This window comes from Veillonella sp. CAG:933 (assembly GCF_000431435.1).
GTDB lineage: Bacteria > Bacillota > Negativicutes > Veillonellales > Veillonellaceae > Veillonella_A.
In genome coordinates, this window is sequence record NZ_HF986195.1 from 1 (window position 1) to 52,801 (window position 52,801).

Below are 52,801 nucleotides of genomic sequence, written 5' to 3' on the forward strand. Positions count from 1 at the left end.
AAATTTTGTCGCATTTGATATTGCAATTAGCATTCTAAATTATTTGTGCTTATTTATATTATACCTCTTTTTACTTGTAAAAAAGAGAGGATATCTAGTATTATAGATATATAAGCTAGTCATAGCAAAAAGTGATGATGTTTTCAAAAGAATGGAGTGATACTAGTGGCAGTAGGTAATCGAGTGTATTTAAAAAGACCGATGGTAAGTGATGAATTATTGAACGAATATCAGGGGATTCCGGCGGCAAATGTGGCGGATTGTATGGGGCGCCTCAGTGCATTGCATCCGCGCGTTTCTTTGAAATCTTCACCTAAACAACCGGTGACGGTAGGCCGTGCTTTGACGGTAAAAACGCGTGGCGGTGATAACTTAATGATTCATAAAGCTCTCAATATGGCGCAGCCCGGCGATGTTATTATGGTGTCCAATGACGGGGGCACGGAATATCGGGCGATCATGGGTGAAGTCATGTTGGGCTATGCGATTTATAAACAAATTGCCGGCCTTGTAATTGACGGACCGATTCGCGACAGTGATGCGGTAGAGGCTATGAGCATGCCTGTTTATGCAAACGGCACCAATCCGGCAGGCCCTTACAAAGATGGCACCGGTGAGATCAATACGCCAATCGCTTGCGGCGGCATTTCCGTACATCCGGGGGATATTGTTGTCATGGACCGCGATGGTGTTATCGTTGTGCCTTGGCAGGATGCGGAAGAAGTGTTAGAGGGGGCTAAAAAAATCCAAGCCAAAGATGCCGCTAATGTGCATGCCGCTTTGACCGGTGATGCGGATCGTCAATGGGTGGAAGACGCACTCAAAGAGCAGGGCACCGAAATTATCGACGACCAATATTAATTGTAGCCGAGAGTAAAACTTGAAAAACTAAAAACTAAACAGTCATTAACTTTAGGGTGATGATTATAAAAAAGCAACCGATGCTTACAGTGTTATGTAAGTTCGGTTGCTTTTTGTTGTAATTGTGAAACTATACTAAGTTTTGAGGTTTGCCCGCTTCCCACGCTTTGATATTTTCAATAACAATATCCGCTCTGGTTTCGAGCGCTTCTTTGCTGGCGAAAGCTACATGCGGTGTGAGAACGGTATTTTTTGCATGACATAGCGGATGGTCGGCCGGAATTGGCGGTTCCGTTTCGAATACATCGATGCCGGCGCCGGCTAAACGACCTTCGTTAAGAGCGGCCGCTAAGGCATCGCTATCTACAACGGGACCGCGAGCCGTGTTGATGAGCACGGCCGTCGGTTTCATGAGTTTAATCATGTCGGCGTTCACGAGACCTTTCGTTTCAGCTGTTAACGGTGTGTGTAAAGATACGAAATCAGCTTCACGGAATAATTCTTCTTTTGAAACGAATTTAACGCCTTTAGCGATGAGATCTTGTTTTTCACTGCGGTTATAGGCAATAACTTTGCAACCGAAAGCGAGGGCAATTTCAGCTACGCGGCGACCAATGGCACCGGTACCTACCACGCCGAAGGTTTTACCAAACAGTTCAAAACCTACCAAACCGGCTTTAGTGCCTTCATGACGTGCCTGATGGTCGCAAGGCACGATATTGCGAATTACGGAAATGGCAAGACCAAAAGCGAGCTCAGCTACGGCATTGGTGGAGTAGCCGGCAGCATTACAAACGGTGATATTCCGTTCGCGGCAGGCGTCTAAATCCACATGGTCCACGCCGGTAAAGGCGATAGAAATCATTTTGAGATTCGGGCATTGGCGAATGATGTCACCGGATAATTTCTGATTGGCTAAAATCAACACGTCCGCGTCTTTTACGCGATCCAATAATTTAGCTTGGTCTAATTCCTGGGTTTCAGGATAGAAGAATTCGTGGCCGGCTGCTTTAAGTGGGGCACTGACTTCTTCGATTTTGGCGGCGGATACGCCTAATGGTTCCATCACGATGATTTTCATATTGTCACCTCGTTTAAATTAGTGAGTATGTATAGAGTTAGCAGCTAACATATATTATTGTAGCTCTTATTAATTTAGATTATACGCCAAATAACCGGAGAATACAAACGTGCCGAAGCCATGGAGATTCACTCGGATATGAAAAATAATATTAAATAATGTTTGAGAATACGTTGAAAAACGATGCATACCGTCAAATTCTCGTACATCATGTGAAATAAACTTGATATATTTTTTTTATAAAGAGAATTATTAACAACAATAAGAACCTTATTAATGCCATTTTGAACATTTTGTATATAGTGGTACGCTAAATCTCTTTTTTGTTTGATTAATTGTAAAAAAAGCGTAAAATTTAAATAAATTATTTACAAATTATAAATATTTTATAAACTGTACCTAATGATGTATGAACATTCTGAATAATGAAATTAATAATATATACATCATATACGAAAAAGAGCATTCACGAGATATACGAAAAGATAATTCACAAGATATACGAAAAGTGAACTCACAAGCAGATACGGAGGTAATAGAGTGAAAATAATTAACAAAGTAAGCATAGTGCTGTTAATAGCTGTTTGGCCGTTAGCCTTACTTTTGCCCGATTGGGCTTTTTGGGAAAATAATTGGATTGAAAATATAGAGGCACTCATACTGTTAGGCGGCTTTGTAATGACGGTTAAGTGGTCAATGTCAGGAGCTCGCTCTACGCGGTGGCTTTGGCTGAGTGCGGCGGTATTATTTTTAGTGGCACTGGGTCGTGAATTGAGTTGGGGCCGTGTTTTCTATCCGATGGCATGGACGGCCACCGGACCGGAATTTCCGGGAATACATGAAGTGTGGTTTGGTGCGTATGTACCTTGGTTTTTAGGTGCCATGGCAATTTTGTTCTGTATTGCTGTGTGGCGAGGACGCTCTTTAATAGTTGCTTTATATAAAGAGCATCTTAGTGATCGAACGCTGCTTATCTACCTCGCTATTTTTATAGGGGGACTCGTATTAGGTGAAACATTATTTGAAAAAAACATGGTTTCATTATGGTCTGCCTATCATCAAAACTTGGAAGAAATGGCGGAATTATGCAGCTATTGGTCCGCTATAGCGCTTGTTTTCAGAGTAAAAGAGTTGATTAGAACAGACGTAGCAGCTTGCGTGATTAAAGGCAAGACCCTGTACTCATTGGCTCAGTTTACTTTGCACCGATAAGACCATCTCTTGCCTAAGGGGCTATTTGATGACATCGTATTGTAAATAGTTGAAAGTACGCATCGAGTAGACACAAGTAGTAAACTAATGCAACAATATTTATAAAAACAGCCTTTGTTCGAAGGCTGTTTTTTGATTTTTTAAATCCTCTAAAAAAGGCGGTATTATCATACTTTTTGCAGAGTAATAATGCACAATGATAATCTAATTCCTATTTGAAAACAGGAGATTTAATTTGCTATACTACAAAGAGACATCACTCACAACCATACAATTTTGGTCGATGTCGGTTCCAACAGAGGTTGGATTATATTGAATACATAACTAGTATTATTTGTGTGAGGTGCAAAACTATGAGTTTCGAAAGTCGATTCCAACATATTGATCGTCGTGTTCCGATTTCAGAGAACAATCCTGCAATCATTCATGATTTAACTAAATGTAAAAACTGTACATTATGCCGTCGTGCTTGTGCTGACGTTATGGGTGTACTTGACTACTACGATTTAGAATCTACCGGTGATGAACCGATTTGTGTTCATTGCGGTCAGTGCGCAGCCGCTTGCCCATTCGATTCCATGAACGAACGTTCCGAACTGGACGAAGTAAAAGCAGCTATCGCCGATCCTGATAAAATCGTTGTTATCCAAACTGCACCGGCTGTACGTGTAGGTATCGGTGAAGAATTCGGTTATGAACCGGGTTCCGTTTTAGAAGGCAAAATGATTGGTGCATTGCGTCAACTTGGTGCCGACTATGTAGTAGATACCAACTTTGGTGCCGACTTAACTATTATGGAAGAAGCCAGCGAATTAATCGAACGCGTTGTAAACGGTCATGGTGAATTGCCACAGTTTACAAGCTGCTGCCCGGCATGGGTAAAATTCTGCGAAACTTACTATCCTGAATATTTACCAAACATTTCTACAACTCGCAGCTGTATCGCTATGGAAGCAGCTGTTATTAAAACATATTTCGCTAAGAAGATGAATATCGATCCTGAGAAAATCGTATCCGTGAGCGTGGCTCCTTGTACGGCTAAGAAATTCGAAATTCGTCGTCCTGAACAGAATAAATCCGCTGCATACTGGGAAAAAGAAGAGCTTCGTGATACCGATTACTGTATTACGACTCGTGAATTCGGTAAATGGATTCGTGAATCCGGTATCGACTTCATTCAGGTAGAAGAATCTCAGATGGATAAATACATCGGTGCTGAAACCGGTGGCTCCGTAATCTTCTGTAATACCGGCGGTGTTATGGAAGCAGCTGTTCGTAGTGCTTACAAATTTATTACCGGTGAAGAACCAACTCCTGAACGTTACACTAACTTGCAGGAAGTTCGCGGTATGGAAGGCGTTCGCGAAGCGGAAGTTAAAATTGGCGACAAAAAATTAAAATTAGCAGTTGTTCATGGTGGTAAAAATATCCGTACATTCTTGGACGACATGAAAGCTAATGGTAAAAAATACGATTTCGTTGAAATGATGGCTTGCCCTGGCGGTTGTATCGGTGGCGGCGGTCAGCCACGCGTTAAAATGCCGGTAGCTAACAAAGTTCGTGAAGCTCGTATCAAAGGTATCTATGATATGGATTCCAACATGAAACTTCGTTCCAGCTATGAAAACCCTGAAATCAAAGCAATTTACACTGAATTCTTTGATAAACCATTGGGCGAATTGTCCGAACAGTTGTTACACACTCATTTCACCGACCGCAGTAGCGATCTTGGTGTACGTAAAGATGTAACGCCTGAAACTTGCCCAACATCCCCTAAATTCAAGAAACCTGAATAAGAGGATAGGCTGAGAATTGAATAAACGTTTATTTCGATAACGAGATAAACGAATATTCCGATTAGCGAATCATAGAGCATCGAATGCTTGTGACAATCACAGTATTTGATGCTCTTTTTGTATAACTACAGTTGACATGTATCTCTGATTGAAGTATTATAATATACATCGAAAGGGTAATGTTTTACCCCCAGGTAGCTATAATTTTATAGAATCATCCAGAGCAGCTGAGGGATTTGGCCCGGTGATGCTGCGGCAACCTGCTTGATGCATATGCAAGAGGCAAGGTGCTAAGTCCAACGGGTAACCGGCAGATGATAAGACAGTAGGTCGTCATTTGTTGACGACTTTTTTTATTAGCTGCCACTTTTGAGAGGAGATTGAGAATATGAGTAATGCAAAGCAGACAATTGGGAAAGGTCCGTTCCGCTATGATGTTGTGGGGAGTTTTTTACGACCTGAATCTGTAAAAAAAGCGCGCCAAGAAGTAGAAGCGGGGACTCTTGGTAAAGCGGAACTTCGTAAGGTAGAAGATGAAGCCATTCGCGACTTAATCGATAAAGAAGTTAACGTAGGTCTTAAAGCTGTAACAGATGGTGAATTTCGCCGTGCGTACTGGCATTTAGATTTCTTGGAACAATTGGTGGGCGTTGAACGTATTAAAGCGGACCATTGGTCCGTAGCTTTTAAAGGCCATCAGCCTAAAGCGGCCACTCTTAAAATCGTAGGCGATATCGACTTCCCGGATAACCATCCGTTTTTGGAAGATTTTAAATTCGTAAAAGCCACGGCCGGTGATAGAGCGGTTGCTAAATTTACGATTCCGTCGCCATCCATGCTCCATTTGATTTGCTGTGTTCGCGAAGAACATTATGAACCTATTGCGCAGTATAAAAATGAAGAGGCTTTATTTGAAGCCATTGCCAAAGCCTATCGTAAGGCGATTAAGGCATTCTATGATGCCGGTTGTCGTTATCTTCAGTTGGATGACACTTCTTGGGGTGAATTCTGCGATGAAACAAAACGCAAAGAATATGCGGCCCGTGGTTTAGATTTAAATCATATTGCTAAAAAATATGTAGAAGTAATTAATTATGCCTTGGAAGGTAAACCGGACGATTTAGCTGTAACTATGCATATTTGCCGCGGTAACTTCCGTTCCACTTGGTTCTCATCGGGGGGCTATGAACCGGTGGCGGAAACACTGTTCGGTCATTGTAACATTGACGGTTTCTTCTTGGAATACGATTCCGACCGTGCCGGCGGGTTTTCACCGCTTCGTTTTATAAAAAATCAGAAGGTCGTATTAGGACTCGTTACTTCCAAGTTCCCTGAACTTGAAAAAGAAGAAGACCTATTGGCTCGTATTGAAGAAGCCAGCTTGTATGTGCCAAAAGACCAATTGGCTTTGAGCCCGCAATGTGGTTTTGCCTCTACGGAAGAAGGCAATAATTTAACCGAAGAAGAACAATTTGCTAAGTTGGCACTCATTAAACGAGTTGCTGAAAAGGCTTGGGGGCCCTATGAAGAATGATGAAAGTCGCAATGATGAAAGTCGCAATGTAAATAATGTTTCGACTGAAGCTGCCACTTCACCCGATGGTAGTAAGAAGAGCCATGACAAGAGTGCGGGGCGGGAGGCGTTTCGCTACGCTTTTCCCTTAACCGTGCCGATTTGTGCGGGCTTCTTATTTCTGGGCATCTCCTACGGCCTCTTTGCCGTAGGACAGGGCCTGCCTTGGTATTTGCCGATTATTATGAGCGCGACCATCTTTGCAGGCTCTATGGAGTTTGTGACCGTCGCCTTATTGACCGCTCCCTTTGATCCGTTGGGGGCGTTTATTCTGGCCTTTATGGTTAACGGACGTCACATTTTTTACGGGTTGACCATGTTAACCCGCTATACTTCACAGGGGTGGAAAAAATATCCCCTTATTTTCGGCATGTGTGATGAGTCGTTTGCCCTCAACGCGACCGTAAATTTGCCGGATAATGTGGATAGAGGCTGGTTTTATCTTCATGTGACGTGGCTGAACTTTGTCTATTGGGTGCTCGGCGTGGCCATGGGCTCCATAGGCAGTCAATTCATTACCTTAAACTTAAAAGGTATTGAGTTTGTTCTAGCGGCCTTGTTTGCGGTTATATTCCTGGATATCCTGTTAAAGGGCAAAAATTTACTGCCCGGCTGTATCGGTCTCGGCGTGTCGCTCTTGATGCGTATTGTCTTGGGGCCGGATGTATTTATGCTGCCGGCCATGGCCCTCATGGTAGTTATCTTCAGTTTACTGTATAAGTTTAAGGGTAAAAAAGAAACGGATTTAGCAGATGAAGGGGGGACGGCTTCATGACAGCTTGGGAAATGACGATTACCATTGGCGCCGTCGTCCTTGGTACGATGGCTACGCGTTTTATTTCGTTTGTCGTTTTTGCCAAGTCGGAAAAACCGCCGGCCATCGTGACGTACTTAGGCGATATGTTGCCGGCTGCCGTTATGGGGCTCTTGGTGGTGTATTCGTTAAAGGATGTATCGCTCTCGGTAGCGCCGAACGGCATTCCGGAGGCCATTGCTTTGGTAATATTGGCGGCCGTTCACTATTGGCGGCGCAATTTATTGCTTAGCATTGCCGTAGGCACCATTGTGTACATGTTCTTGGTGCAGGAGATATTTTAGGTTGATTATATAGTTTAGTATGTAAATCGGATATAGTCCGACTCTTTCTATAATTAAGGGAAGAGTCGGGCTTTTTTGTTGTGAAAAATATAAATAGGCTACATATTGCGACAGTTCTATGACTATAAAGTATTGTTAAAGGGTTTTACAAACGATTTCTGATGATGTATTATGAGTATAACAAGTTTAGAAATCGATTTCGTAAATCGATTTCGTGAAATAAAAACAAAGTAGACTGTTAATTAAAGCATAAATTAGAACGTGATTGAATACATAGCTTAGAACGAGACTTAAAAAATTGATTTTAGCGTAGGGAGGTGCTGTATGGGAAAGGTAACAATCGCTGATGTGGCAGCTCGAACAGGTTTTTCAAAAACCACAATTTCACGCTTTTTAAACGGGAAATATGAATTCATGTCCGAAGAAACACGTAAACGTATCAGTGAAGTCATCAAGGATATTGAATATAAACCGAATCGCATGGCTCGCAGTTTGCGGTTGCAACAAAGTCATATGATTGGTGTTATCGTATCAGATATTTCAAACCCGTTCTCGGCCATCCTTTACACCGGTATTTCGGAGTATTGCGAACAACATGGCTTTACCGTGCTATTGGCTGATGCCGGTGATGATCCGGATAAGGAAAAACGCTATATTCAGTCGATGATTGCGCAAGGTGTGGACGGTCTTGTTATCAATGCAACCGGCGCGAATGTTTCATATTTGAACGAAGTGAATCGTACCATGGTGCCCATTGTGTTGGCAGATAGACCGGTTGAAGGCTGTGAATGTGACATAGTGTCTGTCGATACGAAGCAGGTGACGAAGGATAGTTTGGACTTATTGTTAAGTAAGGGGTATGAACGCATTCTTTTTGCTACGCGGCAAATTGGAACCAATGGAATTCGGCGTGAACGATTTGATGAGTTTTCGACACAGTATGAAGCCTTAACAAATCGCCAAGCTATGACGTTGGAATATACTAAGGCAGATAAAGAGTCTCTCAAAACGGCGATTCTTTCTGCCTTGGCAGCGGCCCGTGATGCCGGTGAAAAGCTGGCTTTATTTGCCGGTAATGGTGTTGTACTTAGTGATATGGCCTATTTATTAAGGCGCAATAAATTACGGAGCCCTGATGATGTGGGACTTTTCAGTTATGATAATTGGCCGTGGATGGATAGTATCGGACCGGGCATATCGGTAATAGAATTACCGTCGCATCAAATAGGCAGTGAATGTGCACGTCTATTGCTGCTGAGGGTTTCGGCTAGTCTTAAAGCGTCTGAGGATTTAGTGATATCGGAGGCTTCAGGTAGTACGTCTATGGCGAAGCAACATATTATTTTGTCGGGCAAAATTGTGGAGCGCGACTCCCTGTAAGAGATATTGGCATTTTAAAAATATATTTAGGAGGTATGGAGGGTGGCAAGAGTTTTAACATTTGGTGAGCCTATGGGGCTCATGGTGGCAACGGAGCCGAAGGCACTTAAAGATGTAACCACGTTTCACCGCTATGTGTGCGGTGCGGAGGTGAATTTTTCAGTCGGTATGAGTCGCTTAGGACATGATATGTCGTATATCAGCCGTGTCGGCAATGATCCGTTTGGTCAACATATTTTGGACTTTTTAAAAGAACAGCATATTAATACGGACTATGTTACGCTCGATGAGGTGAATCGAACGGGCATGCAACTTAAAGCAAAAACGTTGGAAGGCGATCCGGAGGTTGTTAATTTCCGGCGTTTCACAGCGTTCTCGTATATGGAACCGGCTATCGTTGATACAGTTGCTTGGGATAAATATGATCATTTACATGTTACCGGTATTCCGGCGGCGTTGTCGGATAGTTGCCGCGAAACATCCATAGCCATGATGAAAGCTGCTAAAGCACATGGGGGTCAGGTTTCCTTTGATACCAACCTTCGTCCTGCTTTATGGCCTTCCGAAGAAGCTATGCGTGAAACAATCAACTACTTGGCATCGTTAGCGGATATTGTGTTACCCGGCTTTGGTGAAGGGAAAATTTTGACTGGTTTTGATACACCGGAAGCCATTGCGGACTTCTATCTCAAACAAGGAGCCAAAGCAGTAGTTATTAAATTGGGAACTAAAGGTTCTTTTGTTAAAACAGAAGCGGAAGCCTTCTATGCACCGGCGTATGTGGTGGAACAGGTAGTCGATACGGTTGGAGCCGGTGACGGTTTTGCGGTGGGCACTATCAGCGGCCGCTTGGAAGGACTCAGTTGGGCGGATTCGGTTCGCCGCGGAGCAGCGATTGTTGCACTTCAGGTGCAGGTGGAAGGAGATAATGAAGGATTGCCTACACCGGAACAATTGGCGACGTATCAAAAGAGTGCTAAGTTAAGTGAATAAAATGTAGTTTATATACCTAACCTATAACTTAAAAAGTAAGCGCTTACACGCATTGCACGGTGTTTAATATTAGGTATAGTGACATAAAAAATAAAGTAATGGATATATTAGGAGGTTTTTATCATGGACAAATTACAAGTTATTGAAACAGTAAAAAAAATAGGCGTTGTTGCCGTTATTCGCGGTAATACGCCGGATGAAGCAGTTCAGATTTCTGAAGCCTGCATTGCCGGTGGTGTAACGGCTATCGAAGTAGCTTTCACCACGCCACGTGCGCATGAAGCCATTTTGACTTTGTCTGAAAAATACAAAGATAATGCACAAGTTGTTATTGGTGCCGGTACCGTGCTTGATGCGGAAACAGCTCGCATGGCTATTTTAAATGGGGCTGCTTTTGTTGTTTCCCCTGCATTTGATGAAGCTACCATCAAATTATGTAATCGTTATCGTGTAGCTTGCATGCCGGGTACTACAACTATTCAAGGTGTAATCCAAGCCTTGGAATTGGGTGCCGATATTGTTAAAGTATTCCCTGGCGAAGTTGTGGGCAGCAAATTCATTAAAGCTGTAAAAGGCCCATTGCCACAAGCTCAAATGATGCCTACCGGCGGCGTAAGCATTGATAATGTAGCCGAATGGTTTAAAGCCGGTGCTGTTGCTGTCGGGGCAGGCGGCGCGTTGACCGGTGGCGGAAAATCTTTGACTGAAATTACCGAAACAGCTAAAAAATTCGTTGTTGCGGTGGCAGAAGCCAGAAAATAAGCTAGATAAGGTTTGAAGAATATAAAGAAATCCTCGAAGTGAATTGAGAATTAGTTCATAAACTTATTGGTTGTGACATTCTCCGGTAAACTTCGAGGATTTTTTTGTATTTAATTATTTAACGTAATACCATAGTTGCCGGTGGCAATATTAGTCATTTCGGCAAATATAGTATCTAATGTGTTGGCTGATTTAGTATAGGTATCATTAATTAATAACATAATATTGGAACCTAGTTTTTTAGTAGCACTACGGAAGTTTGTACCGGGCATAGCAGGTATTTTTGTTAAAATAACACCTGAGTTTAATAAGGTGTCATCAATATTATCGTAATAATCAGCGTATTCCTTCTTTAAAAGATTGAAATTTAATTTATTATCCGCGTACAAAATATCTACAAAGTTAATAGACTTCTTGAATTTAGTTTTGTTAAAATTAACAGCTTCAATTTGTAATGCCTGATTTATACCTACTTGTAACATTGCATTAGCCATAATCACTTGATTCAGGGGCAAGTTATCAGTCGAATCTCTAAATTTGCTTATTAGATCCTTTTTTGTAAGTAGTAATAGGGTAGAAAGTTGAAGAAAATTACGTAATGTTTTAATTTGCAGATCTATATTTTTTGAATTTTGGGGTAAATCAAAGTATTTTACAAAATATTTGTAATTAATGAATTTAAATATTTGACGCTCTTTTTCAAGTTCTTCGGATGATTTTATTTCAGCTAAGGCAGCATCATAAGTTGCTTGTAAATTTAGCCAAAACTCAATGCTGTTGTTGAACAGCCGAGCTAATTTTACAGCAATATCTATAGATAAATTTTGTTCGCCTCTGATTAAAAGACTAAGGTTCTTAGGTGTCGTATCCAAGCGTTTGGCAAAATCTTCTTGGGTAAGACCACTATCCTCAACTAATTCTTGTATATAGTAGCCCGGATGGAAGGCCATTTTATTATTGTACTCTATGTAATTATTCATAATGTTTGCTGACCTCTTTAAAATCAAATTACCTAACTAGTAATTTAATTTTAATTCTATATAACACAAATGTCAATGTATTTTAAATATATAGGTGATTGTTTAAATGAAAAAGCTCATCTAAGTAAGCACTTAGATGAGCTAGTTTTAAATGTTATACTGCTTTCTAATTTCCGCCAACAACGCCTCGCAGCCTTTACTGATGTCATCATAGGTTTCGTCAAAGTTGCCGGTGTACCATGGATCTTTAACATCTCGTGATTCGCCGACGAAAGAAAGCATTTTCTTTACTTTACCGTCCGCGTCCGGGCCGATTACGCGACTCAAATTGCGACGATTGTTTTCGTCCATGATGATAAGATAATCTGCCGAATTGTAATCTGCTTTGGTCACTTGTCGAGCGGCTCGTGGTGTAAAGGGGATATTGAGGGCACGGAGTTTACTTTTTGTTCCGTGATGAGTGTCGTTCCCGATTTCTTCGCGGCTGGTGGCAGTGGAGTCGATTTTAAAATACTCGTTCAGATTTGCCTTTGTGACTAAATCTTTGAAAACAAATTCAGCCATTGGTGAACGACAAATATTGCCGTGGCAGACGAACTGCACGTGGATTGGTTTTTTCAGTGTTTTCATAAGCGCCCTTTTTACAATAAATACTATAAACAAAGTGGCGTGCTACATAGGCACTAAATCGTTTTAGACGAACTGGAGAATCATAGCAAACAAACTTAGAATCATTTGTTGCAGCGGAATCAACACCCAGGTCAGGAACGGCGTGTAAATGAGCAAGATTAGCATCAAAAAGCCGTAACGGGCCCATTGCCAATATTTCATCTGCCAGTATGGAGAGAGCATGTTGGAAACAATGTGCGCTCCATCAAGAGGCGGAATGGGAATCAAATTGAACAAGGCAAAGTTGATGTTAATGATTACCATGAGCGAGATTACCGTGTAAAGTCCGGAAGATACGTCGATGCCGTGGTTATTGATGAAAAACAGCACGAACGCGGATATAAAGGCAATGACTAGGTTGGCTGCCGGACCGGCGAGCGAAACGAGGGTGTCATCGCGTTTTTTATTTTTAAAATTAGCCGGGTTGATCATAACCGGTTTTGCCCAACCGAAATGCAAGAGCAAAAGCATCAACATGCCGAGTAAATCGATATGAGCGAAGGGATTCATGGTGAGTCGTCCCGTACGGCGCGGCGTATCATCGCCCAACGCGTCGGCTACTTTGGCATGCGCATACTCGTGCATGGCCATGGCAATGATGATAGCCGGTAAAGCGGCTACAATACTTAATAGATTAAAGTTAAACATAGTCAGCTCCTTTGTATGATGTAATGTAATTTATAGTATACCGTAAATTATCGATGTAAGCAAAAAAATCACCCATAATTTCTTAAATTGGTGGGTTCGAAAGAGAAGGGGCTTGTAAAAAGATAGGGACGTTTTCATAGGATGCACATTATTGGTATGAGCTTCATACTGACGATGCGCACCAATGGTGTGAGTCTCATACTGACAGTGCGGATGCGCACCAATGGTATGAGTCGATGGCTTGCTCCTTGCCGTCGTGGTTTTTATAATGGAGGTAGTGTTAAAAGATGAATGAGGCTTTGGGAGAACGCGCTTGAATTATCTGGATAAAAATAGGGGACAGACGGAAAAGTTAGTGTATTTTATAGGGGAGATGGATCTATGGCAAAAGTCGTAATTCCAATGAAATTGTTAAACCGTTTATATACGGAAGAAAAGTTGTCGACTTGGGAAATAGCCAAGCAATTGGGGTGTAGTCAAGATACGGTGGTTCGTCGTTTGCATGTGTATCAAATTCCGGTGCGGACGCGACGCAAGCAATTGCCGGAAGCGGAATTGGCTCACTTATATCAAAACGTCGGCCTTGGGGTTAAGCAATTGGCAGTTCGCTATCAATGTTCCCATACAACCGTAGCGGCCCGTTTACATGAAATGGGACTGTTAATGAACAAGAAGTCGGATTTTAGAGAGCCTACACCTTCTGTGAAACGCCAAATTATCAGTTTGTATAACAGCGGGCAAAGCGCCGGCTGGATAGCACAGCACCTTCGCATGTCTCGTTGGACCGTTTTGAAAACGCTGCGTAATAGCGGCATTGAGATTCGCCACAGCAATAAACGAGTGTATTTAAATGTTAAGGAATTGGCCTACTTATATGAGCAACGCCATATGTCGACGACGGAATTGGCGGCCCTGTATGACGTGAAACCGGCTACCGTAGCGGAACGGTTAAAAGAAGAAGGCGTTCGCTTGCGGGGAAATAATTTGGCCCTAGACATGTTTGAGGTGTGCAGGCGCTATCAGGAAGGGCATAGTCCGATGCAGATTGCAGACCAATTGGGATGTTCCTATTCGGCGGTGCGACGGCGATTGGACGCATGGCAAGGGTATAAGAAAAGGTCGTAAGCAAGTTGGTAAGAAAAGGCCGAAAGAAAATAATGTAAGTCGGTTCGTAAGAAAAGTCTGAAAGAAAAAACGTAAGAAAGGGCTGTAAGCTATCAAATAATTGTAAGAATAATAGGTGGGATTAATAGGGCGAAGTGTTGCATTATAAGGCCTGAATTCGTTATACTAGAGTGTATGAAAGAAACGTTTTTTCAATTAAACTTAGTAGAATGGAGTTAATCATGGAGATTGTTCTTGCACTGTTGCCTTATTTGACCGCCGGATTTTGTGCGGCTGTTGTTTCACGTTTCACCGGTGTGGCCTTATCGTTTATCGTAGTACCGACATTATTAATTTGGGGTGCTACACCGGCAGAATTAGTATCATTTATGCTTACTTTTGCGGTGTATAACGGGTTTACCTCGGAGACTCAGGATTTTCGCTTGAATATAAAAAACCTCGTATTGTTTAAAGGTTGGCGTTTGGCGATTCCCCTCGTAGGTTCCGTTGTGTTGTCCTTTATTATGCCACCGGCTGCCATTGCTTTCTTTATTTTCTGCTTTATTGCCGAATTGGCCATGAGCATGTACAACCGTTTACCGGCCAATGAAAAGCCGGAGCTCAAAGGCGTAATTCTCAGTGTTGTGACTGCCGCCGTATGGTGCTTGGTCGGTGTATTCGCCGTTCGCTTATTACCGGTTGATTACTACTTTATCTTAGTAGGTCTTGGTATTTTGGGCTTAACCGCTTTCACTTGGTATGCAAGTAAACATCGCGATGCGTTCCGTGGCACGTGGTCGGTTATTTGGAATTTCCTATTGTTGTTCTTAGGCTTGTTCGGTTTGGATATTTCCATATATGCCAAAGCATTGCGTCGATCCTTCCCAAGCAAACAGGACGTAATGATTCCGGTAATTTATTTTGTAGCTGCCTTCGTAGGTGTATTGGCACTTTTCGCATCCGACTTCTTATTCTCTATGGAAGCCTTGGTGGCAGCTGTTGGTGCCGCTATCGGCATGCGTTTGTTCGGCATGTATGAATTTAGCCAACGCGGCACATTCTCTTATGCAGCTATTGCCGTTACAATCTTGGCAGTAGTCAGCTTGTACTTGGTAAGTCCGGCGCCACACGGTTTAGTTAACATGGAAGAGTTGTTTAACGTGTATACCGGTCAATAATTAAATAATATTTAGTAACTAAAAGGCGGTTATGCAATTTCGAAATTGCATAACCGCCTTGTTTGTTTTAAACTGCTTTGTTGCTGATTCGCACTACTGTTAAGTAGGTCGCAGCGTTATTTTACTTATTTGAAAAATTTACCGGCAATGGCATTCAAACCGGCTTTGACAGATTCGTTAGCATTAAGTTCGCCATAGGCATCTTTAAGACTGGCAAACAAAGTTTGTAACTGGTCGGAGTTGAGGTTTTTAATATCATCAACACTGTTGATGTTCATGCCGTCAATATTATTTACTACATTTTTGAATTTTTCTTCGTCGAGTTTGAAGTATGAGCTAATCATTTCAATTAAGTTTTCTTGGATCATAGTGATACCTCCTTATGTGTTGATTATAACATAGGGAGAGGCCTCAATGCAGTAAATAAATTCAAAAAAATCGATTTATTTTTCGTTTTGTAAAAACAAGCGTATTTACTGACATATTTCAGCTCTATCGGTTAATTTATTGCAGAGATATTAGCTGCCTTACTTATCTAATTGCCATAAATTTAAATCAGCGTCCTTGTCGTAGCCACGGTGAATATCTTCAGGAAGCAAAGTTAGAATCATTTCAGCAGTTACACTAATTACGGCACTGGTCAAATGACCACCATGAGAATTACCTTCTTGGTCGGCGATTGTGATATGTAAGTGTGCATAGTAATCATCGTTAAGCTGATCGATAGTGCCGGTGATGGAGGTGATTTCAAAATCACCGGTTAAGCGATGGTGATAATACTTCTTTTCATCAGCATGATAGGTTTCGAGTACGATATCGTTGGTGGCACCTAAGCCTTGAATCATAGCTGAAGTGACACCTTCCTTGCGGGCAATAGTTTCGATTGAACTGACTAATTCTTCGCCCGGATTAAGGCGGAAGGCGATGTGAGTGTTGCCAAGACGTTTGTATTGCATTGTAAAGACTCCTTTTTCTCGAATAAAGATAAAAATTAATGTAATTTTGAAATATCAAATTGTATTCTAATGAAAGACGGTTTATAATCAAATTAGTAATGCTTAATATGTGTAAATAGAAATATAATTCCGAATATAAGTTAAAATTATTCTTTGAGTAAGTGCAGTATTGGAGATGAGACAGTATGAATGAATCAAAAAGGGTAATAAAAAACTCGACTCCGAGGAGTCGAGTAAGGTTCATATAAATGGCTCACGCCGAGCCGCCCGAAGGCAATGTCGATAAATCTTTATTTAATTTATCGATACTATCCACAGACGCAGTAAGTATGGTACTTACTGCATTTTTATTTTTCAATACTCGCTCTAAAGTGGTGTAATTCTATGCTCGTTGCACAACCATTGTACAACTTTTCTTTTCGCCTGGAAAGAGTTTTATATTATCTGTGTGTGGTAATTTATTAACCGCCTCTAATAACTGATCTGTGACTAAGTGAGTGTATACGTCTTTTGTGACATCTCCAGTTTGGCTATGTCCTACTATCGTCTTTATAATTTTTTCGGACACGCCATAATTTGTTAGCCATGTTATAAAAGTATGACGGGTATCATGAGGGGTATGTCTATCAATTCCGAGATTCTTTAGCGCAGCATCCGTAATATATCGGGGCCACATCGTCCCCTTAGGGCAAAGCCGCCCGCTCCGGTTAAATTTATTTTTGTCGTATAATTCTCTAATAAAAGGCATAATACAGTCCGCTATAGGAATTATTCTATTCTTACCGGCTTTTGTTTTCATTCCGCCCACTAAATATCTTTCTTTCAAATGTACATCTGTAATTTTGATAGACAATAATTCAGAAGATCGCAGGCCGGTATATAGATATATTAATATTATTCTTACTCGATAATCATCGGTATTCATCCATAACGTCTCGATTTCGTCGCTTGTGTAAGGTCGGTGTAGCGGGTCCGATTCCTCGGTGGCGTTGATAACGACCATAGCTCCGTAGTTCTTATCGACATAGTCATTTTTTATCGCCATTTTGAACAGCATAGATATTTTTGATTTTATTTGACTAACTGTAGATTTTTTCAAGTCGCCCATATCCTCGTCAAATATTCGTTGTAAGTGCGCTAATCTAACATCACGAATAGGGGCGTTCATTAATCCGGCTAACTTTTTTTCTGTCATCTTATAAGGCGATGTAATCATAACATTTCGGCGCTTTAAATCCTCGATTAATAAATCCCATACTTGTCGAACTGTAATTAATCGGGAGTCAGCAACTGACGGATTTACACAATATTCGGATAATGCGAGTAAGGCTTCTTTTGCTGTCGTAAATGTGCCTATTGTCTTACGGATCACCCGGCCCTCTTCATCCTGCCGGAGTGATACTACGGCTCTATATGGTTTTCTTAGTTTTTTATGGGTCATCTTATATATTGACCCTGTGCCGTTTGCACGTCTCATAATACACCTCCTAGGCTATTAATTTTGGCCCGGATAGCGTATAATATAAATTGGTAGTGTGGTTATCCGTAGCCGCTGCGCCCTTATCCCGTTGCACCGGGGTAGGGGCGTTTTTTTTTATTTGTAAAGTTCCGATAAATCTACATCTAATTTAAGTCCGGGGTTTTGGTCCTTGGGCACATTTTCGCGCCATGATGCGGAGCTGTCCGGACCGTATTCGTATACCATGTAATAGCTGCCGTTATTCGGTGCCGGTAATCGGGTTTGTACATACACCCCGTACACCTTGCCGTTGTTATCCTTGTACACTTTTGAGACTACCTGTTTAGAGATAGCCTCTACTTGTTCCTTGCTATATTTAGCTGGGATATTAACCTCTACATTAAATCGCTCACGGCTGCGGGCGTCGATATTAGCAATCGTATACGCCGGCGCCTCTGCCTTAGCGTATTCGTTTATTTGTTTTTCCGTAGCCGACTCACCGCAGCCGGCAATAAATAACGTGGTGCCTAGCGCTAATAATGCGAGTAGTTTTTTCATACGTCACCTCTAAATACTATACCTTAATCGTTTATCGTGTAAGTTTATCCGCGCCTCGATAAAACCGGGGCACAGCTGCCGGAACATATCGACGTGATGCGGCCAGCGTTCCGGAGAGAAAAAATACATACGCTTAAGCACGGCCTCCGCGCAGAGCTGAGACACGTCGAAAGCGGCGCAGATTTCATCGACTGACGTGATGCCGATAAGATGAATCAACGGAGACGGTGCCAACAGCTCTGCCGCGAATGCGTTCGCCTCGCGTTCCTGCTCTATGCGCGGTAGGGTTACCGCATATATATCATGATGACCTAGGACCTTGTGTCCTAATTCGTGAGCCAGTGTAAATCGGAGGCGCTCAAATTGCGCGTCCTCGTTGTAAAACACTGCATTTATATCGGGCCGAGGGTCATAATACGCATCAGCCCGGGGGAGGTCATCAAGCCCCATAGTCTGATACGATACACAGTCGACACCCTCGAGGCGTAGCAGCCTCTTAGGGTCGACGAGTGCGTCGGTTAGCTCGTATCGACTGTACATCGACCAAGCTAAGCCCGTGGCCACGTTGTATCGTGCTTCTATGTTTTATCCTCCTTTATTTTTAAATACATGGCCGCGATTTCCTCAACTTTCGCCAAGTCCTCCGGTGATAATTCCTCTTGGGCCCTTGCTAATACCGGGGAGTAGTTAGCCGGCGTCTGCGGAGTAATCCCCATCAGGCCGTCTATTGTGGTATTTAGCCCGGTAGCAATTTTTTGCAAGTTGCTCAGGGTTGCTCCTTTAAAATTACCGAAGATCGACTGTAGCGTGGAATACGGCATGTCAATAATTTCGGCAAAAGCGCTCATACTTACATATTTTTGTAGTATTTCGTGCCGAATCCTACCGACCTCGGGGCCATATTTATCAAAGTCCGGGTCAAAGGTGATTACCTGTTTAGGCGATCCGCCGTGTACTATCTCATTTCGATTTGTACGTCCTACTAATTCTTCTAGTGGGATGTTTAGCGCTTTAGATAACGCAACGGCGGTAGTATTGCGCAGGCTTGTAATTCCTCCGGATTCCCAACGGGAGACAGTACCTTCGGATACGCCTACTTTGTCCGCAAGCTCTTTCATTGTCATTTTTTGCTCGCGTCTTTTTTCCCGTATAAGCTCCATAAAGTCCATTTTTTCACCTCCTTTTATTTACTATTATTATACGTCTTGCGTTGCAAAAATGCAAGATTTTTATAATTTTTTATAAAAAAGCAACAAAAACTATTGACTTGCGCAAGTTGTCGATATATAATAGGCTCATAAGTTGCAAACGCCGGGAAGGAGGTGATATGGTGGATGCGAATTTACTTAAATACTACGTAATGGAGTCGGGGAAAAGTCTTACCGACGTAGCGGCGGCCATCGGCGTAACGCCTGCGACATTACACCGCAAAATGAGCGGTGAGAGCGATTTTTATCGCAAAGAAATGCAAGACATCGCGTCATATCTCGGGCTTGACCGAGATACAATCGACCGAATTTTTTTTAATTAAAATCTTGCGCAAGTTATCGAAATATCGAAATTTTATAAAAATGGAGGCAGATATTATGGACCACACTACCACACCAGCCATGATCGCCGCGATGTACCTCACAAGAGCTAAAGAATGCATGGACGGCGAAATTAATGATGCGTTTGATCTTATTCACGCAATCATCGTCGTACAAGCACACCGGGGGATGCCGTGGGCGTACGTTAACGTTCCCGAAGATATAGAAGCGGAGGAGCTGTACTCAGCACTCGGTGCGATTGCCGGAGCCGGATTTAGGGTACAACGGGTCGAGGTATTCAACCCGGAGGCATTTAATACTCCGGTATTCAAAATTGAATGGTAGGTGATTGCAGTGATACAGTGCAACCTAAGAAACATTTTAAAGGCGCGGAAAATATATATTTCTGAACTATCAAAAAAGACAGGACTAAGTAGGACGACCATAACATCCTTAGCAAACCGGCCGGGCGGTAGTTTTAATTTAGACACTATCGAAAAAGTTTGTAATGCCCTAAATATCTCCCTTTATGAGTTATTTACTGAATCGGCGGGAGCCGATGTAAAAACAAACCAAAAGCCGGGGGTGGCAACTGTGAAAATAGACGACAAATCCCTACAGCGATTTGATGCCGAACTTGAGGACAAAACATGGACCGTTATAAGAGATAACCCGAGCTTATACGCCGGCATAATAGCGCAAAAGTTCGAGCGTGATATCCACGAGGCTATGTTAGCCGGCCAGGATAACACAAAAATTGTGAATCACGCACTAAGCTATAGCCCGATTAGAAAAGAGGTAATCGGCCTCTTATCAAAGCAAGGCTACGTCATTGACTATGACGGCCTAGTCCAAACGCCACACGGAGTTGTTCAGGGCTTTATCCAGGCCCGGTGGCGCAGGGCGGAACCGTTCCAGGGAGGCGGATATTATGAAAAAAACGCTAACCGTTGAGGAGGCCGCCCAAATGATGGGCATCACGCCCCAACATCTTAGAGCGAGCCTCCGGCTCAACAAGTACCCGTTATGGGGTACGGCCGTACCGTCGGCCAGCGGTAAACGGTTTAAATACACCATTCACGCGGCACCGTTCCACAAATATATCGAGGGCGGGTGGAGCCCGGAAGAAGCTAATAAAGGAGGGCTAATACTATGATTAAATTCGGTCAAGAGGTGCAAGAAATACAGCGAGGCGGGTTCGACGACCTCGTCAAAGAGCAATATAAGCTCATTCTCGACGATGGATATGCGGTGTCTGTTATCCGCGGTCCGCTATCATACGGCGGTGACGAGGGGCTGTTTGAAATGGCCATTTTAGGACCTAACACCGGAGACCCCGTGTATGACGTGGATGTCGATATATTAGGAGGCGATGTGCTCGGGTACTTAACCGAGGAGCAAGTCACCGAGCATTTGGCCACGTTAAAAGAGCGGCACGCTAATAAATAAGGAGGGCTCATGTTTAAGGAAATTTTGAAATATTTTGCCAAACACGACGGCTTGGTAAATAGGTTCTTATCGGTCACACCGGGCGACGGATACGCCTATTTCAGCGATACACACTGGCTTATTCGCATACCGGAGTCCGATAACATCTACGACACGGCCGCCATGATGCGGGTACTTGGCCAAGCAGCGGCGCCGATGTCCGCGCCTAAGTTTTTTGACATTCCCGACGAAAGCCAACTACTTGGCGTAGCGGATTCCGGTATCGTGCAAGAGCTGCACAACGGGAAACGGCGTACTAAAATTCGGATATTTAACGGCACAGACGGCTCGGAGTGGTGGGTTAGCGAGGAATACTACAAGGATTTTCTCAAACCGCTAAAGTATTTCCGGGTGCACAATAAGAAAATTTACGGATATAACGACGCCGGCGTGGCCGTGGTTACGGTGTGCATAATTATTGATAAGTGAGGAGGGTCGAGGGATGAATAAGGAACTAGCCAAAACAGGGCTCTATATTCTAGGCACGTTTGCCGGAATGTACGGGCTGAGCGCCGTAGAGTATCTACCGGACAGCGCGGCGCATATGATCGCCGGGCTAGCCACATGCGCGGCCTCGGTAATGGCTGCGGAGCGTATCGAGGTACCTACCGGCGAACCGGTAGACGTTATTATCGAGGTGCCACAGCCTCACGCCTACAACTGGGCTAAACAGGGGCGCCCGGGTGAAGTTAGATAAAGAAAGGATGTAAAAACTATGGAACAAAATAAAGAAGCATTACTCGAATTAACTAAACATTTTATCGAATTAATCAACGTAGATATAGACGAAAAAGGCCGCATCCGGAAAAAGACAATAGCCGAATTGGTGGAAATGTATATCGATTACCACTCGGCCAACTGCAATTTAATCGAGCCAAAGACCGTAATTGACTGCTTAGTCTCTTCTGTAATTTGTATCGGTATGGTAGTTGCACTTAATCGCCCTATGCGCAATCTCGGGCACCCGATGCGCGCTAGCGCGTTAGCTGTGCTCACGGAATACTTATGCGATACGTTAGAGGCCATCGTTACACATTGTAAAGAAGCGGAAACGGAGGCCACCCATGAAGATAAATGAGTTTTTTATTACAAATATCTGCGTACTAGCGGGCGTTATCCAAACAAACGAAGAAAACGGCCTAGATTCAAGCTCCGTTACTTACGAACGACTGCTAAAACGATTAAATCAAATCCCGCGTAACGATGACACTCTCCGCGCTATGGTGCATATGGCCGCATCGACCGCAGGGCTTATCGGCCAGTTAAGCGTAAAACGTGAAGCCTTAGGCGAGGAGTTAGCTTGTGACTTACGGTCGCATTTTGTAAAAGCATTATACATAACACTTACTAATATCGCAGGTCGGTTGGAGGTGCTCTATGGATCCAATAATTAACCCGTGGCTCATTTATCTCGCGGAGCTCGCGAACTGGGTTAAGCTGGCCGGTTTTATGGCGGCCGGTATAGTCCTCTTAGGCGCCTCCATTGAGTACATGGACGCGGAACAGGAGCGCGTAGCGGCCCGGGTACTCCGACGGGATCTTCCTACCGATGCACCATACAAACTAAAATTTAAAATCAGTTTGGCCTTTTTAATCTTATGGATTGTGGTACCGTCAACGGATACCGTGTATAAGATGATCGCGGCGCACTATATTACACCTGATGCGGTCGACAACCTCGGCCACGTATTCCAGTCCATCCTAAAGGCAATTAAGGAGGTGCGGTAATCATGAATTGGAAACAAGGCTCGTTCGGGCTCCATAGTTTGCACCTGTGGCACCTTAAATCGATGCTCGCAATTAGTAAATACTGCCAAGAGCACGATGTCGACTGGAATGTCAGGAATGAGGCGTGTCGCATATTAAGTCTAGCGATGGCACGGTATGAAGTGGCCATACTAGAACGGCCACTCGATGACCTGATACACCGGGTAGACCTGACAGCGTTTGCTAACCACACCGCCTACAATATCGAAAAGAAATTACAAGACGGAAAAACACCGGATAAGGGCTGTATCGTGGATATAGTCGCGCAGTGGGAAAACCTTAGAAAGGCGGCGGAATAAATGCTAACTATTGGGACGCCGGCAGGAATGCACTTAAAGCGTTGGTTTGATGCGGATCGTGCCTATCTTGAAAAATATTGCGATTTGTATTAATCCGCTTGAAATTGGAGGAGGTGATTAAAATTGCAGGATTGTAGTAATTGCGAACTCCGGGACTACTGTATCCCGGACGAATGTACAAAAGAAAAAAAAAACCGCCGGCAGTGTTGCAGACTGTCCAGCGGCAGAGTAAATACCCTACTTTTATTATAGCACAAAGGAGCCAATATCATGGATATTACTATTAAAATCGACCTCACAGAAAACACTATCAAAGCATTACACGGCGTAGTTGCGGCTATTACTACACCTAAGGGCGTACGTGTATCACTAACCGAATTAGCAGACGCCGCTAGCCATTTACAAAAAGGGCCGGTCAGCGACTGGGCGCCACAGGATACACGATACACCGATAACGTGGAACCGGTAACCGATACGCCGGCCGCACCTGATGCGGTAGAAGAAACACCTAAACCGGTAGAACCGGCGAAAGCTGAACCTGCTAAAAAGCCGGCCGCTAAAAAGGCAGCGCCGAAGAAAACAGAAGAAACACCTAAACCGGTAGAACCTGGGAAGGAAGAACCAAAAGCCGAAGAACCGGCAAAAGCTGAGGCGCCTAAGAAGGCAGAAGCCAAAGCCCCTACTAAGGACGACGTAACAAAAGCACTCACTAAATTAATGGAGGCTAAAGGCGGCGACAAGACCGAAGCTATGGCACTCGTTAAGTCGAACAGCTCCAGTGGCAAACTCTCCGGGGTTGACCCCGCCAAATACGCCGATATTATCGCCGAAGCAGAGGCGGCCATTAATGGCTAGGGCGCACGCCGTACTATCCGCGTCGGGCGCGTACAGATGGTTAGTTTGTACGCCGTCCGCTCGGATGGAGGAGCAATTTAAGGACGAGTCAAGCTCTTACGCTGAGGAGGGCACACGGGCGCACGCTTACGCGGAGTACCTGCTCAATGGTTATTTAGGTACTTCTATCGATGCTGCCGGGCCGATTGAGCCGGATAACGAGGAAATGGACTCAGCAGTCCGGGAGTACGTCGACCTCTGTATCGAGAAAATCAACACAGCCCGAGCCATTACATCAGCCGCCCGAGTCGTGGTTGAGGATCGCGTGGACTACAGCGCGTACGCTCCGGAGGGGTTCGGCACGGCCGATATGGTAATTATCGCCGATGGCGTGCTAGAGGTTATCGACCTCAAATACGGCAAAGGTAAGCCGGTGAGTGCCGTCAACAATCCTCAAATTAGACTATACGCCCTCGGTACGCTAGTAAAGTACGACTTTGTGTACGACATTAAAACCGTACGCATGACCATAGTACAGCCCCGGCTCAACTCAGTAACAACCGACGAGCTAACAGTTAAGGAGTTACTCGACTGGGCCGAAACGGTAAAAGAACCGGCAAAGCTAGCCTACGAGGGTGCCGGCGAATGCGTAAGCGGTCCGCACTGTGATTTTTGTAGAGCCCGGCACGTATGCCGGAGACTCGCCGAGGATATGCAGGCAGCTATGGCCGATTTCAAGGACCCTAAACTCTTAGGGGACGCCGATATTGGTCATGTGCTCGATATTTACAGCAGAGCCAAGAGCTGGCTCGAGGCGGTCAGAGAATACGCTTTAAAGCAAGCTGTCGACTATGGCAAAACGTGGCCCGGTTATAAGCTCGTAGAGGGGCGCTCCAACCGTGTAATTGATACGGCTGCTATTGAGACCCTGCGCGGCTTAGGTATTGGCGACGAGGTCATATTTAAAGAGCCTAAGATGCGCGGTGTGACGGAATTACAAAAGCTACTGGGCGGCGCTAAAAAGATGGAGGACATGATAGGGCAACACATCAGCAAGCCACCGGGCGCGCCTACACTAGCGACGCTAGAGGATAAGCGCCCACCGCTTGAATTAGATTTAACTGATAGTTTTGATGATGATATTTAGGAGGTAACAACTTATGAAAAAGATTAAAATTTCCACCGGTTTAGTTCGCTTGTCTTATGCACACCTTGCGGAACCCAACGAGGACCCGAACGGTAACCGCACATATAACTGTCAATTAATTTTTGACAAAAACGATAAAACGACCGCCCGTATCCAGGACGCCATTAAGCGCCTGAAAACTGAGGACGATGTTATCTCGTTATTTAATAAAAAATTCAAAGACTTAAAAGAACCCCTCCGCGATGGTGATGAGGATGAGGCGGACTTTGTAACCGCTCAGCCGGAGGTGTACAACGGCAAGTACTTTATTTCCGCAAAGTCCGGCTGTAAGCCGAAATGTTACTACAAGGACAAAAGTCCTATGGACGACTTTGAAATCGAGGAAGAGTTATACAGCGGCTGCTATGTGCAGGCGGTAGTTAACATCTACGCTTTTAACTTCAAAAATCAATCTAAAGGGTTCGGCGTTGGCTTGCGCGCTGTGCGAAAAATCAAGGACGGCCAACAGTTAGGCGGCGATACTGTATCCGCGGCGGATTTCGACGATGACGATTTCGGCGATGACGAAAACGTGTTCGACTAAGCCGCAAACGTTATCGATAGACGTCGAGACGTACTCGGAGTGGCCAATTAAGCACAGCGCACAACGGTACGTCGACGACCCGAGCTTTGAAATTTTATTATTCGCGTACAGCTTTGACGATGAACCGGTGGAGGTGGTCGATATGACCACCGACCCACTACCGGAACGAGTGGTCAAGGCGTTACACGATCCGGAAATAACCAAGACGGCGTTTAATGCCAATTTTGAAATTACGGCGCTACATAAGTACTATCCGGATATGGACCTCCAAAATTGGGAATGCACCTCAGTACTTGCCTTGTATCAATCCTTGCCGACGTCGCTCGATGCCGTGTCTACCGTTTTAGGGTTATCAGAAACCAAGGACAAACGGGGCAAGGACCTTATACGGTTTTTCTCGATGCCCTGCCGGCCTACTAAGACCAACGGCGGACGCACGCGCAACCTGCCAACGGATGCACCGGACAAGTGGGCGGAGTATATCGAATACAACCGGCAGGACGTAGTAGTCGAAAAGGCAATACGGGACAAACTTATCAAATTAAAACCGCCAGAATTTGAGCACCGGTGGTGGCTCGTGGACGGTCAAATTAACCGCAACGGCATAGCCATTGACAAGACTCTAGTTAATAACGCAATCACCTTTGACGCTGCTATCAAAGCCCAGCTCATGGCCGAGGCGCGTAAAATTACCGGACTCGATAACCCCAACAGCCCGGTACAGCTTAAGGAGTGGGTCGAGGGGAGTCTCGGGCACGAGATACCCGGCATCACCAAGACCGATGTTAAGGAACTGCTAAAAGGCAGCTTACCGGATGACGTGCGGCGGGTGCTAGAGATACGCCAGCAGCTTGGTAAGACCTCGATTAAAAAGTACGAGGCCATGAAAAATGCAGTATGCAGCGACGGCCGTATCCACGGGATGCTCCAGTATTACGGGGCTATGCGTACCGGTCGATGGGCCGGCCGAGTGGTACAGCTCCAAAACTTGCCGCGCAACTACTTAAACACCTTAGACGAGGCGCGCCGGATAGTTAAATCCGGTAACCTCGAATTATTATCAGCCTTGTACGATGACGTGCCGGACGTACTGAGTCAGTTGATCCGGACGGCGCTAGTTCCGGCCGACGGATGCCGCTTTATCGTAGCTGATTACTCAGCTATTGAGGCGAGGGTTATCGCGTGGCTAGCCGGTGAGTCGTGGCGCCAGGAGGTATTCGCAAAAAACGGGGATATATACTGCGCGTCCGCGTCCTCGATGTTTGGTATTCCCGTCGAAAAACACGGCATAAACGGCCACTTACGCCAAAAGGGGAAAGTCGCAGAGCTTGCCCTCGGTTATGGCGGCGGCAAGAACGCCCTTATTGCCATGGGCGCCCTAGAGGGGGGAATACCGGAGGACGAATTACCGGACATCGTGCAAAAGTGGCGCAAGGCGTCGCCTAAGATTGTTAAATTTTGGTACGACGTTGACGCCGCAGCCAAGCAGGCAATAAAAGAAGGACGCGCCCGCATCAAGCAGGGCGGGCTAAGATTTAGAAAAACTAAAGGCTTTTTATTCATCCTATTACCGTCAGGTCGGTATCTCGCATACGCTAAGCCGACCATAGGTACAAACCGATTCGGGAGCCCCTCTATCGTGTATAAGGGTATGTCCCAAACCGCTAATAAGTGGCTCGAACTGGAGACCTACGGTGGGAAATTGGTAGAAAACATCGTGCAAGCCGTTGCCCGTGACTGCTTAGCGGCGGCCATGGAGCGGCTCACGCTTGCCGGTTATAAGATACTCGCACATATCCACGATGAGGTGGTTATCGAGGCGCCTATCGGCACCGGCTCACTCGATGAAGTAATTAAAATTATGGCAGAGCCGACCGAGTGGAATAAGGGGTTAATCCTCGACGCGGCCGGGTTCGAGGCCAACTACTATATGAAGGACTAAGGGAGGTAAAACACTATGAGCATTAGCAAGTCTCAAATTGAGCGAATTTTAGAAGAAACCAGAGTGACTAAAGAATTAGTCGAAAAAGCTCCGGAGACCGCTAAACAGGCGGCCGCACTAGAGTACTGCGATACTACTATCGCACTTTGGGAAGTTGCCCTCGAAGGGCTCACAACCGGCAAGGCTGAAACCGAGGACAAGAAAGACGCTAAGAAATCGACTATTGTACCGGTTAAGAAAAAAGCAGCCCCTAAGAAGAAGAAAGAACCAAAAGAAGAGCCCCTCATCGAAGACACCGCAACCGATGAAACGGGAGAAGATGAGGACTGGCTCGACTGATGCAACCTGTTAAATTTAGAGCATTTGACGTAGTGCGATATTACCGGGATTTTAAAAACAAAACCCTGTTATATTGCGGATACTGCGGCCAATCTATGGCCGCAGTATTTGAATACGCTAATAATTTTTATATGACTGACTTGTCCTACCGGTATACCTGCCCTCATTGCGGTAGAGGGCATACCGACGACCGGACAGTCGGTAATCTTACACAGACGCGCTCAGCTGTGCCCCTAGATGTGGAGTTATGGGTCAAGGAGTACAAGGACTTTGTAGATTTAAACATTAAATACACAGCCGTTATGTACAACGACGGCTACGACGATTTATTCAAGGGCCTGCAACCCCGATTTGAGACAATCCGTTTTGACTGCAAACATCGCCGTGTTATCCGGCGATTTAAGATAGGCGCTCGGAGCCGGTTTATAGATACGCCCATTGACGCGGCCGACGTGCCCACCATTGCCCGGGTAGGCTTGTCTCAGACTATATTTAGTACGCTCAACGGAGAGTCTAACGCCGGCAAGCACCGGCGGGAGTGTCAAGCTGTCATGTCGGCGCTCCGTAAGGCGGTAGTATCACGGCTGGAAAAGTACGCCGGATACCCTATCAAATACACGCATCACGCGATTAATACAAGAGGTACTCAGTTCTTCGGGGACGATGTGCTGCGCCGGCTTATTCTTAAGACTTACGCACCGGACGCACCGCTTAACGTAGTCGATACTAAGCTAAGAAATAATACGATTATGCCCCACACGTGGGAGACTTACCGGGCCGTGTTTTACGACACCCAAAAGGGCAAGTCGTATATTGACGCGGTGGAAGATAAGCTCGTCAAGCAGCCATCAAAGGCTAAACGTGTGGCCATTATGCGCGATGCCCGATATATTGAGGCGATCCATATCGCGGAGGGGCTAACTGATAATAAGGACTATCAAGACGCCCTCATGGAGGCTATACGGCCGTATCTGGGCATGGAATATCTCTACCGGTATTTGGCGGACTACGTGGCCAATAAGTCGCCACGTAACGCGCTCCAGTTCTTAGCCCGTTACGAATACCAACGCGAAGCGTGGCAAATGATAGCGGACACCGCCCGGAGTTATGAAGATATTATCGATAAAGAGGCGGTGTGGCGTCAAAAGATAAAGCCGGCCGACATGCACGATGTGCTCGCTAAAATCGTACGAAAAGAGAGGGATAAGGACATCCCCCTCAACCCGGACGGCGAATTAGAAGCACACATAAACGGCTACGACTTTATAATGCCTAAGACGTCGCACGAGCTTATCGACTTAGGCGAGGCCATGCGCAACTGTGTAGGTAGTTATAAAAAGCGCGTGGCACAGGGCAAATGTGCTATTGTAGCCTGCACTAAGGACGGTAAGCCCGTCGTGTGCATCGAGATACAGCATGGACTCATCATGCAAGCGAAACTATTTGACAATAAGAGCGTACGCTCCTCAGCAAGCGAGGAGGTGAAAAGCGCAATATATCAGTATATGGATGTTAAAGGCCTCCGTGATATGTCGGGAGACCTGAGGAGTTAATCAATGGACCTAATTATATCTATTGGCAGTAGCCGCCACGCTAAGCAGTGGCGCGCTAAAAAAATGACATGGGATGACCTTGTCAAAAAATTAAGCCAATCAAAAATAACGGGGGAGACCGCCGCCGAATATAGGAGGATGACTAAAGACGAAAAAGCCGAGGTAAAGGACGTCGGGGGCTTTGTTGGCGGGCACATCAAGAATAAGGGGCGACGGGTTAAGGGCGCCGTAGAAAAGCGATACCTGTTAACCCTTGATGCAGACAGTCCGGAGCCTAATTTTCTGGGATCGCTCAATTTTGAAATTGGCGACCTCGAATATGTCATTTACTCGACACACAGCCACACTCCGGAAACACCGCGGTACCGCATCATATTACCGGTAAGCCGGGCGATGGAGCCCGATGAATACCAAGCAGTAGCAAGGCGAATCGCCGGAAATATTGGCATAGAAAACTTTGACCCGACGACGTTTGAAGTTGAGAGGTTAATGTTTTGGCCGTCAGCTCCGGCAGACGTGGAGCCTGTATTTATACATAATACCGGCGAACCGGTAGACGTGGACGAGGTGCTAAGCCGCTACGACGATTGGCACGATGTGTCAATGTGGCCGAACAGTAAACGGGCAGACGACATCCGCTTAAACGCAGCCAAAAAGCAGGGCGACCCGCTTACTAAAAAGGGGCTAATCGGTGCCTTTTGTCGCACGTACCGGATTGAGGACGCTATCGCGGAATACCTCTCCGACGTGTACGAGGCGTGCGACACCGAAAACCGCTACACCTATAAGGCCGGCAGCACGAGCGCCGGGCTCGTCGTATACGATGAAGGGCGGTTTGCTTACTCGCATCACGGTACCGACCCTATATCCGGTAAGCTCGTCAACGCCTACGACCTTGTGCGGATCCATAAGTTTGGCGACGATAAAGCGTCAACCGGCAAAATGGCCGACCTTATCCGGGCAGACGCTAACGTCGTGGCCACGGTCGACGCGGAGCGCATGGCGGACTTTGACGACGACGTGCTCGCCGATATAGAGGAGGGCAAAGGGCCGGATAAGGACTATCTAAAAAAGCTAGACCGCGATAAAAACATGACGATTAAGTCAACAGCCCAAAATGTCCGCAGCATTTTAGAAAATGATCCGAAATTGTGCGGACGGTTAGCCCTTGATGATTTTGCGCACCGAATGGCGGTACGGGGTGACCTACCGTGGCGCCCGTTATCGGACGGGCAGTATTGGACTGATGCAGACGACGCCTGCCTGCGTAATTATCTGAGTATCGTATATGAGATTGTAGGGCGCGCGGTTATTGATGACGGACTCACCGAGGTGTTTAAAAGAAACAGCTTTCACCCTGTGCGAGATTACCTCAACGGGTTAACCTGGGACGGCGAGTGCCGAGTGGATACGCTGCTAATCGACTACATGGGCGCTAAGGATACGCCATACGTCAGAGCAGTAACTAGGAAATGGTTATGCGGGGCTATAGCTCGTGTCATGATGCCGGGCGTTAAATTTGATACTACCCTTGTTTTATACGGGCCTCAGGGCTTAGGTAAGACGTTGATAGCTGAGAGGTTAGGCGGTAAATGGTTTAACAATACCATCGGCGACGTGAAACAAAAGGACGCCATGGAACAAATTCAGGGGAGCTGGATATGCGAACTCGCGGAACTCGCACCGACGTACAAAAATGACGCCGAAATTGTAAAGGCCTTTTTATCGCGAACTATTGACAGGTTTCGGGCGCCTTATGGCAAACGCACGGAGGAGTACCTCCGGCAATGTGTCTTTATCGGTACGACTAACAACTTGCTATTTTTAAAAGATAGAACGGGTAACCGCCGGTTTTGGCCGGTATCCGGTGACCCGAAACGGCAAACTAAGATACCCTATGTAGACCTTACGCCTGAAGAAGTGGCGCAGATTTGGGTCGAAGCATTAACGTACTACCGACAAGGTGAGGCGCTTGTGTTGCCTCCGGACATCGAACGGGAAGCGGATAGTACGCGACAACGTCACACAGAGGGCTTTGAAAAAATCGGCTTAATTGAGGAGTTTATCAATACGGATATTCCAGAAAATTGGTATAGCTGGGAGCCTGCACAAATGCGCGAATTTATCAGCGATCCGGACGAGGTAATCAATAAGCCGAGTAACTTAGTAAAACGTGATCGTATATGCGCCCTCGAGGTTTGGGAGGTTGTATTTGAAGGGCGGCGACAGAATCTAACAAATGCAGCAGCCCGAGAAATTAACGACATTTTGCAAAACTTAAAAGGGTGGCGACCTAAAGGTAGTAAGCTGAGATTCGGGCGATATTTTGGAGTCCAACAGGCCTTTGTCCGTGAGGTGTGAGCGTTGCCAAGGGTGTAACTATTGCGGTTTTTAGTGTTGCCAAAGTCGGAATTGGCAACGGTAACTATTTTCTATAACTGTTATAGAAAATAGTTATGTATAGGTTAGTTCTAAAATTTACCGTTGCCAATCGGGAATTAGATACGCTAAAAAACACACTATCGGCAACGCCAAAACGCTAATAACTATATAGGATATTTCAATAGTGTTGCCAATGTATCCAATTATTATATTAATTAGTTTATTTTTTATTATTTATATCATATATGCGCGCGTGCGCGCGTAAAAACGTATATATACCATATATCTATATATATAGTATGTGGCCTCTGGATACATTGGCACACATAGACGTTATTTTTCAAGATGGATAAAAGGTGTACTCATGGAGTGGACAGAAAAAGAAATAGAAAAACGGCTAACTTTTAACCTTAAAAAAGAGGGCTGTTTAGTTTATAAATTTATATCACCGAATAACGCAGGGGTGCCGGATAGGATTGTCATATATCCCGGCGGACGGGTTGACTTTATAGAGCTTAAGACTTTAAGCGGTCGACTCTCACCCTTGCAAGCTCGGCAGATTGAGAAGTTAAAACGCATCGGCGCCAACGTCGATATTGTAGTCGGGTTGGCCGGCGCCGATGCCTATTTGGAGAAGGTGAGAGATGCAATTTCAGCCGCACGATTATCAGAAACTAGCGATTGACGCACTGCTTAATCATACGCACTATGGCCTGATGCTTGATATGGGACTCGGTAAGACTGTTATCACGCTGACAGCGATACAGGCGCTACTGGATGACTGGGCTATCTCCAAGGTGCTAATCATAGCGCCTAAAAAGGTAGCCGATAGCACCTGGGCAACGGAGGCCCAGAAATGGGACCACACTAGAGGGCTGCGAGTGGTTAAAGTTATGGGCTCCGAGGATAAGCGCTGGCAAGCGCTGGCTACGGATGCCGATATTTATATCATTAACCGCGAGATGGTGACGTGGCTATGCGAGCAATATAAGCAGCTGCCTTTTGACATGCTGATTATCGACGAGAGTAGTAATTTTAAAAATCCGCAGGCTAAACGGTTTAAAGCACTTAAAAAACAGCGCGGCGTGTTTAGCCGGATCGTGTTACTCACCGGCACCCCGGCGCCGAATACCCTAGAGGACTTATGGGCGCAGGTGTATTTATTAGATGCCGGCGAACGGCTCGGCCGGACTATAACGGCCTACCGGAGTAAGTATTTCACGCCGGCCATGACTAACGGGCACGTCGTTTATTCGTACAAGCTGCGGAAAGGGGCAGATAAGGCTATCCATAATAAAATACGGGACATCTGCCTAAGCATGAAGAAGCAGGACGTCATGGACGAAATAACCATGCAAGACGGATATATAAGCCGGGTAGTCAAGGTATCCCTTACACCGGATGAAGAGGCCACATATAACGATATGGAGCGGGATTTTGTACTGGCCTTGCCGGATGATGAGATTATCAGCGCAGCCAGTGCGGCCACCTTATCAAATAAGCTCTTACAGCTTGCCAACGGATCTATATACACGGATGAGGGCGACGTGGTAACGATACACACTCGAAAAGTAGGCGCCCTAAAAGAGATAGCAGCCAAAGAGGGGAATATGCTTGTATTTTATAATTTCAAGCACGATCGGGAAGCTATCCGGGCGGCGTTTCCGGATGCCGTCGACCTATCGGACGATGAGACTCTCCAGGCGTGGAACGCCGGCAAAATTAAAATGCTGCTAGCGCATCCTGCATCAGCGGGCTACGGGCTAAACCTACAACAGGGAGGCCATGTCATCGTGTGGTATGGCATGACCTGGAGCCTAGAGCAGTACTTACAGGCTAACGCCCGTTTAAATAGGCAAGGGCAGACGCACCTAGTCACGATTTACCATTTATTGACTACCGGTACTATCGATAGTCAGGTTATGAGAGCACTTGAACGTAAGGAAAAAGGACAAAACGCCTTATTAGAGGCGATTAAATTAAGGAGGGACTCGTATAGATGAAACTAGCTTTAACTATATGTAATATTGTACTAATCTTTATCGCATACGACGTAGCCGGTATTGGTTGGCTATTTTTCTTAGCGTTGGCTAATGCGGCCGTGTCCGTATTTGTGTATATATTCGGCGCTCCCGGGGAGGATGACGAATGATACTTAAATTCTTACTAATATTGGCACCTATACTTGCGGGGCTGTCGGTATTAATAAAAGGCGCTTACTGGCTTATGTTGATTGCCTGGGTAATGCTTTGTATAGCAGGGGTTATGTTGGGCTACAAAAAACGAGGAGATAAGCATGATTAAGGACATAGCGATTTATTTATTTATTATGGTAATACTTGTCAGTGTCGTTGATTATATCGACCCTTTAACGGCCTGTTTAGTTGCGACGGGCGCCTTTGTTTGGTTAATCGCTGAGACAGGGGGGAGGTGGCGACCGTAATGGAATTAAAAGAAACAGCTAAACAGATACTAGATATATTCGAGGTTGATTCTGTAGCGGAGTTATCGGAGGTTTTGCCGGAGATATTAATACAGAAAGATAAAGACGAGTATTTGAGTCGATATATTGATATTGTGGGCGTTGAAGGACGCGATATGCTGCAAAGTGCTTACCAGTTTTGGCTGGCCGATAGAGCAGGCAAAAAACAAGATTACACACCTAAAAGTTTAGGCCGATTGGCCGCCGCACTTGCGCCAGATGATGTAAAAACTATATTTGATGCGTGCGCCGGTAGTGGGGCATTATCTATTGCTTGTTGGGAAATGAACCAAAATCTAGAATTTGTGTGTTGGGAATTAGATGGGCGCGTAATTGGTTTTTTGCTATTAAATTTGGCCTTGCGCAACATGTCGGCTATTGTAGTACACGGTAATTTATTAGCGGGCGAGATTTATAAATCGTATACCTTGACCCCAGGAAATCAATTTAGTTCTGTAAAGGAGACCGGACTTGTGATGCCTAAATGCGATTTAGTCGTGTCCAATCCACCGTTTAATTTAAAGTGGGATGCCGTACCTATTCAGTTTAAAGGGGAGACGGTAACGCCCCCGGCGAGTAATGCGAATTATGCGTTTATTATTAAATCTTTGATAGAGGCAGATACAGATCAGGGCATATTTATATTACCCGCCGGAGCACTTAACCCAAATAGTAGCACGGAGCACGAGTGCCGGGCGGTATTAGAACGGAATCGGTTAATTAGGGCGGTTGTATATAATGCCGGTGATATGTTTGATAGTACCTCAATACGGACTCAGTGTTTAGTGATAGCCCCTAACTCTGAGCAAGTGTCTTTTGTCGATAATGCCGAAAATTTTGCTGTTGAAATACGCGCACAACGTGGCGAGGATCATATGTCTAATCGAGTATATAAGAAAGAGTTTAAGATTTATGATGGCGCCTGTATAGGCCGCGTGGTCAAAGCTATAGCGAGTGGAGAAAACATACCGGGATTTTGTAAAACCGTTGAGGTAGAAAAGGCTATCGCTTGTAATTTTAAAAAGTACGATATTATCGAAATACCAAAGTACGAGATAGAGCGCCGAGATATAAAAGATATTGTCAATGATTTAAACCGTATTTATGAAGAAAAAAATAAGTTAAAGTTGACGGTTAACATAACGGTAGCAGAGAAGTATAACCTGTTAGAAGCGGCTAAACTACAAAGTACTGAAAATACAAACTTAAAAGAGGTCAATTCATTACTCCGACATCTCGGTGCGGATGAGCTTACCGGTGATAAGTATTTGACATTATCAAGAAACGCGGGGGAGTTTAAGTTTGAAAATAAAAACAAAAAGGATATATCAACCATTATTGAGCAGATGCTGCCGTTATATATGCAGCATATCCGCTATTTGAATAATTGCGAAAGCCAATATTTGAAAGAATTACAAAATACACTTTTGGAATTGTTAATGACCGGTAAAGTGGACACTACGGAGCTGGAGGGCTGAAACAATGAATAAAGGATGCCTAACCGTGCGGTTGGCTTGGTTGTTTATTACGTATGTAGCGCACTTAATTTATAGCGCTTTTGGGATTTGACTGTTAGTCAAATTTGGCTAACAGCTATTACTAAAGGAGGATATAATGCAATACCCTATTTTAGATGCTTGCTGTGGTAGCAAGATGTTTTATTTTGACAAGGACGACAAGCGTATTTTATTTAATGATATCCGCGAGGTTGACGAGGAGCTGAGCGACCGTCGATTAGTAATCCAGCCGGGGACTCAATACGATTTTAGGAGCCTGCCTTTTAAGTCCGGCAGTTTTAAACTTGTTATTTTTGACCCGCCGCACTTAATTAAGGCGGGCCGAAACTCCTGGCTGGCCAAAAAATACGGCACACTGCCTAACGATTGGCAGGAGTATATCAAAGCCGGATTTGAGGAGTGCTGGCGTTGCCTTGATAGCGGGGGCACTTTGGTTATGAAATGGAGTACCTGTCAAATTAGCGCGGGTGACGTTTTATCGGCCATAGGACATATGCCGATTTTAGGCGATAAAAAGGGCGACCGTCGCTGGTTTATTTTTTACAAGGATTAAGGAGGCTTAAAAAGTATGCTAATTGATGACTTGAGAGACGTAGCTGGAGAGCAGGTATCTGTAAAACGGGAGTTAGATTGGATTAATGAGGCGGTGAGGTCGAGTGAATTATGAGGAGGCAAAGGCGCAAGGGTTTAAATATGTAACACGTAACCAGCTAGGCGGGGAGTGCGTGCATAAGACAAAACCGGAGCGTAAAGGCGGATATTGGGAGAGCCCCGGATGGCGATATATACAAGGCGGCACGGCGTGCCCTGAGAAAAACGTTATCATGGCGATTAATGCGGCCATCAATATACAAAATCGACAGCAAGAGGCGCTAAAACTGGCGGCACAGGCCAGAAAACGAGCCAAAAAAGAAACGAGAAAGCGAACCGGGCGGCGAGTTTGTAAAACTTGTAAGAGGGAATTTGACGCGGAGCACGGCAGTATCTCGTATTGTAGTGATTTGTGTATGATGATAGGCAAGCGCCGCAATAATGCTAAATGGAAGGCGAAACAACGAGATGAAGTACCTCCTGAATTAGGAGCTCTTGTAACGTGTAAGCAATGCGGCCAAAAATTCCACCGGAGCCGCCATTATATCGCGTATTGTAGTAACGCCTGTCGGGAGGCTGCGCGTGTTGCTAAACGGCCGATGCATTCCAAAACTTGTGCGGTGTGTGGTACCGAATTTACAACGACGGACGGACGGCGCCAATATTGCAGCGAAAAGTGCCAATCTGCAGCAAACCCGCAGCAGAAAGAACTGCCGACGAGAATATGCAAAGAGTGCGGGAAAGAATTTAAAGCAACACAAGGCCGAAAATACTGTAGCGCAGCGTGTAGTTATGAAGCTAATCGGCGCAACAGCAGGGAGCGGAAAAAACAGCATAAAAAGCCAAAGCCCGCGGTGCCTGAGGCGAAAACCGATCCCCCTATTTTTACAAAATGCAAAGAGTGCCACCGGGTATTTAGGGCGGTAAACCGGCAACAGGTGTACTGCAGTATTAAATGTAGCGAGGAATGGCGCAAAAGGGCGGCCTCGGACGATGAATCTAATCAGTGGAAAGGAGTATTTTACCGATGAAACTAATATATGTAGCACACCCGTACGGAGGTGACCCTGATAATTTAGAGAACATTAAAAAATTGATTAATGACTTAACTATAGACTACCCCGACGACTACGTATTTATATCACCGGTGCCGCTCTGGGAAGAGGCGTATCGAGTTATGGATTATATGCCGGGTATGGATAAGTGCCTCGAACTATTAAGCCGTTGCGATGAGTTATGGCTGGCGCATAATTGGCACGAGTCGCGGGGCTGTATGATTGAGTATGGGTACGCCTTAGGCGCTGAGTTGCCTATTAGATACCAAAGCAATAACAACCGGTTAGAATTTAAGGAGTGGGCGAATGACTGACAAAGAAAGACCATATACGCAGGCGGAAATTATAAAGTTAGCATCTAAGACGGCTATAGAGGTATACGACAAAAAGTGCAAAGAGCAGGCACGGTATATCCGCAAGCGCTATATCGATAATACAAAAAAGCTACTGCGAGGCTATAGAGAATTGCAGACGCACATTGACGAGGCTGTGAGTAATACGACGGAGAGCATGCCCTCGCAACTACAGGCGGTACTCGCTGAGGTATTTGATGCCAAAGGATTTATAAAAGTCGTGGCCATTGCCCAAAGCAAGGAGCGTACGGAGGTCATGCTATCGCATGTCGATGCTATGCTTAGCGCGTATCAAAGGCAGTGCGAATATAACAACGAGCCTTACTTCAATGTGGTGTGGCGCTATTACATCAATAAGGAAAAAATGGCGGAAATAGCCGACGTGGTGGGCGTAGAGGAGCGCACGGCGTGGCGATATGCTGATAAGGGTATCGAGGATTTATCTATACTGTTATGGGGGGCGGCAGCCCTGGCAACCGTGCAAGGGTAAGGACTTGACAAAATGGGCTAAAAGTTGTCAGTAAGTTGTCAGTGACGCGACAGTATAAAAGATTTATAATGATAGTGTCAAATACTGACGAATGAGCAATGCATCTCAGGTTCATAGTTTTTATCCCTTAAAACTTATACCTAACAAACCCCAAAAGAGGCGCCCGAATATTAGCGAGGCGTCTCTTTTGGTATGTGCATAAAAGAGAGGTTATCGCATGACAACAATATACTGTAGCCGCCTTGATTGCCTTAATAATCGACGCGGCAAGTGTTGCGCTAATGTGATTAACCTGAGCAAGCGAGGCTGTTGTACTACTGCCACTAACGCCCGAAGCTCTATGCGTTCTACACATTCGATTGTACACAAGCAGTCCGGTAAGTGGCGCAAGAGCGAGAGGCGCCTTGTCTAGTGTAAAAGGACAGAGGGGATACTTAGGTACTCCCACGGCAATATAAAAAGCCCGTGGGTCCCCGACGCCCGATAAAAAGCTAGTGACGGGAAATTTTAAAACTCATTTCTATTTCAAAACTGAGAATATTGAGAGGAGGCGGGAGCCTTGATTTTAAATGATTATTTCAACGAAAAAGAGGGGTACAAAATCCCGCAACTCTTAACCGATGCACTGCTCGGCGATGGCCGGGAAGCGCTGCTAAAATATTTAGATGAGCATACGCCGGATAAGTTCGCGGACTCACTCCGTGATGACTACCAAAACGAACACGGAGACCGTGACAAGTTAAAGCAAGACTTTACGCCGGACGGCATAGTCCGCGTAGTTCGGGGCATTGTAGGCGACGGACACCGGTACGCCGATATATGCGCCGGCACGGGTGCCCTGACGCTCGCTAATATGCGAGACCGGGCAGACTACACAGTCTACGCTGAGGAATTTTCCGAGCGAACGGTACCGTTTTTATTGGCTAATTTAGCCCTCCGGAATGCTGAGGGCTACGTCGTCAACGGTGACAGCTTAACCGGTGAAATTAAGGCCTTGTACAAGCTCGAAAAAAGCGAAACGTACAGCCGTATCAATATCGCGAATGACGAAATTAAGGACTTTCAGCCGCCGGCTGTGGATCACGTCATCATGAACCCGCCGTACTCGGTCAAATGGAAGCCCCGTTATCATAGGGCGTACGACGGGTACGGACCGATGCCGACGACTGCGGATTATGCATTTATGCTCCGTGGCCTGGATATAGGCGACACGGTGACGGCAATTATACCGCACGGCGTTTTATTTCGTGGTGCAAAAGAGGGTAAGGTCCGGAAATTGCTTATTGAGCGTAATTTGTTGGACGCTGTTATCGGACTACCGGAGAACATGTTTCTAAATACCGGAATCCCGGTAGCAATTTTAGTATTTAACCGGAAAAAAAACCGACGACACCGTGTTATTTGTGGATGCTAGCCGCGACTTCGAAAAACAGGGCAAAATTAATATTATGACCGATGAACAGATTAATAAGCTCATTAAAACGGTGATTATGCGGCAGGTAGTCGACAAATACTCGCACTTGGCCACATTTGAGGAAATAGAAAATAACGACTTTAACCTCAATATACCTCGATACGTTGATACTACGGAGCCACCGCCACCGGTGGACGTGGTGCAGGATATGCTCGACTTGGTGGACATCAATAAGGAAATAAAAGCGGCGGAGCTAGAGCTCGGCGCGTTTTTAGATGATTTAGTCGGAACGACCCCACAGAGTCAGGAAGAACTCGAAAAAATCAAAGAATTACACAGGGAGCTACGGAGTTTATGAAATTATACGCCAGAAAAGTAGTACTCGCTAGTGAAGCGGGTAACATAGAACGAGCACAGCCAGGCAAAGAGTACCCGGCAGGAACGTATATTATACCGCTCAGCGGTGTAAATCGTGCCGTGTGCGAGGTACTTATGGAACCGCGCGAGGTAAATAGTCGGTTTGCGTGTATTACTTTTAAGGACGACATGCACCCGCACTATTTGGCGGCGATTATGGATCGCGAAATCGATAGATTTTTAACACGATATGCGACAGGCATCAATTTACAAATGGACGCCCTGCAAAAGTATTTCAAAGTTGAAATACACACCGACAAAGCGACACGCGACGCCATCGGTGAAATGCAGCGGAAAGCGCAGGAAGCTATCGAGTACGAAAAGAAAGTTATAGAACTAAATAAAGAATGCAAGAAATACATGTTATCTAATATGTTTCCAGATTAAAAAAGCCAGGGCACTACACCCTGGCTTTTTTAATTTCAGAAAAGAGGTGAGGGCATGGACGTAAACGCATACCCTTGGGTCGTTACAGCTAAGATACTGGGTAAGATACTCGGCATTAGCGAGCGACGGGTGCAGCAGTTACGTGAGGACGGAGTTTTGGAGGTTGAGAGTAAAGCCCGATACGATGTACGCAAGTGCACACGGGCCTATATCGCTTTTAAAACACAGGAAACTAAAAGCGCGGGCGGCAAAAATCCGCTAGAGGACGAGAAAATTAAACTAACAAACGTCAAGCGCAGGATAGAAGAACGCAAGCTACAAATTATGGAGGGCGGACTGCATCGCTCCGAGACCGTCAAGTCCGTAATGGCCGGCATGTTATTAAATTTCAAGGCCAAACTGCAAGCCTTACCGACAACCCTCGCCCCTAAATTGTTATCACAAACTCAATTACCCGTAATACAGGACATCATAACCGAGGGCGTGGACGGGGCACTCAACGAGCTAGCCGACTACGAGCCGACTATGTTTTACGACGATAGCGACATTATCGTCGTAGCGGAGGACGTGGAGGAGGGCGACAATGAATAACACTCAACAGTTATTTAGTGACTTATTCCAGCTCTTACGGCCGCCGCCTAAATTGACGGCCTCGGAGTGGGCTAATAAGCACGTCGTACTATCGACGGAGGATAGCGCGGAGCCCGGGAAATACTCTACAGACCGGGCGCCATATCAAAAAGAGATGCTCGACGCGGTGAGTAACCCGGATGTGTCCGACGTCGTGTACATGACGGGCTCTCAAATTGGCAAAACTCAGCTTATTAAAAACATTCTGGGCTATTTTATCGACTTTTACCCGTCTCCGATTATGTTTATGGTGCCGACGTTGGACCTGGCCAAAGAATTTAGTAAGACACGTATCGCGCCGTTTATTCGGGATACAAAAGTGTTATCTGAGAAAATGGCCGATACAAAGGCCAGAGATAGCGGAAATACGCTATTAAATAAGACGTTTCCCGGCGGTTATTTGACCTTTGTCGGGGCTAATAGTCCGGCAGGGCTTGCATCTCGACCTATTCGCGTACTATTAGCGGACGAAATAGACCGTTTCCCGGCATCCGCCGGCGCCGAGGGCGACCCGGTGTCGCTCGCCGAAAAACGTACTAAGACGTTTTACAATCGTAAGCATATATACGCATCGACACCATTAGGTAAAGGCACGAGCCGGATAGAAAAGTTATACAACGACGGCACGCAGGAGGTGTGGCATTTAAAATGCCCGGCCTGCGGGGAGTATGTCTATCCATCATGGGATAAATTCGAGGCAGACACCGAAGCCAATAAATATTATATGTGCTGCGAGCACTGCGGCGCACTTTCCGACGAGTGGGCGTGGAAACGCCTATACTCAGAGGGCCGGTGGATAGCCAACGCGCCGGAAAATCTCGAGACTAAGCACTGCCGGAGTTTCCACATCAACGCGTTTGCGAGTCCGTGGACCTCGTGGGCCGAATTATATCAGACCTACGAAGCAGCGCAGGCGCTCGGGGCGGTCGGGCTTAAGACGTTTTTTAATACGGAAATGGGCATCCCGTACGAGGACGCTGTGGAAACGCCACCGACAGACGAGCTCATGGATCGTCGAGAAGAGTACGGCGCCGACTTACCGGACGGCGTGCTTATACTTACGGCCGGAGTCGATACGCAGGACGACCGGCTCGAGTGCGAGGTCATGGGCTGGGGGCTCAACGGCGAACAGTACGGAGTGCAATACTACCGATTATACGGAGACCCGGCACAGGATGCTGTGTGGAATGCGTTAGACGATATTATCATTCGGGGGCGGTGGTCGTTTGCCGACGGCCGCAAGCGTGGCGTATCGGCGTCATGCATCGACTCTGGCGGTAATAAGACGCAAGCCGTGTATCGGTACTGTTCAAAACGTCGCTATCATCGAGTATACGCTATTAAGGGCGTGGGCGGTGCGAATAAGGATATAATCGACGGACTGCCAACTAAACTAAAAAAGCATGACAATGCTAAATTATTTAAAATCGGCGTTGACACCGGCAAGGACTTAATTATGAGTGACCTAAGACAGTTACCGGGAGAGCCTCGGTATTGTCATTTCCCGTTGGATCCGTCTAAAGGGTACGGTAAAAAGTACTTCGAAGGACTACTCGCCGAAATAAAGACAGAGGAACTTGTCCGCGGTCGTTACGTCCAGAAATGGGTGCTCCGGCCGGGGGTAAAACGTAATGAGCCCCTCGACGTGCGGAACTACAACCATGCGGCGATTAATATATTAAATCCAAATTTTGAAGCATTGGCCGAACGTGCCGGCCGTGAAGATTTTACACCGTACATCGGTAACAATAGCAGTACCAAGACCGCCCGAGCCCCGGCAAAGTATCGCCGGCGTAAGGTAGGCGGTGGAGTTAAATTATAAAAGGAGGTGACAGCGGATGACGTGGACTTTAGAAGAGGCACGAGAACACCTGGCAATGTGGCTCCGGGCAGACTTAAAACTTGCCACCGGTGAGGAATACTGGGTCGGTAACCGTAAGCTCGTGCGTGCTGATGCGGACTCTGTGAAGGAGCGTATCGCCTTTTGGCGTGGTGAGGTGGCAAAACTGGAGGCGCTGGAGCAGGGAAAGCGAGGACTCCGGAGGTCGTGGCGTGTTGTGCCGCGTGACATATGAGGGCTAGAGGTTGGCGCACACGAGGCGCCCGGAATCGTACTATCACGGTGCGCAGTAGTCGCGAGATTTTAAATTCCGGATACAGTAATCACGGAGCCAATACAAGCAAGGCAGCCAATAGGGGCTATATTGCGGATTCCAAAGACGCCCGTCATGACATCGATAATAATTTTAAGATGCTACGGGCTCGGTCGGTCGACTTGCAACAGGGCGTACCTATTGCAGCCGGAGCCCTTAAAACTAATAAGACAAACGTTATCGGGCCAGGTCTCCGGTTAAAGGCTAATATCCGATTTGAGGCCCTCGGGCTATCGGTGGAAGCTAAAAACGAATGGGAACGTAAGACCGAGCAAGAGTTTGCCATGTGGGCTCGCAACTGCGACGCCCGCCAACAAACAGACTTTTACGGACTACAGGCTTTAGTATTTTTTGAAAAAATGCTGTACGGTGATGCATTTGTAAATCTGCCGATGATACAGCATCGGAAAGACCCGTATTATTTACGCCTGCAAGTTATCGAGTCTCTTTTAGTCGCAACCCCGCCTAAATATCAAGGCAGGGAAGAAGAAAAGGACAACGATATTATTCACGGGGTTAAGTTCGGCAAGTACGGCGAGGCGGTAGGCTATTATGTACTCACGGCGCCGTATACGGGGTATAACCAAGACGAGGATTATACCTATATCCGGAAATACGGCGAAAAAACCGGACGCCGTAACATCGTGCACGTGCTTAATATTGAGCGTTCCGGCCAAATTCGAGGCGTGCCGCTATTGGCACCAGTCATCGAGGATATTAAACTCTTAGGCCGGTATACCGACGCGGAGGTCGTGAAAGTACTAGTAAATGCACTCATGAGCGTATTTATTGAGACTCCGACACCGGACGAGGGGCCGCCGATTGACGGTATCGATTATGCGGAGCAGGTAGACACCGAACACGAGGACACTATCGAGCTTGGGAATGGGACTATTAACGTACTCGGACCTGGCGAGACGGTTAAAACGGTCGAGAAGTCGCCAATACCTAGCGACTTTGATAAATTTGTCACGGCCTTAACTAGCCAAATCGGCGCGGCGCTCGAGATACCGTACGAGATACTTATCAAGCATTTCAGCAGCTCATACAGCGCATCAAGAGGGGCACTCTTGGAATACTGGAAATCGGTAGACGCTGCACGATCCGAATTTATTACCCAATTTTGTAACCCAATATACGAGGAATGGCTCACGGAAGCTATCACGCTCGGCCGCATCAGCGCGCCGGGCTTTTTTGATGACCCGGCAAAACGTGAGGCGTGGCTCGGGGCTGAATGGTACGGCCCGGCACAAGGACAGCTCAACCCTAAGGACGAGGCAGAGGCGGCTAATATCCGAGTTAAAGCCGGAATGAGTACACTCGCCCGTGAAGCAGCACAGATTACCGGCATGGATTTTGAAAATGAAATTTTACCACAGCGCGTACGTGAGCACGACGCAATGGATGAAGGAGGGTTATTACTTGAGCAAGGACAACAAATTAACGTTGGCGGTGCGAACGCCGGCCAATCTGATGGCGACAGCGCCGGCGATTGATGTAGACCTGTACGGCGTCGTATCTAATGACAGTTGGGACGATGAACGCATCGGCGTTGATACCGTACTTAAGGCCCTAGAGGGGCTAAAACCTGAACAAGCTATTAATTTACATATTAATAGCATAGGCGGCATGGTAAGCGAGGGCGTAACAATCTACAACCGCTTAAAAGCATTACCAAATAATAAAACTGTAATTATTGAGGGGTTGGCGGCTAGTATTGCGAGTGTTATTGCTATGGCCGGGGATACGGTACATATGGCACTCGGCAGTCAAATGATGATCCATAACCCTGCCGTGGTGGCGATTGGTGATAGCGCAGAAATGCGCCGAGCCGCCGAGATGCTCGACAGCACAAAAGAAGCACTTATCGACATCTACGAAGCCCGTACAAGCTTAGCTCGCGAGGACATCTCGGGCATGATGGACGCTGAGACGTGGCTCACCTCTAAGGCAGCCCTTGAAAAGGGCTTTTGTGACTCCGTGGACGATGACCTCGAAATGGTCGCATGTGTCCGCGGTGCTGATTTAGTTGTTAACGGCGTGGCCATGGCCGTGGACGCCCTTAAGGGCTTGCCGGTTGACAAATATATTAATGTTGCGGCCGAGGATGCCGCGGAAGGAGAGGAAATGGAACTTACACTCGAAATCTTGAAAACAGACCACGCCGACATCTATAACGCGGCCGTGGAGGAGGGCCGCAAACAAGAGCGCGAACGCTTGCAAGCCCTCGATGAAATCAGCACGGAAAGCCGCGCCGAAATCATCAACAAGGCAAAGTATGAGACTTTGCAAAACGCGCAAGAGGTAGCCGTAGAATTGTTGAAAGCCACAAACCCGGTAGCGGATATGTTGGCAGACGCAAAGGACGCCTCTAACTCTTTGACTGTGCCAACTAGCACGGCTAAGGAAAAGGAAGTCACAGACCAAGACCGCGCTATGGCGATGGTCGATAAATTTTACGCGGGAGGCAAAAAATAATGGCGAAATACTTCAATGAGTCCGAACTCAGCTATAAAACACTTTTAGCCGGCACACAACAGCCGGTAGTAACTGATGTAGTTAAAATCACGCCGGGCGAATATGTACTCGGTACGTTGTTGGCTAACGACGGCTCCGGTAATTTTGCGCCGGTAGCATCCGCCGACAGTGCGCTCGGTGCCGTATTGTTACAGGATACTACCGCCGATGATAAAAAGGTGCTGGTAGCTTACACCGGCGAGTTTCTTATCAGTGGCGTAATTTGTAGCGATAAGAAAGGCCCGTCCGACGCTTTAGTCGAGGCGGCTAAATCTGTAAATATTTATTTTCGTAAACAGTCCAACAAGGAGGTCAAATAATGCCATTTGATGCACTTTACACACCCCAAACCCTCGGCGCTGTAATTCAACGTACGCCGGACTTACCGTCTTTCTTGAAAGACAAATTCTTTTCTAATATGAAAACCTTTCACACTGCGTCTATCGCCTTTGATGTAAAAAAAGGCCGTCGCACAATTACTCCATTTGTTACGCCATTGGCAGCAGCACCGGTGGCAGGTCGTACCGGTTATAAAACTATGACATACACCCCGGCTATGAAAAAGGAAAAAACCGTATTACAAGGTTTGGATCTTGATACTCGCCTCGCCGGTGAACAGCCGTTTAATTCTGCGGTGACCCCGGCAGAGCGTGCTGTGCAGTATTTAGCGGAGGACGCTAAGGACTTAAAAGATAACCTTATTCGCTCTCAGGAAGCTATGGCGGCCGACTTGTTATTTACAGGCTCTTTACATGTTAAAGGTGACGATGTAGACGACGTAGTCGACTTTGGCTTTACTAATAAAGAAACCTTATCCGGTGGCGCATTATGGAGCAACCCAGACGCGGATATTATCGGTGACTTACTCCGCTGGCGTGCAAACTGCCGCAAGGCTAGCGGTTTTAGCCCAAATACCATTATTGCGGATACTAATACAATCAATGCGATTTTAACTAATAAACGTATTTTGGAATTATTAGACAACCGCAGTGTAGACTTTGGCCGCGCATCCACTCAGGACCTCGGAGACGGCGCCGAATATCACGGCTACCTTGCCGGTATTTTGGGCGTTAATTTGTACGCTTACGACAATTGGTATGTTGATCCGGTTGATGGCGTCGAAAAGTCTCTCGTACCTGAAAAGACTATTTGTTTTATTCCTGAAAACGCACAATTTAGCCGCTTGTATGGCGCTATTACTTTAAAACCAAACATCACCTCCGATTTTGTAACGTATGAGGGCGAGTATGTACTCCGCCGTCTTGACCAGCAGGACCCAGACGCCACGTACTTAGAAATTCAATCTCGCCCGTTATATGTTCCTTGGGATGTTGACGCGTTCCAAATCGCAACCGTTCTCTAATTAGGAGGTCCGACGTATGGCTATTATTTGTAATTGGTATATTAAGACCTCGACCGGGCTATACGGTCCGGGCGAGGTTATCGACGGAATCGGCGGCGAAGAAGAAATGCGACTTATCGCACTCGGCGCCGCTAGTCCGGCCGGTAATATGGCGGCACCGGTCGAGGCAGTAGAACCGGTGGCCGATGTCATCGAGTCCACCGACAGCGCCGAAAACGATGAGGCTATCGCAGCAGCCTTAGAGGCAATGTCCAAAAAGGAACTCGTACACTATGGCGCAGCGCTCGGTATTAAATTAACCGACCGCAGTAATAAGGTGGATCTCGTTAATGCATTAAAAGGCGAGGACGTTATCCTCGAGGCCTTAACTGATGAGGCATTGGCCGTATTGGCAAAATATGAGGGCATCGACGATACATTACCACGTGAGGAGCTAATCGCCGCACTGGAGGGATAAGCCTATGCATACATTTAAGGACGCCCTAGCCTGGGATATTGACGAGGCCTTTATCGCGGACACTGACGAGTTCGCGGACTATCATAATTTAAACGGAGACACCGTATTATGTGTGGTGGAGGGCCGTACCAATAAGGAACATATCCAAATCGCTAAGCAAGACATAGACGGGTTATCGCTCGATGAGTACGTAGTGCACGTCAAAAAGTGCCTACTACCGAGCGTACCGGAGCAGGGTATGCGGTTTTATTTGGACGGCATCCTTACTCAGGTTAAAAACTGCGACGATGATATGGGCGTGCTAGTAATTACGCTAGAGTCTAATAATGCCGGAGGGACTACATATGGATATTGAAGTTACCGGCTTGGAAATTGCGGTTAATGTACTGCAATCGATAACCACACAGGCGCCCGGCGAGGTGGCTAAGGCGCTAAACAAGGCGGCTACTAAAGGTAAAACAAAAGCCACGGCACAAATTACTCGGAATTATTATCTCGACCGCGCTACGGTCGGCGATACTATGAAAGTCAAGCGTGCCGGGGCTAGTAACCTGGAGGCGACTATCAACGTACGGAGTAGCCCTATGGCGCTATCAAAATTTAAAATCAACCCGAATTATGTACCGGTAGGACAACGCCAAAGCGGCGGTGTATCGGCTCAGGTGCGTAAGGGTGGAGGCGGACTCATTGAGTCCGCTTTTTTAGTGCGTTATAAAAGCGGCCACTTATCGGTGGTAGAGCGTTACGGCTCCGGGCGTAATGATATACGCGACTTATACGGGCCATCCGTAACCGGTATGCTAAGCAAAGACGATAACCGTCTAATGGTCATCGATGAGATGGAGAGCACCGCAGCAGCCGCGCTGGAGAGTGTACTCGATAGTGTGATAGGGGGCATGTAATGACACCGCAAGTATTGGCCGAGGAGTTGGCCAAATTCCTAGAACAGGCACACGAGGCCTACACACCGAGCGATCCCAAAATATCGGGGCGCCGGATGCAGTGCATCCCCGGATACTTACCGGAGCGCACAGCTCAAACAGCTCAAACAGCGATATTCCCTTATATCGCTGTGCGGGTTAATGAGGTGCACGACGACGCGGACGACCGCAACGAGTCGACCGCTACCGTGCATATTATTATCGGCACGTACTGCACGGCCAACGACGACGGGTGGCTAGAGATAGTCAATCTCTTAGAGTCGACCCGGCAGGCGATGCTGAAACAGCGTACTATCGCTAACAAATTTAGATTACGCGGCGCCCTTGATGCGGTAATACCATCGGAGCAGCCGCGCCCCGTTTGGGTGGCAGTGCTTACGGCCACTTATTCAATTAAAGATATTAGAGAGGAGTTAACGTACTAATGGCAACAAAAGCAAAGGCAGCGGCCGAAGACGTGGAAACCATCGAAACCACGACGGCCAAAACTACTGATAAGACGCAAGTTATGTACTTGGGGCCTAATATTTACCGATTAGACCTTATAACAGGTCGGGTATATATTGACGGCGTGCCGGAGGCCTTGGTGGAATCTGCAAAAGCGGACTATCCATTATTGGCGCATTTATTCGTGCCTATTAATCGTATCGGCGAAGCAGAGGCGCAGTTAAAAGTACAAGGTAGCGTTTTAGATAACGCCTATCAAGAAGCGAAAGTAAAAAAAGGAGGTAACCAATAATGGCAACTTATGGACATTATGTGCGTGCGACTGAGACTGCTACGGCTATCGTGCCACCTACGCGAGTAGATACGGCCCTGACTGTAGTAGTTGGCACCGCTCCACTCCATTTAGCCGCCCAGCCGATGGGCGTTAATAAGCCGTTACTCGTTAACAGCTACAGCGAGGCGGTAACTCAAATCGGCCAAAGTAAAAAGTGGGAAGATTATACCCTGTCCGAGGCTGTATATTCTGAGTTCGCCTTGTATCAAGTGTACCCGGCGATTTATATCAACGTACTTGACCCGGCAAAGCACAAGAAAACAGAAACGAATGTAAATGTTACATTGACCGATAACACTGGCATTATTGAAAAACCGGTACTCTTGAATACGTTAGTCGTTCGCAAAACGCAAGCGGCTGAACCGTTACAAATTGACAAAGATTACACAGCCACATACAACGATGACGAGCAGCTCGTTATCTCTATGACAGCGCCGGCGGCTAGTGTTGTGGCGACTTATGATTATTTAGACCCTAGCATGGTAACCGAGGATGATATCATCGGCGGTGTGGCTAGCGACGGCAGTCTTAAAGGCTTAGAGCTGGTACATCAGGTATTCCCGCAGTTCGGGCTTATTCCTTGTACTATTCTCGCGCCGGGATGGAGTCATAAATCCGCAGTAGCGGCCGTAATGAAAGCTAAAGAGACTAATATTTCTGGTATTTTTAGCGGACTGTCCTTAGCGGATGCCGATACAGAAACCGTGCGCAATTATACGCAAGTCGTGGAATGGAAAAACAAAAACAACTATAACAGCAATAGTCAGGTTCTTTGTTGGCCGAAGGTTAGTCTCGGCGGCCGTCAATTTCATTTATCTACTCAGTTAGCGCATCTCATGGGTCAGACTGACGCGGCACATGACAACCTCCCGCACTACTCCCCTTCCAACAAGGGATTACAGGCGGACAGTTCCGTACTTAAGGACGGCACCGAGGTATACCTTACGCCAATAAACGGTGCATACCTCAATGGGCAGGGCGTACATACGGCGCTCAACTTTATCGGCGGTTGGAAAGCTTGGGGCAATCGTACCACGGCATACCCTAGCAAAACGGATCCAAAGGATACATTTATCCCGGTTCGTCGTATGTTCAACTTTGTAATTAATACGCTCATTACTACTTATTGGAGCAAAATTGACGACCCTACTAACTTACGACTCGTTGACTCTGTAGTTAATAGCGCGCAATTATGGCTCAATAGCTTAGTATCTCGCGGCGCATTATTAGGTGCACGCGTTGAGTTCCGCGAAGCGGACAACGCTAAAACGGATTTGATGGACGGTATTATCCGATTCAAGGTATACCTTACTCCGCCATCCCCGGCGCGTGAAATCGTATTTGATTTAGAGTACGACGTTGAGTACTTATCTGTTTTATTTGGTTAATAGGAGGCTTATATGGCTAAGCAATTAAGAGACAAGGTTATCACGTTTACCGTATACGCAAACGGTGACGAGGAATACGGCATCGCCGAGTTAAGCCTGCCGGACCTCGAATTTATTACTAGCACTATCAAAGGCGGCGGGCTCGCCGGCGAATTAGAAGTGCCGACACTTGGCCAACTTAAGGCTATGAAGGCCACTATCACGTGGCAGATTGTGGAAAAATCCCTCTCTAAAATGGCCCGTCAACGTTACCAACAGGTAGAGTTCCGCGGTGCTCAGCAGACAGAAAACACAGAGACCGGCGACTTAGAAGTGGCGGCCGTTTCTATTCAGTTGGGCGGATGGGTAACTAAAACCGCCCTCGGTAAATTAGCTAATACCGAGACTACCGGCTCTACTACCGAGTTATCTGTTAACTCTCTCAAGGCTGTTGTCGATGGCTACGAAATGTACAATATCGACGTTATGAACGGCGTGTGTATTATTGACGGCGTCGACTATTGGGCCGACATCAGAAAGGCATTAGGTAAATAATTATGGGTACTAAGAAATACGACGACGATACACTTATCGCCGGTTTGGAAAAGTTAACCGGTAACGATTTTAACGCCTGCGAAATGGCAGAGCGTCGCTCCGGTAATATGCACTCCGACCTCGCGTTTTCTAAATCTTTTCAGGCACGCCTTGCCGCGCGTGCCCTGAAAGAGGATCTCGGAATTATTAAAGCCTTACCGATGTATGATTATAACCAGTTGTGCTGGGTGGTGGGCTCTTTTTTGCAGTTTGGCTCGGACCAGCTGAAAACGATGCTAGCGGGTCGGGGGACATCGGAAGTATCTACCGACGACTCGCAGCCAGACTCCGAGACTACGGACCCGCAGCCTATTGGATGAGCTTAACTCTAGAGGAGTTATCCTATTGGCTTGATGATATTATGGAGGTCGTGAAAGACGAGCAAGAGGCTATCGCCGAGGCTTGAGAAGAAGCGGCCAACAACAGGTAGGAGGGAGGTCCAATGGCTAAAATTTTTGAAATCGCATTTAAGCTCAACGGCCAAATTGCGAGCGGATTTAGCGGCGCCATGGACTCCGCCAAATCTCAAATAGCGGCTTACGGGTCGCAGATTAGTAGTTTAAACGCCAAGCAAAAGGGGCTAAAGGGTCAGCTGGCAGACGTGCAAGCGTCACAGGCGGCCCTTAATGCCGCTATGGATGGCAGTAGGGCAAAACAGGCGGCCTATTCGGCGGCTATGACAGATTTAAACGTCAAGACGTCGAGTTATCGGCAAAATATTGCTAATCTTGAAGCAAGACAGCAGGCTTTAACTGCTAAATTTAACGCTGGCAAAATATCGGCGGATCAGTACAATACCGGCATGGTGGCCATTAGTACTAAGATTACGCAATATAAATCGCGGTTAGCCACAACCACGGCGGAGCAAAACCGACTGACTGAGGCCTTTAACCGGGGCAGAATTTCGGAGTCGCAGTACCGCGCGCAGATGGATGCGCTCAATGCCAAGGCTCGGGAATATTCCGGAAACCTTAAGCAGGTAGCAACGGAGCTCGAGGGAGTGACGGCTCGGAATGCGGCACTAAGGGCTAGTATGGCGGCCAATGTTGCGGCGCGGGCCAATTTTACTAACGCCGTAGCCGGGTTTAGAAGTACCGCCGCGACCATAGCAATAGCGGCGG

Annotated in this window: 65 protein-coding genes, 1 pseudogene and 1 riboswitch; of the genes and pseudogenes, 55 read left to right on the forward strand and 11 right to left on the reverse strand. The window is 46.3% G+C overall.

The window, feature by feature from the left end:
- Positions 1 to 165: 165 nt before the first annotated feature.
- Positions 166 to 861, forward strand: coding sequence for an RraA family protein (locus QZL64_RS06000; protein ID WP_021841100.1), 696 nt, complete (start codon positions 166 to 168; stop codon positions 859 to 861).
- Positions 862 to 991: 130 nt separating this feature from the next.
- Here the strand turns inward: QZL64_RS06000 and QZL64_RS06005 are convergent, their stop codons facing one another.
- Positions 992 to 1,942, reverse strand: a complete 951-nt coding sequence (locus QZL64_RS06005; protein WP_021841101.1) for a 2-hydroxyacid dehydrogenase — start codon at positions 1,940 to 1,942, stop codon at positions 992 to 994.
- Positions 1,943 to 2,482: 540 nt separating this feature from the next.
- On the opposite strand from QZL64_RS06005, the gene QZL64_RS06010 reads away from it, so the two are divergent.
- The 8 genes from QZL64_RS06010 to QZL64_RS06045 all read left to right on the forward strand — a co-directional run bounded on the left by QZL64_RS06010 (position 2,483) and on the right by QZL64_RS06045 (position 10,756).
- Positions 2,483 to 3,154, forward strand: coding sequence for a hypothetical protein (locus tag QZL64_RS06010; RefSeq protein ID WP_021841102.1), 672 nt, complete (start codon positions 2,483 to 2,485; stop codon positions 3,152 to 3,154).
- 353 nt (positions 3,155 to 3,507) lie between these two features.
- Complete coding sequence (locus QZL64_RS06015; protein WP_021841103.1) at positions 3,508 to 4,950, forward strand: [FeFe] hydrogenase, group A; 1,443 nt, start codon at positions 3,508 to 3,510, stop codon at positions 4,948 to 4,950.
- 211 nt (positions 4,951 to 5,161) lie between these two features.
- A riboswitch (SAM riboswitch) is annotated at positions 5,162 to 5,271 on the forward strand.
- Between the two features lie 67 nt (positions 5,272 to 5,338).
- Positions 5,339 to 6,484, forward strand: coding sequence for a 5-methyltetrahydropteroyltriglutamate--homocysteine S-methyltransferase (locus QZL64_RS06020; RefSeq protein ID WP_021841104.1), 1,146 nt, complete (start codon positions 5,339 to 5,341; stop codon positions 6,482 to 6,484).
- A complete protein-coding gene (locus tag QZL64_RS06025) occupies positions 6,474 to 7,298 on the forward strand; it encodes an AzlC family ABC transporter permease (protein WP_021841105.1) in 825 nt (274 codons plus the stop codon). The genes QZL64_RS06020 and QZL64_RS06025 overlap by 11 nt, the downstream gene beginning before the upstream one ends.
- Complete coding sequence (locus tag QZL64_RS06030) at positions 7,295 to 7,621, forward strand: branched-chain amino acid transporter permease (RefSeq protein ID WP_021841106.1); 327 nt, start codon at positions 7,295 to 7,297, stop codon at positions 7,619 to 7,621. The genes QZL64_RS06025 and QZL64_RS06030 overlap by 4 nt, the downstream gene beginning before the upstream one ends.
- 324 nt (positions 7,622 to 7,945) lie before the next feature.
- Positions 7,946 to 9,001, forward strand: a complete 1,056-nt coding sequence (locus QZL64_RS06035; RefSeq protein ID WP_021841107.1) for a LacI family DNA-binding transcriptional regulator — start codon at positions 7,946 to 7,948, stop codon at positions 8,999 to 9,001.
- A gap of 42 nt (positions 9,002 to 9,043) precedes the next feature.
- Positions 9,044 to 9,994, forward strand: coding sequence for a sugar kinase (locus QZL64_RS06040; RefSeq protein WP_021841108.1), 951 nt, complete (start codon positions 9,044 to 9,046; stop codon positions 9,992 to 9,994).
- 123 nt (positions 9,995 to 10,117) lie between these two features.
- Positions 10,118 to 10,756: a bifunctional 2-keto-4-hydroxyglutarate aldolase/2-keto-3-deoxy-6-phosphogluconate aldolase gene (locus QZL64_RS06045; protein ID WP_021841109.1), complete on the forward strand. Its 639-nt coding sequence runs from the start codon at positions 10,118 to 10,120 to the stop codon at positions 10,754 to 10,756.
- Positions 10,757 to 10,866: 110 nt separating this feature from the next.
- On the opposite strand, the gene QZL64_RS06050 is transcribed toward QZL64_RS06045, so the two are convergent.
- The 3 genes from QZL64_RS06050 to QZL64_RS06060 all read right to left on the reverse strand — a co-directional run bounded on the left by QZL64_RS06050 (position 10,867) and on the right by QZL64_RS06060 (position 13,053).
- Positions 10,867 to 11,736 (reverse strand): HigA family addiction module antitoxin, encoded by an 870-nt coding sequence (locus tag QZL64_RS06050; protein ID WP_021841110.1) that lies wholly within the window; start codon positions 11,734 to 11,736, stop codon positions 10,867 to 10,869.
- A gap of 147 nt (positions 11,737 to 11,883) precedes the next feature.
- Positions 11,884 to 12,366, reverse strand: coding sequence for a low molecular weight protein-tyrosine-phosphatase (locus QZL64_RS06055; RefSeq protein ID WP_021841111.1), 483 nt, complete (start codon positions 12,364 to 12,366; stop codon positions 11,884 to 11,886).
- Positions 12,367 to 12,429: 63 nt separating this feature from the next.
- On the reverse strand, positions 12,430 to 13,053 hold the full coding sequence (locus QZL64_RS06060; protein WP_021841112.1) for a site-2 protease family protein: 624 nt from the start codon (positions 13,051 to 13,053) through the stop codon (positions 12,430 to 12,432).
- A 381-nt stretch (positions 13,054 to 13,434) separates the two neighbouring features.
- Here QZL64_RS06060 and QZL64_RS06065 point away from each other — a divergent pair, with 381 nt between their 5' ends.
- The gene (locus QZL64_RS06065) at positions 13,435 to 14,178 is read left to right on the forward strand and encodes a helix-turn-helix domain-containing protein (RefSeq protein ID WP_021841113.1); all 744 of its coding nucleotides are present in this window, start codon (positions 13,435 to 13,437) and stop codon (positions 14,176 to 14,178) included.
- Between the two features lie 221 nt (positions 14,179 to 14,399).
- Positions 14,400 to 15,335 (forward strand): hypothetical protein, encoded by a 936-nt coding sequence (locus tag QZL64_RS06070; protein WP_021841114.1) that lies wholly within the window; start codon positions 14,400 to 14,402, stop codon positions 15,333 to 15,335.
- Between the two features lie 125 nt (positions 15,336 to 15,460).
- Here QZL64_RS06070 and QZL64_RS06075 read toward each other — a convergent pair whose 3' ends face one another.
- The 6 genes from QZL64_RS06075 to QZL64_RS06095 form a co-directional block, all read right to left on the reverse strand.
- The gene (locus QZL64_RS06075) at positions 15,461 to 15,703 is read right to left on the reverse strand and encodes a hypothetical protein (RefSeq protein WP_021841115.1); all 243 of its coding nucleotides are present in this window, start codon (positions 15,701 to 15,703) and stop codon (positions 15,461 to 15,463) included.
- A 159-nt stretch (positions 15,704 to 15,862) separates the two neighbouring features.
- A complete protein-coding gene (locus QZL64_RS06080; RefSeq protein WP_021841116.1) occupies positions 15,863 to 16,291 on the reverse strand; it encodes a PPC domain-containing DNA-binding protein in 429 nt (142 codons plus the stop codon).
- 382 nt (positions 16,292 to 16,673) lie between these two features.
- Complete coding sequence (locus tag QZL64_RS06085; RefSeq protein WP_021841117.1) at positions 16,674 to 17,768, reverse strand: tyrosine-type recombinase/integrase; 1,095 nt, start codon at positions 17,766 to 17,768, stop codon at positions 16,674 to 16,676.
- 117 nt (positions 17,769 to 17,885) lie between these two features.
- Complete coding sequence (locus tag QZL64_RS06090; RefSeq protein ID WP_021841118.1) at positions 17,886 to 18,308, reverse strand: hypothetical protein; 423 nt, start codon at positions 18,306 to 18,308, stop codon at positions 17,886 to 17,888.
- Between the two features lie 9 nt (positions 18,309 to 18,317).
- Positions 18,318 to 18,848 carry an ImmA/IrrE family metallo-endopeptidase gene (locus QZL64_RS14545; protein WP_369665156.1) on the reverse strand — a complete coding sequence of 177 codons (531 nt, stop codon included), beginning with the start codon at positions 18,846 to 18,848 and terminating at the stop codon, positions 18,318 to 18,320.
- 38 nt (positions 18,849 to 18,886) lie between these two features.
- The gene (locus tag QZL64_RS06095; RefSeq protein WP_021841120.1) at positions 18,887 to 19,477 is read right to left on the reverse strand and encodes a helix-turn-helix domain-containing protein; all 591 of its coding nucleotides are present in this window, start codon (positions 19,475 to 19,477) and stop codon (positions 18,887 to 18,889) included.
- 158 nt (positions 19,478 to 19,635) lie between these two features.
- Between QZL64_RS06095 and QZL64_RS06100 the strand changes: the two genes are divergently transcribed.
- The 16 genes from QZL64_RS06100 (at position 19,636) to QZL64_RS06175 (ending at position 29,789) form a co-directional block, all read left to right on the forward strand.
- The gene (locus tag QZL64_RS06100) at positions 19,636 to 19,839 is read left to right on the forward strand and encodes a helix-turn-helix domain-containing protein (protein ID WP_021841121.1); all 204 of its coding nucleotides are present in this window, start codon (positions 19,636 to 19,638) and stop codon (positions 19,837 to 19,839) included.
- Between the two features lie 55 nt (positions 19,840 to 19,894).
- Positions 19,895 to 20,182: a hypothetical protein gene (locus QZL64_RS06105; RefSeq protein ID WP_021841122.1), complete on the forward strand. Its 288-nt coding sequence runs from the start codon at positions 19,895 to 19,897 to the stop codon at positions 20,180 to 20,182.
- 9 nt (positions 20,183 to 20,191) lie between these two features.
- The gene (locus tag QZL64_RS06110; protein ID WP_021841123.1) at positions 20,192 to 20,791 is read left to right on the forward strand and encodes a helix-turn-helix domain-containing protein; all 600 of its coding nucleotides are present in this window, start codon (positions 20,192 to 20,194) and stop codon (positions 20,789 to 20,791) included.
- Positions 20,792 to 20,989: 198 nt separating this feature from the next.
- Positions 20,990 to 21,286 (forward strand): hypothetical protein, encoded by a 297-nt coding sequence (locus QZL64_RS06115; RefSeq protein WP_021841125.1) that lies wholly within the window; start codon positions 20,990 to 20,992, stop codon positions 21,284 to 21,286.
- Between the two features lie 9 nt (positions 21,287 to 21,295).
- Complete coding sequence (locus QZL64_RS06120) at positions 21,296 to 21,754, forward strand: hypothetical protein (RefSeq protein ID WP_021841126.1); 459 nt, start codon at positions 21,296 to 21,298, stop codon at positions 21,752 to 21,754.
- Positions 21,755 to 21,767: 13 nt separating this feature from the next.
- The gene (locus tag QZL64_RS06125) at positions 21,768 to 22,022 is read left to right on the forward strand and encodes a hypothetical protein (protein WP_021841127.1); all 255 of its coding nucleotides are present in this window, start codon (positions 21,768 to 21,770) and stop codon (positions 22,020 to 22,022) included.
- 18 nt (positions 22,023 to 22,040) lie between these two features.
- Positions 22,041 to 22,403: a hypothetical protein gene (locus tag QZL64_RS06130; protein WP_021841128.1), complete on the forward strand. Its 363-nt coding sequence runs from the start codon at positions 22,041 to 22,043 to the stop codon at positions 22,401 to 22,403.
- A complete protein-coding gene (locus QZL64_RS06135; protein WP_021841129.1) occupies positions 22,390 to 22,719 on the forward strand; it encodes a hypothetical protein in 330 nt (109 codons plus the stop codon). Before QZL64_RS06130 ends, QZL64_RS06135 begins: the two co-directional genes overlap by 14 nt.
- Complete coding sequence (locus tag QZL64_RS06140) at positions 22,703 to 23,053, forward strand: hypothetical protein (RefSeq protein WP_021841130.1); 351 nt, start codon at positions 22,703 to 22,705, stop codon at positions 23,051 to 23,053. The genes QZL64_RS06135 and QZL64_RS06140 overlap by 17 nt, the downstream gene beginning before the upstream one ends.
- Before the next feature lie 2 nt (positions 23,054 to 23,055).
- Positions 23,056 to 23,391 carry a hypothetical protein gene (locus QZL64_RS06145; protein WP_021841131.1) on the forward strand — a complete coding sequence of 112 codons (336 nt, stop codon included), beginning with the start codon at positions 23,056 to 23,058 and terminating at the stop codon, positions 23,389 to 23,391.
- Positions 23,392 to 23,661: 270 nt separating this feature from the next.
- Positions 23,662 to 24,246 carry a hypothetical protein gene (locus QZL64_RS06150; RefSeq protein WP_021841133.1) on the forward strand — a complete coding sequence of 195 codons (585 nt, stop codon included), beginning with the start codon at positions 23,662 to 23,664 and terminating at the stop codon, positions 24,244 to 24,246.
- On the forward strand, positions 24,239 to 25,372 hold the full coding sequence (locus QZL64_RS06155) for a DUF2800 domain-containing protein (RefSeq protein ID WP_021841134.1): 1,134 nt from the start codon (positions 24,239 to 24,241) through the stop codon (positions 25,370 to 25,372). Before QZL64_RS06150 ends, QZL64_RS06155 begins: the two co-directional genes overlap by 8 nt.
- 13 nt (positions 25,373 to 25,385) lie before the next feature.
- On the forward strand, positions 25,386 to 25,955 hold the full coding sequence (locus QZL64_RS06160) for an ssDNA-binding protein (RefSeq protein WP_021841135.1): 570 nt from the start codon (positions 25,386 to 25,388) through the stop codon (positions 25,953 to 25,955).
- Positions 25,918 to 27,897, forward strand: coding sequence for a DNA polymerase (locus QZL64_RS06165; RefSeq protein WP_296309371.1), 1,980 nt, complete (start codon positions 25,918 to 25,920; stop codon positions 27,895 to 27,897). The genes QZL64_RS06160 and QZL64_RS06165 overlap by 38 nt, the downstream gene beginning before the upstream one ends.
- Positions 27,898 to 27,912: 15 nt before the next feature.
- The gene (locus QZL64_RS06170; protein WP_021841137.1) at positions 27,913 to 28,236 is read left to right on the forward strand and encodes a hypothetical protein; all 324 of its coding nucleotides are present in this window, start codon (positions 27,913 to 27,915) and stop codon (positions 28,234 to 28,236) included.
- Positions 28,236 to 29,789, forward strand: coding sequence for a PcfJ domain-containing protein (locus QZL64_RS06175; protein WP_021841138.1), 1,554 nt, complete (start codon positions 28,236 to 28,238; stop codon positions 29,787 to 29,789). The genes QZL64_RS06170 and QZL64_RS06175 overlap by 1 nt, the downstream gene beginning before the upstream one ends.
- A 684-nt stretch (positions 29,790 to 30,473) precedes the next feature.
- On the opposite strand, the gene QZL64_RS06180 is transcribed toward QZL64_RS06175, so the two are convergent.
- Positions 30,474 to 30,698: a hypothetical protein gene (locus tag QZL64_RS06180; protein WP_296309375.1), complete on the reverse strand. Its 225-nt coding sequence runs from the start codon at positions 30,696 to 30,698 to the stop codon at positions 30,474 to 30,476.
- Between QZL64_RS06180 and QZL64_RS06185 the strand changes: the two genes are divergently transcribed.
- From QZL64_RS06185 to QZL64_RS06320, 28 genes and pseudogenes are all read left to right on the forward strand, one after another.
- On the forward strand, positions 30,687 to 32,150 hold the full coding sequence (locus QZL64_RS06185; protein ID WP_296309378.1) for a VapE domain-containing protein: 1,464 nt from the start codon (positions 30,687 to 30,689) through the stop codon (positions 32,148 to 32,150). The two genes, QZL64_RS06180 and QZL64_RS06185, sit on opposite strands and share 12 nt — an antisense overlap.
- Positions 32,151 to 32,535: 385 nt before the next feature.
- Entirely contained in the window at positions 32,536 to 32,856 is a 321-nt protein-coding gene (locus QZL64_RS06190) for a VRR-NUC domain-containing protein (RefSeq protein WP_021841140.1), read from the forward strand.
- Entirely contained in the window at positions 32,816 to 34,174 is a 1,359-nt protein-coding gene (locus QZL64_RS06195; RefSeq protein ID WP_021841141.1) for a DEAD/DEAH box helicase, read from the forward strand. Before QZL64_RS06190 ends, QZL64_RS06195 begins: the two co-directional genes overlap by 41 nt.
- Positions 34,171 to 34,323: a hypothetical protein gene (locus tag QZL64_RS06200; protein ID WP_021841142.1), complete on the forward strand. Its 153-nt coding sequence runs from the start codon at positions 34,171 to 34,173 to the stop codon at positions 34,321 to 34,323. Before QZL64_RS06195 ends, QZL64_RS06200 begins: the two co-directional genes overlap by 4 nt.
- Entirely contained in the window at positions 34,320 to 34,475 is a 156-nt protein-coding gene (locus tag QZL64_RS06205; RefSeq protein ID WP_021841143.1) for a hypothetical protein, read from the forward strand. Before QZL64_RS06200 ends, QZL64_RS06205 begins: the two co-directional genes overlap by 4 nt.
- Before the next feature lie 138 nt (positions 34,476 to 34,613).
- Positions 34,614 to 36,131, forward strand: coding sequence for an N-6 DNA methylase (locus QZL64_RS06210; RefSeq protein ID WP_021841145.1), 1,518 nt, complete (start codon positions 34,614 to 34,616; stop codon positions 36,129 to 36,131).
- Positions 36,132 to 36,267: 136 nt separating this feature from the next.
- Positions 36,268 to 36,723: a DNA N-4 cytosine methyltransferase gene (locus tag QZL64_RS06215; RefSeq protein ID WP_021841146.1), complete on the forward strand. Its 456-nt coding sequence runs from the start codon at positions 36,268 to 36,270 to the stop codon at positions 36,721 to 36,723.
- 172 nt (positions 36,724 to 36,895) lie between these two features.
- Positions 36,896 to 37,792, forward strand: coding sequence for a hypothetical protein (locus QZL64_RS06220; RefSeq protein ID WP_296309380.1), 897 nt, complete (start codon positions 36,896 to 36,898; stop codon positions 37,790 to 37,792).
- A complete protein-coding gene (locus tag QZL64_RS06225) occupies positions 37,789 to 38,130 on the forward strand; it encodes a DUF4406 domain-containing protein (RefSeq protein ID WP_021841149.1) in 342 nt (113 codons plus the stop codon). The genes QZL64_RS06220 and QZL64_RS06225 overlap by 4 nt, the downstream gene beginning before the upstream one ends.
- Complete coding sequence (locus tag QZL64_RS06230) at positions 38,123 to 38,659, forward strand: hypothetical protein (RefSeq protein ID WP_021841150.1); 537 nt, start codon at positions 38,123 to 38,125, stop codon at positions 38,657 to 38,659. The genes QZL64_RS06225 and QZL64_RS06230 overlap by 8 nt, the downstream gene beginning before the upstream one ends.
- A 559-nt stretch (positions 38,660 to 39,218) precedes the next feature.
- Positions 39,219 to 40,431: pseudogene (locus tag QZL64_RS06235) on the forward strand (N-6 DNA methylase).
- Positions 40,428 to 40,877: a hypothetical protein gene (locus QZL64_RS06240; RefSeq protein WP_021841153.1), complete on the forward strand. Its 450-nt coding sequence runs from the start codon at positions 40,428 to 40,430 to the stop codon at positions 40,875 to 40,877. Before QZL64_RS06235 ends, QZL64_RS06240 begins: the two are co-directional and overlap by 4 nt.
- Positions 40,878 to 40,931: 54 nt before the next feature.
- Positions 40,932 to 41,468: a hypothetical protein gene (locus tag QZL64_RS06245; RefSeq protein ID WP_021841154.1), complete on the forward strand. Its 537-nt coding sequence runs from the start codon at positions 40,932 to 40,934 to the stop codon at positions 41,466 to 41,468.
- Complete coding sequence (locus tag QZL64_RS06250; protein WP_021841155.1) at positions 41,461 to 43,329, forward strand: phage terminase large subunit family protein; 1,869 nt, start codon at positions 41,461 to 41,463, stop codon at positions 43,327 to 43,329. Before QZL64_RS06245 ends, QZL64_RS06250 begins: the two co-directional genes overlap by 8 nt.
- 16 nt (positions 43,330 to 43,345) lie before the next feature.
- Complete coding sequence (locus QZL64_RS06255; protein WP_021841156.1) at positions 43,346 to 43,582, forward strand: DUF6148 family protein; 237 nt, start codon at positions 43,346 to 43,348, stop codon at positions 43,580 to 43,582.
- The gene (locus tag QZL64_RS06260) at positions 43,579 to 45,156 is read left to right on the forward strand and encodes a phage portal protein (protein ID WP_021841157.1); all 1,578 of its coding nucleotides are present in this window, start codon (positions 43,579 to 43,581) and stop codon (positions 45,154 to 45,156) included. The genes QZL64_RS06255 and QZL64_RS06260 overlap by 4 nt, the downstream gene beginning before the upstream one ends.
- Positions 45,083 to 46,138: a head maturation protease, ClpP-related gene (locus QZL64_RS06265; RefSeq protein WP_296309382.1), complete on the forward strand. Its 1,056-nt coding sequence runs from the start codon at positions 45,083 to 45,085 to the stop codon at positions 46,136 to 46,138. The genes QZL64_RS06260 and QZL64_RS06265 overlap by 74 nt, the downstream gene beginning before the upstream one ends.
- Positions 46,138 to 46,497: a hypothetical protein gene (locus QZL64_RS06270; protein WP_021841159.1), complete on the forward strand. Its 360-nt coding sequence runs from the start codon at positions 46,138 to 46,140 to the stop codon at positions 46,495 to 46,497. The genes QZL64_RS06265 and QZL64_RS06270 overlap by 1 nt, the downstream gene beginning before the upstream one ends.
- A complete protein-coding gene (locus QZL64_RS06275) occupies positions 46,497 to 47,540 on the forward strand; it encodes a major capsid protein (RefSeq protein WP_021841160.1) in 1,044 nt (347 codons plus the stop codon). The genes QZL64_RS06270 and QZL64_RS06275 overlap by 1 nt, the downstream gene beginning before the upstream one ends.
- Positions 47,541 to 47,556: 16 nt before the next feature.
- On the forward strand, positions 47,557 to 47,997 hold the full coding sequence (locus QZL64_RS06280) for a hypothetical protein (protein ID WP_021841161.1): 441 nt from the start codon (positions 47,557 to 47,559) through the stop codon (positions 47,995 to 47,997).
- A gap of 4 nt (positions 47,998 to 48,001) precedes the next feature.
- Complete coding sequence (locus QZL64_RS06285; RefSeq protein ID WP_021841162.1) at positions 48,002 to 48,352, forward strand: hypothetical protein; 351 nt, start codon at positions 48,002 to 48,004, stop codon at positions 48,350 to 48,352.
- Positions 48,342 to 48,899 carry a phage tail protein gene (locus QZL64_RS06290; RefSeq protein WP_021841163.1) on the forward strand — a complete coding sequence of 186 codons (558 nt, stop codon included), beginning with the start codon at positions 48,342 to 48,344 and terminating at the stop codon, positions 48,897 to 48,899. Before QZL64_RS06285 ends, QZL64_RS06290 begins: the two co-directional genes overlap by 11 nt.
- Positions 48,900 to 49,084: 185 nt before the next feature.
- Complete coding sequence (locus QZL64_RS06295; RefSeq protein ID WP_156704062.1) at positions 49,085 to 49,363, forward strand: hypothetical protein; 279 nt, start codon at positions 49,085 to 49,087, stop codon at positions 49,361 to 49,363.
- Positions 49,363 to 49,677 (forward strand): hypothetical protein, encoded by a 315-nt coding sequence (locus tag QZL64_RS06300; RefSeq protein ID WP_021841165.1) that lies wholly within the window; start codon positions 49,363 to 49,365, stop codon positions 49,675 to 49,677. Before QZL64_RS06295 ends, QZL64_RS06300 begins: the two co-directional genes overlap by 1 nt.
- A complete protein-coding gene (locus tag QZL64_RS06305) occupies positions 49,677 to 51,107 on the forward strand; it encodes a phage tail sheath family protein (RefSeq protein WP_021841166.1) in 1,431 nt (476 codons plus the stop codon). The genes QZL64_RS06300 and QZL64_RS06305 overlap by 1 nt, the downstream gene beginning before the upstream one ends.
- 12 nt (positions 51,108 to 51,119) lie before the next feature.
- Positions 51,120 to 51,641 carry a phage major tail tube protein gene (locus tag QZL64_RS06310; RefSeq protein WP_021841167.1) on the forward strand — a complete coding sequence of 174 codons (522 nt, stop codon included), beginning with the start codon at positions 51,120 to 51,122 and terminating at the stop codon, positions 51,639 to 51,641.
- A gap of 2 nt (positions 51,642 to 51,643) precedes the next feature.
- The gene (locus tag QZL64_RS06315) at positions 51,644 to 52,000 is read left to right on the forward strand and encodes a hypothetical protein (protein WP_021841168.1); all 357 of its coding nucleotides are present in this window, start codon (positions 51,644 to 51,646) and stop codon (positions 51,998 to 52,000) included.
- Positions 52,001 to 52,188: 188 nt separating this feature from the next.
- Positions 52,189 to 52,801 (forward strand): hypothetical protein (locus QZL64_RS06320; protein ID WP_296309385.1); only part of this gene is annotated, 613 nt, incomplete at its 3' end.

Coding starts and splice junctions, on each gene's coding strand:
- QZL64_RS06005 (WP_021841101.1), bottom strand. CDS start 1,942: ATGAAAATCATCGTGATGGAACCATTAGGCGTATCCGCCGCCAAAATC.
- QZL64_RS06015 (WP_021841103.1), top strand. CDS start 3,508: ATGAGTTTCGAAAGTCGATTCCAACATATTGATCGTCGTGTTCCGATT.
- QZL64_RS06020 (WP_021841104.1), top strand. CDS start 5,339: ATGAGTAATGCAAAGCAGACAATTGGGAAAGGTCCGTTCCGCTATGAT.
- QZL64_RS06025 (WP_021841105.1), top strand. CDS start 6,474: ATGAAGAATGATGAAAGTCGCAATGATGAAAGTCGCAATGTAAATAAT.
- QZL64_RS06030 (WP_021841106.1), top strand. CDS start 7,295: ATGACAGCTTGGGAAATGACGATTACCATTGGCGCCGTCGTCCTTGGT.
- QZL64_RS06035 (WP_021841107.1), top strand. CDS start 7,946: ATGGGAAAGGTAACAATCGCTGATGTGGCAGCTCGAACAGGTTTTTCA.
- QZL64_RS06045 (WP_021841109.1), top strand. CDS start 10,118: ATGGACAAATTACAAGTTATTGAAACAGTAAAAAAAATAGGCGTTGTT.
- QZL64_RS06050 (WP_021841110.1), bottom strand. CDS start 11,736: ATGAATAATTACATAGAGTACAATAATAAAATGGCCTTCCATCCGGGC.
- QZL64_RS06055 (WP_021841111.1), bottom strand. CDS start 12,366: ATGAAAACACTGAAAAAACCAATCCACGTGCAGTTCGTCTGCCACGGC.
- QZL64_RS06060 (WP_021841112.1), bottom strand. CDS start 13,053: ATGTTTAACTTTAATCTATTAAGTATTGTAGCCGCTTTACCGGCTATC.
- QZL64_RS06065 (WP_021841113.1), top strand. CDS start 13,435: ATGGCAAAAGTCGTAATTCCAATGAAATTGTTAAACCGTTTATATACG.
- QZL64_RS06070 (WP_021841114.1), top strand. CDS start 14,400: ATGGAGATTGTTCTTGCACTGTTGCCTTATTTGACCGCCGGATTTTGT.
- QZL64_RS06075 (WP_021841115.1), bottom strand. CDS start 15,703: ATGATCCAAGAAAACTTAATTGAAATGATTAGCTCATACTTCAAACTC.
- QZL64_RS06080 (WP_021841116.1), bottom strand. CDS start 16,291: ATGCAATACAAACGTCTTGGCAACACTCACATCGCCTTCCGCCTTAAT.
- QZL64_RS06085 (WP_021841117.1), bottom strand. CDS start 17,768: ATGAGACGTGCAAACGGCACAGGGTCAATATATAAGATGACCCATAAA.
- QZL64_RS06090 (WP_021841118.1), bottom strand. CDS start 18,308: ATGAAAAAACTACTCGCATTATTAGCGCTAGGCACCACGTTATTTATT.
- QZL64_RS14545 (WP_369665156.1), bottom strand. CDS start 18,848: ATGTACAGTCGATACGAGCTAACCGACGCACTCGTCGACCCTAAGAGG.
- QZL64_RS06095 (WP_021841120.1), bottom strand. CDS start 19,477: ATGGACTTTATGGAGCTTATACGGGAAAAAAGACGCGAGCAAAAAATG.
- QZL64_RS06100 (WP_021841121.1), top strand. CDS start 19,636: ATGGTGGATGCGAATTTACTTAAATACTACGTAATGGAGTCGGGGAAA.
- QZL64_RS06105 (WP_021841122.1), top strand. CDS start 19,895: ATGGACCACACTACCACACCAGCCATGATCGCCGCGATGTACCTCACA.
- QZL64_RS06115 (WP_021841125.1), top strand. CDS start 20,990: ATGATTAAATTCGGTCAAGAGGTGCAAGAAATACAGCGAGGCGGGTTC.
- QZL64_RS06120 (WP_021841126.1), top strand. CDS start 21,296: ATGTTTAAGGAAATTTTGAAATATTTTGCCAAACACGACGGCTTGGTA.
- QZL64_RS06125 (WP_021841127.1), top strand. CDS start 21,768: ATGAATAAGGAACTAGCCAAAACAGGGCTCTATATTCTAGGCACGTTT.
- QZL64_RS06130 (WP_021841128.1), top strand. CDS start 22,041: ATGGAACAAAATAAAGAAGCATTACTCGAATTAACTAAACATTTTATC.
- QZL64_RS06135 (WP_021841129.1), top strand. CDS start 22,390: ATGAAGATAAATGAGTTTTTTATTACAAATATCTGCGTACTAGCGGGC.
- QZL64_RS06140 (WP_021841130.1), top strand. CDS start 22,703: ATGGATCCAATAATTAACCCGTGGCTCATTTATCTCGCGGAGCTCGCG.
- QZL64_RS06145 (WP_021841131.1), top strand. CDS start 23,056: ATGAATTGGAAACAAGGCTCGTTCGGGCTCCATAGTTTGCACCTGTGG.
- QZL64_RS06150 (WP_021841133.1), top strand. CDS start 23,662: ATGGATATTACTATTAAAATCGACCTCACAGAAAACACTATCAAAGCA.
- QZL64_RS06155 (WP_021841134.1), top strand. CDS start 24,239: ATGGCTAGGGCGCACGCCGTACTATCCGCGTCGGGCGCGTACAGATGG.
- QZL64_RS06160 (WP_021841135.1), top strand. CDS start 25,386: ATGAAAAAGATTAAAATTTCCACCGGTTTAGTTCGCTTGTCTTATGCA.
- QZL64_RS06165 (WP_296309371.1), top strand. CDS start 25,918: ATGACGATTTCGGCGATGACGAAAACGTGTTCGACTAAGCCGCAAACG.
- QZL64_RS06170 (WP_021841137.1), top strand. CDS start 27,913: ATGAGCATTAGCAAGTCTCAAATTGAGCGAATTTTAGAAGAAACCAGA.
- QZL64_RS06175 (WP_021841138.1), top strand. CDS start 28,236: ATGCAACCTGTTAAATTTAGAGCATTTGACGTAGTGCGATATTACCGG.
- QZL64_RS06180 (WP_296309375.1), bottom strand. CDS start 30,698: ATGGATCCGCACAAGGTCGTAGGCGTTGACGAGCTTACCGGATATAGG.
- QZL64_RS06190 (WP_021841140.1), top strand. CDS start 32,536: ATGGAGTGGACAGAAAAAGAAATAGAAAAACGGCTAACTTTTAACCTT.
- QZL64_RS06195 (WP_021841141.1), top strand. CDS start 32,816: ATGCAATTTCAGCCGCACGATTATCAGAAACTAGCGATTGACGCACTG.
- QZL64_RS06200 (WP_021841142.1), top strand. CDS start 34,171: ATGAAACTAGCTTTAACTATATGTAATATTGTACTAATCTTTATCGCA.
- QZL64_RS06205 (WP_021841143.1), top strand. CDS start 34,320: ATGATACTTAAATTCTTACTAATATTGGCACCTATACTTGCGGGGCTG.
- QZL64_RS06210 (WP_021841145.1), top strand. CDS start 34,614: ATGGAATTAAAAGAAACAGCTAAACAGATACTAGATATATTCGAGGTT.
- QZL64_RS06215 (WP_021841146.1), top strand. CDS start 36,268: ATGCAATACCCTATTTTAGATGCTTGCTGTGGTAGCAAGATGTTTTAT.
- QZL64_RS06225 (WP_021841149.1), top strand. CDS start 37,789: ATGAAACTAATATATGTAGCACACCCGTACGGAGGTGACCCTGATAAT.
- QZL64_RS06230 (WP_021841150.1), top strand. CDS start 38,123: ATGACTGACAAAGAAAGACCATATACGCAGGCGGAAATTATAAAGTTA.
- QZL64_RS06240 (WP_021841153.1), top strand. CDS start 40,428: ATGAAATTATACGCCAGAAAAGTAGTACTCGCTAGTGAAGCGGGTAAC.
- QZL64_RS06245 (WP_021841154.1), top strand. CDS start 40,932: ATGGACGTAAACGCATACCCTTGGGTCGTTACAGCTAAGATACTGGGT.
- QZL64_RS06250 (WP_021841155.1), top strand. CDS start 41,461: ATGAATAACACTCAACAGTTATTTAGTGACTTATTCCAGCTCTTACGG.
- QZL64_RS06255 (WP_021841156.1), top strand. CDS start 43,346: ATGACGTGGACTTTAGAAGAGGCACGAGAACACCTGGCAATGTGGCTC.
- QZL64_RS06260 (WP_021841157.1), top strand. CDS start 43,579: ATGAGGGCTAGAGGTTGGCGCACACGAGGCGCCCGGAATCGTACTATC.
- QZL64_RS06270 (WP_021841159.1), top strand. CDS start 46,138: ATGGCGAAATACTTCAATGAGTCCGAACTCAGCTATAAAACACTTTTA.
- QZL64_RS06275 (WP_021841160.1), top strand. CDS start 46,497: ATGCCATTTGATGCACTTTACACACCCCAAACCCTCGGCGCTGTAATT.
- QZL64_RS06280 (WP_021841161.1), top strand. CDS start 47,557: ATGGCTATTATTTGTAATTGGTATATTAAGACCTCGACCGGGCTATAC.
- QZL64_RS06285 (WP_021841162.1), top strand. CDS start 48,002: ATGCATACATTTAAGGACGCCCTAGCCTGGGATATTGACGAGGCCTTT.
- QZL64_RS06290 (WP_021841163.1), top strand. CDS start 48,342: ATGGATATTGAAGTTACCGGCTTGGAAATTGCGGTTAATGTACTGCAA.
- QZL64_RS06300 (WP_021841165.1), top strand. CDS start 49,363: ATGGCAACAAAAGCAAAGGCAGCGGCCGAAGACGTGGAAACCATCGAA.
- QZL64_RS06305 (WP_021841166.1), top strand. CDS start 49,677: ATGGCAACTTATGGACATTATGTGCGTGCGACTGAGACTGCTACGGCT.
- QZL64_RS06310 (WP_021841167.1), top strand. CDS start 51,120: ATGGCTAAGCAATTAAGAGACAAGGTTATCACGTTTACCGTATACGCA.
- QZL64_RS06315 (WP_021841168.1), top strand. CDS start 51,644: ATGGGTACTAAGAAATACGACGACGATACACTTATCGCCGGTTTGGAA.